Annotated in this window: 55 protein-coding genes and 4 pseudogenes (1 of these 59 only partly in view); 46 read left to right on the top strand and 13 right to left on the bottom strand. The window is 68.4% G+C overall.

The window, feature by feature from the left end; genetic code table 11:
• Positions 1-97: 97 nt before the first annotated feature.
• Both ACIRRA_RS29150 and ACIRRA_RS29145 read right to left on the bottom strand, forming a co-directional pair.
• Positions 98-430 (bottom strand): VOC family protein, encoded by a 333-nt coding sequence (locus tag ACIRRA_RS29150; protein WP_402774521.1) that lies wholly within the window; start codon positions 428-430, stop codon positions 98-100.
• Between the two features lie 68 nt (positions 431-498).
• Positions 499-708, bottom strand: a complete 210-nt coding sequence (locus ACIRRA_RS29145) for a molybdopterin-binding protein (RefSeq protein WP_402774518.1) — start codon at positions 706-708, stop codon at positions 499-501.
• Positions 709-865: 157 nt separating this feature from the next.
• On the opposite strand from ACIRRA_RS29145, the gene ACIRRA_RS29140 reads away from it, so the two are divergent.
• The 17 genes and pseudogenes from ACIRRA_RS29140 to ACIRRA_RS29060 all read left to right on the top strand — a co-directional run bounded on the left by ACIRRA_RS29140 (position 866) and on the right by ACIRRA_RS29060 (position 17600).
• Positions 866-1801: a hypothetical protein gene (locus ACIRRA_RS29140; protein ID WP_402774515.1), complete on the top strand. Its 936-nt coding sequence runs from the start codon at positions 866-868 to the stop codon at positions 1799-1801.
• 36 nt (positions 1802-1837) lie between these two features.
• Entirely contained in the window at positions 1838-3538 is a 1701-nt protein-coding gene (locus ACIRRA_RS29135; RefSeq protein WP_402774513.1) for an alpha-keto acid decarboxylase family protein, read from the top strand.
• A 164-nt stretch (positions 3539-3702) separates the two neighbouring features.
• Positions 3703-4044 carry a 50S ribosomal protein L19 gene (rplS, locus tag ACIRRA_RS29130; protein WP_040859818.1) on the top strand — a complete coding sequence of 114 codons (342 nt, stop codon included), beginning with the start codon at positions 3703-3705 and terminating at the stop codon, positions 4042-4044.
• Positions 4045-4163: 119 nt separating this feature from the next.
• Positions 4164-4985, top strand: a complete 822-nt coding sequence (gene lepB / locus ACIRRA_RS29125; protein ID WP_402774511.1) for a signal peptidase I — start codon at positions 4164-4166, stop codon at positions 4983-4985.
• A 27-nt stretch (positions 4986-5012) separates the two neighbouring features.
• A complete protein-coding gene (locus ACIRRA_RS29120) occupies positions 5013-5768 on the top strand; it encodes a ribonuclease HII (RefSeq protein WP_402774508.1) in 756 nt (251 codons plus the stop codon).
• A 43-nt stretch (positions 5769-5811) separates the two neighbouring features.
• Positions 5812-6117, top strand: coding sequence for a DUF2469 domain-containing protein (locus tag ACIRRA_RS29115; protein WP_040859817.1), 306 nt, complete (start codon positions 5812-5814; stop codon positions 6115-6117).
• An 86-nt stretch (positions 6118-6203) separates the two neighbouring features.
• On the top strand, positions 6204-6560 hold the full coding sequence (locus tag ACIRRA_RS29110) for a YraN family protein (protein ID WP_402774505.1): 357 nt from the start codon (positions 6204-6206) through the stop codon (positions 6558-6560).
• A gap of 1 nt (position 6561) precedes the next feature.
• Positions 6562-7473 (top strand): annotated as a pseudogene (locus ACIRRA_RS29105) (YifB family Mg chelatase-like AAA ATPase); the annotation flags it as partial.
• Between the two features lie 157 nt (positions 7474-7630).
• Positions 7631-8773, top strand: a complete 1143-nt coding sequence (locus ACIRRA_RS29100; RefSeq protein WP_402774503.1) for a tyrosine-type recombinase/integrase — start codon at positions 7631-7633, stop codon at positions 8771-8773.
• A complete protein-coding gene (locus ACIRRA_RS29095) occupies positions 8770-11307 on the top strand; it encodes a tyrosine-type recombinase/integrase (RefSeq protein ID WP_402774500.1) in 2538 nt (845 codons plus the stop codon). The genes ACIRRA_RS29100 and ACIRRA_RS29095 overlap by 4 nt, the downstream gene beginning before the upstream one ends.
• Complete coding sequence (locus tag ACIRRA_RS29090; RefSeq protein ID WP_402774498.1) at positions 11304-11903, top strand: DUF6262 family protein; 600 nt, start codon at positions 11304-11306, stop codon at positions 11901-11903. The genes ACIRRA_RS29095 and ACIRRA_RS29090 overlap by 4 nt, the downstream gene beginning before the upstream one ends.
• 98 nt (positions 11904-12001) lie before the next feature.
• Positions 12002-12604 (top strand): annotated as a pseudogene (locus ACIRRA_RS29085) (ATP-binding protein); the annotation flags it as partial.
• Between the two features lie 296 nt (positions 12605-12900).
• Positions 12901-14055 (top strand): DNA-processing protein DprA, encoded by a 1155-nt coding sequence (gene dprA, locus ACIRRA_RS29080; RefSeq protein ID WP_402774497.1) that lies wholly within the window; start codon positions 12901-12903, stop codon positions 14053-14055.
• Positions 14056-14429: 374 nt separating this feature from the next.
• Positions 14430-15353 carry a tyrosine recombinase XerC gene (locus ACIRRA_RS29075; RefSeq protein WP_402774496.1) on the top strand — a complete coding sequence of 308 codons (924 nt, stop codon included), beginning with the start codon at positions 14430-14432 and terminating at the stop codon, positions 15351-15353.
• 5 nt (positions 15354-15358) lie between these two features.
• Positions 15359-16150, top strand: a complete 792-nt coding sequence (locus ACIRRA_RS29070) for an N-formylglutamate amidohydrolase (RefSeq protein WP_402774494.1) — start codon at positions 15359-15361, stop codon at positions 16148-16150.
• 84 nt (positions 16151-16234) lie between these two features.
• A complete protein-coding gene (locus ACIRRA_RS29065) occupies positions 16235-16996 on the top strand; it encodes a siderophore-interacting protein (RefSeq protein ID WP_402774492.1) in 762 nt (253 codons plus the stop codon).
• Positions 16997-17237: 241 nt separating this feature from the next.
• A complete protein-coding gene (locus ACIRRA_RS29060) occupies positions 17238-17600 on the top strand; it encodes a hypothetical protein (protein ID WP_402774489.1) in 363 nt (120 codons plus the stop codon).
• Positions 17601-17611: 11 nt separating this feature from the next.
• Here the strand turns inward: ACIRRA_RS29060 and ACIRRA_RS29055 are convergent, their stop codons facing one another.
• The 3 genes from ACIRRA_RS29055 to ACIRRA_RS29045 all read right to left on the bottom strand — a co-directional run bounded on the left by ACIRRA_RS29055 (position 17612) and on the right by ACIRRA_RS29045 (position 19428).
• A complete protein-coding gene (locus ACIRRA_RS29055) occupies positions 17612-18127 on the bottom strand; it encodes a DUF1990 family protein (protein ID WP_402774486.1) in 516 nt (171 codons plus the stop codon).
• Between the two features lie 2 nt (positions 18128-18129).
• Positions 18130-18627 carry a M23 family metallopeptidase gene (locus tag ACIRRA_RS29050; RefSeq protein WP_402774546.1) on the bottom strand — a complete coding sequence of 166 codons (498 nt, stop codon included), beginning with the start codon at positions 18625-18627 and terminating at the stop codon, positions 18130-18132.
• Between the two features lie 297 nt (positions 18628-18924).
• On the bottom strand, positions 18925-19428 hold the full coding sequence (locus ACIRRA_RS29045) for a GNAT family N-acetyltransferase (protein ID WP_402774483.1): 504 nt from the start codon (positions 19426-19428) through the stop codon (positions 18925-18927).
• Between the two features lie 257 nt (positions 19429-19685).
• Here ACIRRA_RS29045 and rpsB point away from each other — a divergent pair, with 257 nt between their 5' ends.
• Both rpsB and tsf read left to right on the top strand, forming a co-directional pair.
• Positions 19686-20546, top strand: a complete 861-nt coding sequence (gene rpsB / locus ACIRRA_RS29040; RefSeq protein WP_402774481.1) for a 30S ribosomal protein S2 — start codon at positions 19686-19688, stop codon at positions 20544-20546.
• Between the two features lie 108 nt (positions 20547-20654).
• Entirely contained in the window at positions 20655-21470 is an 816-nt protein-coding gene (tsf, locus tag ACIRRA_RS29035; RefSeq protein ID WP_402774478.1) for a translation elongation factor Ts, read from the top strand.
• Positions 21471-21550: 80 nt separating this feature from the next.
• On the opposite strand, the gene ACIRRA_RS29030 is transcribed toward tsf, so the two are convergent.
• From ACIRRA_RS29030 to ACIRRA_RS29020, 3 genes are all read right to left on the bottom strand, one after another.
• Positions 21551-21928 (bottom strand): hypothetical protein, encoded by a 378-nt coding sequence (locus ACIRRA_RS29030; protein WP_402774475.1) that lies wholly within the window; start codon positions 21926-21928, stop codon positions 21551-21553.
• An 84-nt stretch (positions 21929-22012) separates the two neighbouring features.
• On the bottom strand, positions 22013-22537 hold the full coding sequence (locus tag ACIRRA_RS29025) for a cupin domain-containing protein (RefSeq protein WP_356997793.1): 525 nt from the start codon (positions 22535-22537) through the stop codon (positions 22013-22015).
• Positions 22538-22547: 10 nt separating this feature from the next.
• Positions 22548-23432 carry an NmrA/HSCARG family protein gene (locus ACIRRA_RS29020; RefSeq protein WP_402774471.1) on the bottom strand — a complete coding sequence of 295 codons (885 nt, stop codon included), beginning with the start codon at positions 23430-23432 and terminating at the stop codon, positions 22548-22550.
• 106 nt (positions 23433-23538) lie between these two features.
• On the opposite strand from ACIRRA_RS29020, the gene ACIRRA_RS29015 reads away from it, so the two are divergent.
• The 13 genes from ACIRRA_RS29015 (at position 23539) to ACIRRA_RS28955 (ending at position 38947) form a co-directional block, all read left to right on the top strand.
• A complete protein-coding gene (locus tag ACIRRA_RS29015; protein WP_402774469.1) occupies positions 23539-24411 on the top strand; it encodes a helix-turn-helix transcriptional regulator in 873 nt (290 codons plus the stop codon).
• 158 nt (positions 24412-24569) lie between these two features.
• Positions 24570-25304: a UMP kinase gene (pyrH, locus tag ACIRRA_RS29010; protein WP_040859803.1), complete on the top strand. Its 735-nt coding sequence runs from the start codon at positions 24570-24572 to the stop codon at positions 25302-25304.
• A gap of 36 nt (positions 25305-25340) precedes the next feature.
• Entirely contained in the window at positions 25341-25898 is a 558-nt protein-coding gene (frr, locus tag ACIRRA_RS29005) for a ribosome recycling factor (RefSeq protein WP_402774465.1), read from the top strand.
• Between the two features lie 90 nt (positions 25899-25988).
• Positions 25989-26885 (top strand): phosphatidate cytidylyltransferase, encoded by an 897-nt coding sequence (locus tag ACIRRA_RS29000; RefSeq protein WP_402774543.1) that lies wholly within the window; start codon positions 25989-25991, stop codon positions 26883-26885.
• Positions 26886-26967: 82 nt separating this feature from the next.
• A complete protein-coding gene (locus ACIRRA_RS28995; RefSeq protein WP_402774462.1) occupies positions 26968-27306 on the top strand; it encodes a CU044_2847 family protein in 339 nt (112 codons plus the stop codon).
• Positions 27307-27312: 6 nt separating this feature from the next.
• Positions 27313-29199: a serine protease gene (locus tag ACIRRA_RS28990; RefSeq protein WP_402774459.1), complete on the top strand. Its 1887-nt coding sequence runs from the start codon at positions 27313-27315 to the stop codon at positions 29197-29199.
• Between the two features lie 10 nt (positions 29200-29209).
• The gene (locus ACIRRA_RS28985; protein WP_402774456.1) at positions 29210-30226 is read left to right on the top strand and encodes an AAA family ATPase; all 1017 of its coding nucleotides are present in this window, start codon (positions 29210-29212) and stop codon (positions 30224-30226) included.
• A 1-nt stretch (position 30227) separates the two neighbouring features.
• Positions 30228-32633, top strand: a complete 2406-nt coding sequence (locus ACIRRA_RS28980; protein WP_402774454.1) for an SAV_2336 N-terminal domain-related protein — start codon at positions 30228-30230, stop codon at positions 32631-32633.
• Positions 32634-32870: 237 nt separating this feature from the next.
• Entirely contained in the window at positions 32871-33035 is a 165-nt protein-coding gene (locus tag ACIRRA_RS28975) for a hypothetical protein (protein ID WP_402774451.1), read from the top strand.
• Between the two features lie 147 nt (positions 33036-33182).
• A complete protein-coding gene (locus tag ACIRRA_RS28970) occupies positions 33183-34421 on the top strand; it encodes an aKG-HExxH-type peptide beta-hydroxylase (protein ID WP_402774447.1) in 1239 nt (412 codons plus the stop codon).
• A gap of 6 nt (positions 34422-34427) precedes the next feature.
• Positions 34428-37469 (top strand): FxSxx-COOH system tetratricopeptide repeat protein, encoded by a 3042-nt coding sequence (gene fxsT / locus ACIRRA_RS28965; RefSeq protein ID WP_402774445.1) that lies wholly within the window; start codon positions 34428-34430, stop codon positions 37467-37469.
• Positions 37470-37542: 73 nt separating this feature from the next.
• On the top strand, positions 37543-38652 hold the full coding sequence (gene rlmN / locus ACIRRA_RS28960; RefSeq protein WP_402774442.1) for a 23S rRNA (adenine(2503)-C(2))-methyltransferase RlmN: 1110 nt from the start codon (positions 37543-37545) through the stop codon (positions 38650-38652).
• A 43-nt stretch (positions 38653-38695) separates the two neighbouring features.
• Positions 38696-38947: a hypothetical protein gene (locus tag ACIRRA_RS28955; RefSeq protein WP_402774439.1), complete on the top strand. Its 252-nt coding sequence runs from the start codon at positions 38696-38698 to the stop codon at positions 38945-38947.
• Positions 38948-39128: 181 nt separating this feature from the next.
• Here the strand turns inward: ACIRRA_RS28955 and ACIRRA_RS28950 are convergent, their stop codons facing one another.
• Positions 39129-39731: a helix-turn-helix transcriptional regulator gene (locus tag ACIRRA_RS28950; RefSeq protein WP_402774436.1), complete on the bottom strand. Its 603-nt coding sequence runs from the start codon at positions 39729-39731 to the stop codon at positions 39129-39131.
• Positions 39732-39795: 64 nt separating this feature from the next.
• On the opposite strand from ACIRRA_RS28950, the gene ACIRRA_RS28945 reads away from it, so the two are divergent.
• The gene (locus ACIRRA_RS28945; protein ID WP_402774433.1) at positions 39796-40191 is read left to right on the top strand and encodes a VOC family protein; all 396 of its coding nucleotides are present in this window, start codon (positions 39796-39798) and stop codon (positions 40189-40191) included.
• A 33-nt stretch (positions 40192-40224) separates the two neighbouring features.
• Here ACIRRA_RS28945 and ACIRRA_RS28940 read toward each other — a convergent pair.
• Positions 40225-40395, bottom strand: a pseudogene (locus tag ACIRRA_RS28940) (IS701 family transposase); the annotation flags it as partial.
• A 264-nt stretch (positions 40396-40659) separates the two neighbouring features.
• On the opposite strand from ACIRRA_RS28940, the pseudogene ACIRRA_RS28935 reads away from it, so the two are divergent.
• The 6 genes and pseudogenes from ACIRRA_RS28935 to ACIRRA_RS28910 all read left to right on the top strand — a co-directional run.
• Positions 40660-40794: pseudogene (locus ACIRRA_RS28935) on the top strand (23S rRNA (adenine(2503)-C(2))-methyltransferase RlmN); the annotation flags it as partial.
• A 148-nt stretch (positions 40795-40942) separates the two neighbouring features.
• Entirely contained in the window at positions 40943-41617 is a 675-nt protein-coding gene (locus ACIRRA_RS28930; protein WP_402774431.1) for a cupin domain-containing protein, read from the top strand.
• Between the two features lie 116 nt (positions 41618-41733).
• Positions 41734-42372 carry a Uma2 family endonuclease gene (locus ACIRRA_RS28925; protein ID WP_402774429.1) on the top strand — a complete coding sequence of 213 codons (639 nt, stop codon included), beginning with the start codon at positions 41734-41736 and terminating at the stop codon, positions 42370-42372.
• 446 nt (positions 42373-42818) lie between these two features.
• The gene (locus ACIRRA_RS28920) at positions 42819-43034 is read left to right on the top strand and encodes a hypothetical protein (RefSeq protein ID WP_402774427.1); all 216 of its coding nucleotides are present in this window, start codon (positions 42819-42821) and stop codon (positions 43032-43034) included.
• A 47-nt stretch (positions 43035-43081) separates the two neighbouring features.
• Positions 43082-46570, top strand: a complete 3489-nt coding sequence (locus tag ACIRRA_RS28915) for a protein kinase (RefSeq protein WP_402774425.1) — start codon at positions 43082-43084, stop codon at positions 46568-46570.
• Between the two features lie 42 nt (positions 46571-46612).
• Positions 46613-47776, top strand: coding sequence for a low temperature requirement protein A (locus ACIRRA_RS28910; protein ID WP_402774422.1), 1164 nt, complete (start codon positions 46613-46615; stop codon positions 47774-47776).
• Here ACIRRA_RS28910 and ACIRRA_RS28905 read toward each other — a convergent pair.
• Both ACIRRA_RS28905 and ACIRRA_RS28900 read right to left on the bottom strand, forming a co-directional pair.
• The gene (locus ACIRRA_RS28905) at positions 47773-48201 is read right to left on the bottom strand and encodes a hypothetical protein (RefSeq protein WP_402774421.1); all 429 of its coding nucleotides are present in this window, start codon (positions 48199-48201) and stop codon (positions 47773-47775) included. The two genes, ACIRRA_RS28910 and ACIRRA_RS28905, sit on opposite strands and share 4 nt — an antisense overlap.
• Positions 48202-48203: 2 nt before the next feature.
• On the bottom strand, positions 48204-49547 hold the full coding sequence (locus tag ACIRRA_RS28900; RefSeq protein ID WP_402774418.1) for a serine aminopeptidase domain-containing protein: 1344 nt from the start codon (positions 49545-49547) through the stop codon (positions 48204-48206).
• A gap of 74 nt (positions 49548-49621) precedes the next feature.
• On the opposite strand from ACIRRA_RS28900, the gene ACIRRA_RS28895 reads away from it, so the two are divergent.
• The 6 genes from ACIRRA_RS28895 (at position 49622) to ACIRRA_RS28870 (ending at position 53876) form a co-directional block, all read left to right on the top strand.
• Positions 49622-50170 carry a helix-turn-helix domain-containing protein gene (locus ACIRRA_RS28895; RefSeq protein WP_402774415.1) on the top strand — a complete coding sequence of 183 codons (549 nt, stop codon included), beginning with the start codon at positions 49622-49624 and terminating at the stop codon, positions 50168-50170.
• A 130-nt stretch (positions 50171-50300) separates the two neighbouring features.
• Positions 50301-50642, top strand: a complete 342-nt coding sequence (locus ACIRRA_RS28890; protein WP_356997822.1) for a DUF202 domain-containing protein — start codon at positions 50301-50303, stop codon at positions 50640-50642.
• 29 nt (positions 50643-50671) lie between these two features.
• On the top strand, positions 50672-50968 hold the full coding sequence (locus tag ACIRRA_RS28885; RefSeq protein ID WP_402774412.1) for a DUF202 domain-containing protein: 297 nt from the start codon (positions 50672-50674) through the stop codon (positions 50966-50968).
• A gap of 73 nt (positions 50969-51041) precedes the next feature.
• Positions 51042-51692: a DUF3159 domain-containing protein gene (locus ACIRRA_RS28880; protein WP_402774410.1), complete on the top strand. Its 651-nt coding sequence runs from the start codon at positions 51042-51044 to the stop codon at positions 51690-51692.
• Positions 51693-51839: 147 nt separating this feature from the next.
• Complete coding sequence (locus ACIRRA_RS28875; RefSeq protein WP_402774407.1) at positions 51840-53168, top strand: hypothetical protein; 1329 nt, start codon at positions 51840-51842, stop codon at positions 53166-53168.
• A gap of 45 nt (positions 53169-53213) precedes the next feature.
• On the top strand, positions 53214-53876 hold the full coding sequence (locus ACIRRA_RS28870) for a DedA family protein (RefSeq protein ID WP_402774404.1): 663 nt from the start codon (positions 53214-53216) through the stop codon (positions 53874-53876).
• 26 nt (positions 53877-53902) lie between these two features.
• Here the strand turns inward: ACIRRA_RS28870 and ACIRRA_RS28865 are convergent, their stop codons facing one another.
• Entirely contained in the window at positions 53903-56071 is a 2169-nt protein-coding gene (locus tag ACIRRA_RS28865) for an MMPL family transporter (protein ID WP_402774401.1), read from the bottom strand.
• 100 nt (positions 56072-56171) lie between these two features.
• Between ACIRRA_RS28865 and ACIRRA_RS28860 the strand changes: the two genes are divergently transcribed.
• Positions 56172-56584: the 5' portion of a TetR/AcrR family transcriptional regulator gene (locus ACIRRA_RS28860; RefSeq protein ID WP_402774398.1), read on the top strand. Its footprint extends 283 nt past the window's final position; only the first 413 of its 696 coding nucleotides appear in the window; the start codon lies at positions 56172-56174; the stop codon falls past the right edge of the window.

Raw genomic sequence — 56584 nt, 5'->3', positions numbered from 1 at the left:
TGGTTCCGCCGGCTGCGCATCCGCTGGGAAATCCGCGACGACATCCACGAAGCATTCCTCAGCCTGGCCTGCGGCATCATCTGCTGGCGTCGACTTGTCAACCTCTCACTTTGTTAGGAGTCCTTAGGCCGTAATCGGTGTCGACCAGGGTGGTGAGGCGGCCGGGCAGGTCTGCGGCGGCCCACTCGGCGTGCAGCGCGTCGGCGTCGGAGACGTAGAGGTAGATGGCCGCGGCGGTGCGTTTCGGGTCGTGTTCGTCCCACTCGGTGAGGTGCAGGGATACGCGGCCGCGGTCGGCGAAGCCGTAGCGGGCGTCGCCCTCGTAGGCGTGGACACTGAAACCGAGGCGGCGATAGCGGGCCAGGGCGGCGTCGAGGTCGAGGACCGGGATCACGGGGGCGACGCCCTCGAAGGTGATGTCGTCCGGCATGGAAGCTCCGAAAAATGAAGACGCCGAGGCGTTCCCGGTTCGGGGCGCCTCGGCGTGCTCGTGGTGGGTTACTCGACGCCGAGGGAGACCTCGGTGGATTTGATGAGGACCTTGACGGGCTTGCCGTCGGCGAGACCCAGATCGTCGGCGGCGTCGCGCGTGATGGAGGAGGTGATCTCGTCACCGCCGGTGAGGCGGATGCGCACCACCGCCATGGCCTCGCCGCGGGTGACATGGGTGACTGTTCCATCGAGTTGATTTCGTGTGCTCAGTCGCATGGTGGAGAGCCTAGTCACCGGTGGCCGCCGTTTCGATGGTGGCTGGAAGGTTGCTCTATCAGGTTGCGATCGAATGTGATCTTTCCGTGTGGGTCGGCGGCGCGGGTAGCGTGGCGGGGGTTGGCGTTCGCACGAGGGTTTCGGAGGCGACACGGGCATGGCCGTGCATCGGTGGTGGGAAGATGTCGTGGTGGCGCACGGCAGATTGCCATTGGCATGCCTGCTTCTGGGGTTCATCGTGGGGTTCCTGCTGATCCGAATCAGCGTGCGGCTCATCCGCAAACAGGTGCGCTGGTGGCCGGGCAATGTGCGGGCCGGGGATGTGCACATCCACCACATGGTGTTCGGGGTGATCCTGGTGCTCGGCTCCGGCATGGGGTTCGTGACGCTGTATCAGAGCAGCGTCGGCGTGATCAGTGCGCTGGCCGCGGTGTTCGGGCTCGGCGCGGCGCTGGTGCTCGACGAGTTCGCGCTCATCTACTACCTGCGCGACGTGTACTGGGAGGAGCAGGGCCGCACGTCGGTCGACGCGGTGTTCGTGGCCCTTGCCGTGACCGGGCTGCTGCTGCTCGGTTTCCATCCGCTGTGGTTGCTGGACATCGGCAATATCCGTGATCTCCGGACCGATCAGAATGTGCCCGAGCGGCTGTTCACGATCGTGTTCGCGTTCGGGAATCTGTTGCTGGCGGCCATGGTCATTGCCAAGGGCAAGATTTGGACCGGTCTGTTCGGAATGTTCTTCCCGCCGCTGCTGGTCATCGGCGCGCTGCGGCTGAGCCGCCCGGGCGCACCCTGGGCGCGCTGGCGCTACGCCGCCGGCTCGGGCCTCATGCGGCGTGCGGTGCGGCGCGAGCGCCGCTATCGCCGCCCGGTGATCCGGGCCAAGATCTTCGTGCAGGACCTGCTGGCGGGCAAGCCCGATGCCGCGCACGTGCTCCGCGCCGCCGAGGAGGAGCTGGCCCGGACGGTGGTCCCGGCCCCGCCCGCGCCGCACCCGGCCCACCTGCACCTGCTTCCCGTGCGCAAGCCCATGGATCGGCCCTCCGGGCCCACGTCCGTGGAGCGTCCCCCGGAATCGATAGATAGCCAATAAGTTGCTGACTCTCGGTCGGCGTGTCAGTGTTGACCCATGGGCTACGTTGTCGGCGACTACCTGCTCGATCGGCTCCGGGAACTCGGCGTCACCGACATCTTCGGCGTCCCCGGCGATTTCAATCTGCAGTTCCTCGACCATGTCATCGCCCACCCCGGCATCCGCTGGATCGGCAGCGCCAACGAGCTGAACGCCGGCTACGCCGCCGACGGCTACGCCCGCCTGCGCGGTATCGGCGCGGTCGTCACCACCTACGGCGTGGGCGAGCTGAGCGCGGTCAACGCCATCGCGGGCAGCTACGCCGAGCATGTGCCCGTGGTGCATATCGTCGGTGTGCCCGCCAAGGACGTCCAGGCCGGTCACCGCGTCATCCACCACACTCTCGGCGACGGCGACTTCCACCACTTCCGCCGCATCGCCGCCGAAGTCACCTGTGCGCAGGCCGATCTCGGCGCGGCCGACGCCTGCCCGGAGATCGACCGGGTGCTGAATTCGGTTCGCGTGCACCGCCGTCCGGGGTATCTCATGCTGGCCACGGATACCGCGCGGGTGGAGGTGTCCCCGCCCGCGACGCCGCTGGCGCCGCCCGCCGACTTCTCGAGTGCGGGCGCGCGGGCAGCCTTCGCGCAGGCGGCACGCGAATTTCTCGGCGGCCGTCGGGTGACCGTCCTCGCGGACATCTTCGTCGACCGGGTCGGAGCTACCGACCGGTTGCGCTCCCTGGTCGGCCCGACCCCGGGCCAACCGCACGGACTCCCGCACGCCACCCTGGCCTGGGGCAAGACCGTGGTCGACGAATCCGCCCGGAACTTCCTCGGCGTCTACACCGGCGCGGCCTCCCCGCCGCAGCTACGTGCCGCCGTCGAGGACGCCGACCGCCTGGTGACGGTCGGAGTCCAGTACACCGACAGCATCACCGCGGGTTTCAGCCACCGCATCGACCCGCACCGCACCCTCGATATCGGTCCCGAGCGCACGGTGATCGGGGGAGTCGACGCCTTCGCGCCCCTGTCGCTCACCGCGGCCCTGGAGATCCTCGCCGAGCTCGCCCCCGAGTTCGCTGGTCCCGCACCGGTTCCCGCCCCGGCGGCCGCCGCATCGGACGCCCCGCCCGCCGTGGACGCCCCGCCCGCCGTGGACGCCCCGCTCACCCAGGCCGCCCTCTGGCCCCTGGTCGCGGCGGCGCTGGGCAACAGCAACATTGTCGTGGCCGACCAGGGCTCGGCCTTCTTCGGCCTGGCCACGCTCCGCATGCCGACCGGCATCACCTTTCTCGGCCAGCCGCTGTGGGGCTCGATCGGCTATGCCCTCCCGGCTGCCCTCGGCGCGGGCATCGCCTGCCCGAACCGTCGCGCGGTCCTCGTCATCGGCGATGGCGCGGCCCAGCTTTCGATCCAAGAGCTGGGCATCTGGATCCGCGAGCAGGTGAACGGCGTGATCATCCTGGTCGACAACAACGGCTATGCCATCGAACGCGCCATCCACGGTCCGGCCGCCCCGTACAACGACATCGCCCCGTGGCGCTGGCCCGAACTCCCGCACGCCTTCGGTGGCGACGCCGAGTCCGTCCTCACCCTCCGCGCGACCACGGTCGGCGAGCTGCAACACTGTCTGACAGTCGCGACGGACGAGCAGGACCGACTGGTCTTCCTGCAGGTGATCACCGGCACCACCGACTACCCGCCGCTGGTCTCGGACCTCGCCGCCGCTCTCACCCCCGCGAATACCCGCACGTAGGGGCCGATTAACCGCACGATCCCGGCGTCTGGCACAATGCTCAGGTTGCTTTGGGTGCTCTGTGCCCGGGCACCGCCCAAATATCCGGAGCACGAACCGGTAGAGCACCCTCCCCGGGTAGCCGCCAGGTTCCTCTGTTCGCGCGAACTCCCATAAGGACGGACATGAACACCCTCGACTTCGTCGACGCAAGCTCGCTGCGCAACGACATCCCGGACTTCCGCCCGGGTGACACGGTCAACGTGCACGTGAAGGTTATCGAAGGCAACAAGGAGCGCATCCAGGTCTTCAAGGGCGTCGTCATCCGCCGCCAGAACGGTGGCATCCGCGAGACCTTCACCGTGCGCAAGGTTTCGTTCGGTGTCGGCGTGGAGCGCACCTTCCCGGTGCACAGCCCCAACCTGGACAAGATCGAGGTCGTGACCCGCGGTGACGTGCGTCGCGCCAAGCTGTACTACCTGCGCGATCTGCGCGGCAAGGCCGCCAAGATCAAGGAAAAGCGCTGAAGTAGTCGCAGCTCCCGCTGAGCCGGTGCACGGTTCGGCGCAGGATCGGCAGTCGGCTCGCCGACAACGAGTAGCCCGGCACCGCATGGTTCTTCGCGGTGCCGGGCTACTCTGTTCCGGTGGCAGACGAGAGCGAGTCGGTGACGAAGTCCGGGTCGGGCGATGGCAATGGGGCGGAGACGCCCGAGGCCCCCGGAACCCCCCAGCCGAAGCCGAAGAAGAAGCAACGCCCGTTCTGGCAGGAACTGCCCATCCTGATCGGTTTCGCGGCCCTGATCGTGGCACTGCTGGTGACCTTCATCGGCCGGCCCTACGTCATTCCCTCGCAGTCCATGGAACCCACCCTGCACGGCTGCGCGGGATGCACCGGCGACCGCATCTATGTCGAGAAGCTGAGCTACTACTTCGGCGATCCCGAGCCGGGTGACGTGGTGGTGTTCGTCGGCCCGACCAGCTCGTGGAACAGCCACTACAAGTCGATCCGCTCCTCCAACACCGTGGTGCGCGGGGTGCAGAACTTCCTGTCCTTCTTCGGCCTGGTGCCGCCGGACGAGAACGATCTGGTGAAGCGGGTCATCGCCACGGGTGGGCAATCGGTCAAATGCTGTGACGCGCAAGGCCGGATCCTGGTCAAGGACGACAGCCCCGGCGCCGACTGGAAGCCACTCGACGAGCCGTACGTGAAGTTCAACAACCCCTTCGACGCCCAGCACCCGGACGTGCAGTTCAACGCGGGCGGCCGGGCCTTCCCCGAGATCAAGGTGCCCGCCGGCAACCTGTGGGTGATGGGTGACAACCGCGCCGAGTCCGCCGACTCCCGCTACCACATGAAGGACGAGCTGCAGGGCACCGTTCCGGTGAAGGATGTGCGCGGCAAGGCCGTGTTCAAGATCTGGCCGCCGAGCCGGATGGGCCCGGTCCGGGCGCAGGACCCGCAGTAGAACCGAGAATCGCGGGATAATCGACCGGTGGGGAAGATGGCGAGGGCCGCCGAGACCGGCGTGAACCGGAAGGCGAGCGGCGGCAAGAAGATTCAGCGGATCGACCGCGGTGACTGGCCGCCGCGCGTGGTCATGCGGCAGGCGGGCGGGCTACGCACCCTGGAAGCCGCGCTGATCCGCAGCGGCCTCGGCCCGGTCGCGGGCGTCGACGAGGCCGGGCGCGGCTGCGCGGCGGGCCCGCTGGTGGTGGCCTCCTGCCTGCTGCCACCCAAGGCCTACACCTCCCTCGCCGGTCTCGACGACTCGAAGAAGCTCACCGAGAACGCCCGCGAACAGCTGTTCCCCATCATCAAGCGGCTCGCGCTGGCCTGGGAGGTGGTGGTCATCCCGGCCTGGGAGATCGACGCCATCGGCATCCACGTGGCCAATATCGAGGGCATGCGACGTGCGGTGGCCGGGCTGGATCCGGTGCCCGGCTACGTGCTCACCGACGGTTTCCGGGTGCCGGGTCTCCCGGTGCCGTCGCTGCCGGTGATCGGCGGTGACGCCTCGGCAGCCTGCATCGCCGCGGCCAGCGTGCTGGCCAAGGTGACCCGTGACCGCATGATGGTGGAGATGGACGAGCAATACCCGGGCTACGGGTTCGCCGCCCACAAGGGCTACAACACCCCCGAGCACAATGAGGCGCTGACCCGTCTCGGCATCACCCCCGAGCACCGCCGATCGTGGCGAAACGTCCGGGAGACCGGCCGAGTGGCTACCGACACGGCGTATGCGGGATGATGTTTCTACACCCAGTTGGGCGACAAGGAGGACGTTCCACCCGATGAGCGCCGAGGACCTCGAGAAGTACGAAACCGAGATGGAGCTATCCCTGTACCGCGAGTACAAGGACATCGTCGGGCAATTCTCGTACGTGGTGGAGACCGAACGTCGCTTCTACCTCGCCAATTCCGTCGAACTGCGGCCGCAGAACGCCGATGGCGAGGTGTACTTCGAGGTACGGATGTCGGATGCATGGGTGTGGGACATGTACCGGCCGGCGCGCTTCGTGAAGCACGTTCGCGTGATCACCTTCAAAGACGTGAATATCGAGGAGCTGGAGAAGACCGACCTGCGACTTCCCGACTAGTCCACAAGCCGCAGGTTATCCACAGGCTCACTGTTTTCCCAGTTCGGCATGGCCGGGTCCATCGCGGGCCCGGCCATGCTGGCTGAATGGCACAGCATCTGGCGCTGGGAGCGCAGGGGGAGGAACTGGCCGCGGACTTTCTCCGCGCCGCCGGCATGGAGATTGTCGCCCGCAATTGGCGATGCCGCTTCGGCGAGCTCGACGTCATTGCCCGCGAGGGCGAGGTGACGGTCTTCATCGAGGTCAAAACCCGCCGCACCCTGACCTGCGGCCCACCTGAGGAAGCCGTCACCTACCTCAAGCAACGCCGCATTCGCGAGCTCGCCACCCGCTGGCTGCGCGAACAGAACGGCCCGCATCTGCGCATCCGCTTCGACGTGGTCGCTGTCCTGCTGCGTCCGGGCCGCACCCCGGAGATCCGCCACCTGAAGGCGGTGTTCTGAAATGCCTTTGGGCAGAGCCTATTCCGTCGCCGTCAACGGCGTAGAGGGTCAACTCGTAGAAATAGAAGCCGACATCGGCCAGGGCCTCCCCTCGGTCCATCTGGTCGGCCGCCCCGACACCACCCTCCAGGAATCCCGCGACCGTGTCCGCGCCGCCGTCACCAATACGGGCGAGAAGTGGCCCGACGGCCGCGTCATACTCGCCCTGTCCCCGGCCACGCTGCCGAAGGTCGGCAGCGTGTACGACCTGGCCCTGGCCGGTGCCGTGCTGGACGCCGCCGGGGCGATCCCGTCCAACCGCCTCTCGGATTCGGTGCTGCTGGGTGAACTGGCGCTGGACGGCCGCGTGCGCCGGGTGCGTGGCGTACTCCCGGCGGTACTGGCGGCGCGGAACGCGGGGCGGCGCGTCGTCATCGTCCCGACCGACGCCCTGCCCGAGGCGGGCCTGGTCGACGGCATTCGCGTCCTGGGGGCGTCGACCCTGCTCGAACTACTGGATTGGTTGCGTGGTGGCGGTGAGCTCGCACCTCCCGATCCTGTCCAGCCGACGGGCAAGCCATCGATCGGGGACCTGCGCGAGGTGGTGGGCCAGGACGAGGCGCGCTGGGCCCTGGAGGTGGCCGCGGCGGGCGGGCATCACCTGCTGCTGACCGGCCCGCCCGGCGTCGGGAAAACCATGTTGGCGCAACGGCTTCCGGGGTTGTTGCCGCCGCTGCGCGAACAGGATTCCCTGGAGGTGACCGCGATTCACTCGGTGGCGGGCGCGCTGTCCGACGATGCCCCGCTGATCACCGCGCCGCCGTTCGTGGCGCCCCATCATTCGTCGTCGGTCGCGGCGATGATCGGCGGCGGTTCGGGTTCCGCCCGGCCCGGGGCAGTCAGCTGCGCCCATCGCGGCGTCCTGTTCCTGGACTTTTCCGACCTATTCCCCGCGTGTTCGTGATGTTCGGCGTGGCTATCCGTTCGGCCCAGTAGCCTGCCTTAACTCAGTTTGCTCTTTGTGTTCGTGGCGTTCGCTCAAAGGATTCGGAGGATGCGTGGGTGGTCGGCCGGTCCTCAATGACCTTCGTGTGCAGGAGATCCGGCGAGGTGATGGCCGCACTGCCTTCACCATCCTCCACCCGGACGGACGGGTTCATGACATGGCGGATCGGTTCCTGCGGATGCTGGCCGGTGGCACTATCCGGACATATGCGTATCTGCTGGTCGACCATCTGCGATGGCTGGAAGCGGAGTGCCTGCGGGCGGACACGGTGACGATGCAGGACCTGATGCGCTACATGGGTGCGGTGGGTGCCGAATACGCGGGACCGTTCGGAAGGCCCTGGCGCACAGGGAAATCCGTTTATCGGCAATCGACGCTGGAGACGGCTGCGGCGTGCCTGAAGGGGTTCTACGTCTATCAGGGATCGCGGGGGATCAACCAGGAGCTGACGGGGCAGTTCAAGCAATCGCGATTGCCGACCAAGGCCGACCGGAGTCGGATCTTCCTCGGTCACGTCGTAAATTCGTTGCCCGCCAACCCGTTGCGGCCGTCGCGGCCGATCCGCCGCCATCCGAAGTTGCCGCCAGAGGGAGCCCGCAGCGCGCTGGTCGAGGCGCTGCCGAAGGCCCGTGACCGGATGGTGGTGACCTGGCTTGCCGACGGCGGGTTTCGCATCGGAGAACTGTGTGGTCTGCATCTGGTCGACCTGCACCTGCGCGAAAGCCATGACTGTGGTCAGTGCCGTTCCGCACATGTCCACATCTGTCACCGGGAAACGAACCGGAACCAGGCCCGGGCCAAAACCAAGTATCCATGGACTCTCGATCGCGGAATCATCGTCGGCGGCCTGGTCCGGCGAGTCAGCCCAGCGATGATCCACACCTACTTCGAATACATGACCACCGAATACCCGCGGGACGCCGAGCACGGTCAGTTGCTGGTCCAATTACACGGGCGGAATCTGCATCAACCCCTGGCGCCGGTCGCGGTCCGCAACGTGATCAAGCGGGCCAGCGCCAAGCTCGGATTCAGTCCGATCCGACCTCACGCCTTCCGCCACGGATTCGCCACCGAGGTCCTCGACGCCGCCGGCGGCAACTCCGTGATCGCCCGCGACGCCGGGGGATGGGCTTCAGCGACTACCGTCGAGCAGATTTACGGGCACGTTGACCTGCACGATCCCGCATTCGTCGCAGCCCTCAATCACGTTTGGGGAGCCGAGGCATGATCCCTTTGATCGTGCTGCCCAACGACAACGGGAGTCGTCAAACCCGTGACCGACTCGAGTTGCTCGCCGCGTTGATTGCGGCACCGAGCTTCGATCCGCTCTATCGCGACGACATCATCGAGGTTCCCCGCGACCACCCGGCCTTCGGCTGGGGCTGCCAGGTCGCCGACTGCGAGCGCGTCAAAATGCAGAGCACCCCCACTTGCGCGAATCATCACCTCGAATGGAAGGCCGCCAAAGCCGAGGGACGCAGCCGAGCCGAGTTCCTGGCGGCCGCACAACCTTTGACCGCTCTCTCGGGCACCGATCCGGGAGTCTGCCGGATCTGTCCGGAGAGGCCCGCGGTCGGCGGGCACGAGCTCTGCCGCACACACCTCTACGCCTGGAAGGTCCAGGTCGAGCGGGGCCACACCGATTACGAACACTGGATCGCCAACGAGCCCGCGAAACCAGGCTTCGGGGAATGCCGATGCGTTGTCTGCCCTCATCGCGCGGTCTCGGAACGCTGGGGCCTGTGTTTTCCGCATCACCAGAGGTTCACTCAGCAATTCGGGACTGGGTTGGACCGGGACGTGATGGCCTCAGCGATGAGGAAGTACTACGTCCAAGCCGATCCGACCTATCGGTTCGACCTGATCAACCTGCGCGGCCTGCCGCCGCTGGTTCGCGCGGAGTTCAAGTGGGGGTTGTATGCCCACGCGTTCTCCCAATATCGACGGCAGTGGGACATGAGCCGGTTTCAGAGCCTGATCAATATCTGCCGCCGCCACGGCTACCTGTCCATGGCCGAGTTGGCCGACCATGACTTCAAGACCCGGGGGAAAGCCAAAGGCCTCGAACAGATTTGCAACGAGATGGTCCGTTCGCTGCGCCTGATCTACTACAGCCCGGCTGACACCAAAGAAGCCGGATACATCGAAACCGACCACTTCGGGCGGCGATTCGAACGCTCCACCAGTGCTTATGACCTCACTTTCATCCCGCAACGGTGGTTGCGAGACCTGCTCTGGGACCGCCTGGCCGAGATGCTGCGCTCACCGAACTGCCCCCGCTCTCGCGCCGTCTTCGATCAAACACGCCGCGGCATTGCCGAATTGGCTGCGTTCCTGCAGCTCAACGCGCCCGAGGGCGGCAACAATCCACAGCTGCTTCGAGAGGAGCACGCCCAACAATTCGTCGCCGACCAACGCTACCGGGAACGCCATGGCCTGCACGCGGTCGCGACCCTTCGCTGGATCCGTGATTCCGCGCCCATCGTCACGATCGACCAGCGGCGCAACGTTTTCAACCGGTGTCGGCACCTGCTCTACTGGGCCATCGAAACTGGCCGCGCAGCCGAAATCGGACTCGATTACGCCTTCGCCGCAGCGATTCCTTGGGGCGGGCCGGATCCCAAGAAGAAGCGGAATCCATTCAGCGACAACGTCGCTCGCGCATTGGCCGACGAGACCAACCTGCAACGGCTGGCGGGTCTCGACCCTCTGGATCTCGGGTTGCGTGACATCTGGGAAGCCATCGTCTTGACCGGGCGACGATGCCGGGAGATCACCGAACTCAGGCTCGACTGCGTTGGCCGCTACGGCGGGCTGCCGATTCTCTGGCACGACCAAACCAAGGTCGGAAACCTCAACGAAGGCATCCGCATCCCCGAAAGTCTCTACCAGCGAATCGACGCGCGGCGAGAAAAGACCATCACCCGCTTCGAGCATTGGAACGGACGACTGCCCACTGCGACCGAACGCGCCGCTCTTGCCCTGTTTCCCACCAGAGTTGCCAACCCGGACCTGACCCGCAGCGTCTCCTACACATACTTCCGAAAACCGTTCCGGCAATGGGTCGACGGGCTGGACCTGCCACGGACCGTCGCTCACCAGGCTCGCCACACCTTGGCGACCAACCTGCTTCGCGCGGGAGCCAGCTTGGCCCACATCCGTCGCTACCTGGGACATGTTTCCGAAACGATGGCCGAGCACTACACCAAGGTCGCGCACTCGGACCTGGAAGACATCCTGCAGACGGTCTGGGTTGCGGGCCCGGGCTCGGCCCGACCAGGCGAACTCCTTTCCGACGCAACGACTCCACTGAGCCGGGATGAGGCGATGGCGTTGTCGCTGGATCTGTCGCGACGCAGCACCCCCGCCGAGGGCGGGTTCTGCACGTTCCAGCCCGTCGTCAACGGAGGCTCATGTCCCTGGAAACTCAACTGCGAAAACTGCGATCACTTCGTGCTCTCCGGAGCGGATCTCCTCTACTGGCGCCGCAAGCAGGAGCAATGGCGGTCCATCGCCGAACGCGCGCCGGACGACGCCACCGCGGACTACCTGCACAAGGTCTTCGACCCCACAGCCCGGGCCATCGAGGGCTTGGAGAAGGCGCTGGCAGGTCTCGGCCTGCTGGAGGAAGCCCTGCAAATGGACCTGCGCCGACCGCAAGACTACTTCCACCGAATCTGGTCGACAACATTCCGCGCCACAGAGCTAGCCGAACTCGAAATCAACAGCAGCGGAAGCGATTCCGATCCGGAGACGACATGACAACCGCCGACAGGACCGCCGCGGCAATCGACGCTCGCAGGACGGCGACGAACGGCATGGTCGAGCGAGTCCGCACCGTCATCGCCCAGATGAGCCGCGAGCACGCGAAAGTCACGTTCGCCGGCGTCGCGCGGCGAGCCGACGTCTCCCGCACATTTCTCTACGAGCATCCAGAAGCCCGCAAGCTCGTCGACGAAGCCGTCAACGCCTCCACCAGCCAACGCATGAACGACCGCGCCAAAGAATCCGCGGACGTCGAAGCCAACTGGCGAGAGCGCGCCCTCAACGCCGAAGACGGCCTCAGCGAGACATATCGCGAAATAGCCCAGCAACGCACCACCATCGGCGAACTCCTCGGCCGCATCAGAGATCTCGAGGGCGATCTGCCCGAAGACAGCATCCAAAGACTGATCACCGAAAACACCGACCTGAAGAAGCGTCTGATCGAGCTCACCCAGGCCAACCGAGGACTCACCGACCGGCTGCGGGGCTCGCGCGACAACAACCGCTTCCTCGACAAACGAATCGCTGACCTTGAAGCCACGCTCCTCGATCTTCAACCCACAACCGGACCCGGCTCCCCGCGCCAGAACTAGCGATTCGGTCCGGTAACCGCCTCCACCCACGTCGCGAACATGTTCGTGACGAGAAAGGACTGCTCAGTGACGGCAATGACCGTCGGGCGGTCGGAAAAGTCGAGGAGTGCGCCGAGATCGGCAGCAAGGTCCTCGAAGCGCTGCGAACTCCCTTGGAGGAAGGCGAGGTTCGCATTGCGCGCCGGGACGGGGTGTCGCGTTTCCCGGCCCGTTTCCAGCTCGTCCTTGCGGCCAACCCGTGCCCGTGCGCACCCGCGCGCGATATCGACTGCATCTGCGCGCCCCTGGCCCGCCGCCGCTACCTCGGCAAACTCTCCGGCCCGCTGATGGATCGCATCGATCTCTCGGTGCAGATGCACGCCCAGGCCGCCGGAGCCTTCACCGGCGACGAGGTCGAGAGCAGCGAGGAGGTCCGCGCCCGCGTGACAGCGGCACGGAATGCGGCCGCGAAACGATGGGTCGAACTCGGCATGACCACCAATGCGGAGGTCCCCGGTCACGTGCTCCGCCAACGCTTCCGGTTGCCCCGTGAGGCGCTCGCCCCGGTCGAGAACGCACTCCAGCACGGCCGCATGTCCGCCCGCAGCGCCGACCGCGCCATCAGAGTTGCCTGGACTATCTGCGACTTGCGTGGCGGTGCGGTGCCCAGCGCCCAGGACGTCCTGCAGGCATTGAGCTTTCGACAGCGAGGTGGAGCATGAGCGAGACGACGGACAACCCTGATTCGATGCAGCGCACTGGTGTACGCCACGAATCCATGTCGGCTTCAGGGGATGTGGCGGCGGGAGCGTCGGCTGCGCCGGCCTCTCGAAGTGCTGCCGGTGTGACCGACACCGGACTCGGGCAGCCTGGTTCCCTCGGTATAACCGATTCCGGGTCACGCGCACCCGGTTACGTCGGCGAATTCGGCCGGGGCTCCGGGTGGACGGGGGCGAAGCACGGCGCGAAAGGCGCTGTCGGCGGGGCAGTCGCGGGCGGGGATGCGGAGGAGCGGCGGTTGGCTTGGGTGTATTTGTCGCGGGTGGTGGAAGGACCCTGCGCGGCGTTGTCGGCGTTGATCGGGTCGGTGGGGGTGGTGGAGGCGGCGCGCGCGGTGCGGGAGTGCGCATTGCCCGAGGTGTTGCGGGGGCCTACCGAGTTGCGGCGGGGGATCGACCGGGCGGAAAGGGATGTGGCGTATATCGAGCGGTTGGGTGGGCGGGTGGTGACGCCGGATGATGCGGAGTGGCCGGCCTGGCGGATGCTCGGGCTGGGGCAGTTGGATCCGGCACAGGATGCGGATGCGGCTGTGCCGCTGGTGTTGTGGGTGCGCGGGCCGCGGTCGCTGCTGGAGACCACCGAGCGGGCGATCGCGGTGGTGGGGGCGCGGTGCAGCACCGGGTACGGGAATCATGCGACCGGCGAGATTGCCGGTGAGCTCGCGGCGCGCGGGTGGACGATCGTGTCCGGGGCGGCATTCGGGATCGACGGGATGGCACACCGGGCCGCGCTGGCCGTCGGCGGTATGACGATCGCCGTGCTCGCCTGCGGTCCGGATCGACCGTATCCCGTTCAGCACGATCAGTTGCTGGCCGAGATCGTCGATACGGGTCTGGTGGTCACCGAGTACCCGCCCGGCACCTCCGCGCGCAAACACCATTTTCTGGCCCGCAATCGGCTTATAGCCGCCTTCGCGGACGGCGTCGTGGTGGTGGAGGCCGGGATGCGCAGCGGGGCGCGCAATACGGTGAAATGGTGCCGCCGGCTGGGCCGACCCGCGATGGCCGTGCCCGGCCCGGTCACCTCGGCGGCTTCGGTCGGCTGCCACCGCATGATCCGCGAGGGCGAAGCCTTCATCGTCACCCGCGCCGAGGACGTCCTCGATGAAGCCGGGCCTCTGCGCCTGTCCCTCCCGGGCACGGTCCCACCCAGCCCGGAGGACAACCTCTCCGGCCACGAGGCCGTGGTCTTCGCCGCCCTTCCCAACACCGGTTCCCGCCTGCCTCGTGGGTTGGCCGCCGACACCGGCCTCCCACTGCCCGCAGTCCGTGCAACCTTGTCCGCCTTGGAGATCGCCGGCCTGGTCGCCTGCGACGGAAACGGCTGGTACCGCACCACCCACGGAACCTCGGCCACCGCCGCCATAGTCGCCGCCCACGACCGACATCGCTGACCGACCGGCTCGCTCTCTCAGGACCGCGGCGAAAGTCCAGGCCGGGATGGAGGCTCGAGCCGGCCCGGAAACAACCGTGGCCTGCGTATTGGCGCTCTGCCGCCGAGCAGTCTCCGCGCCGTGCCGGGCCCGGTCGGGTCGGCTGTCTCAGCCGACCCGTGTGCACCGCCATCAGCATCGTGCTCGGTCTCCAGCTCGGATGATCCACACGACAAACGATTCGCCCCATCTGTCGATCCGCCCCGATGACCTGCGCGTAGCTCCCCCATATGAATGCGGTGCCGGACATGGACAACCACTGGTGGCCGGGCCGTGTGATGGGCGCGGCGGCGAGGGTGCTTGATATGTGGCGGGATTCGGGTCAGCGTGGGGGGATGAGTGGGCTGCCCGAGGATTTGGAGGCATTGCTGGCCGAGTATGGGCGGCACTTGCGGTTGGGGCGGAATCGGTCGGAGCATACGGCGCGGGCGTATGTCGGCGATGCGCGCGGGTTGCTCGAGCATTTGCTGGGGCGGGCGGTGGATTCCGGTGTGGGGGAGGTGGATCTGGCGTTGCTGCGGTCGTGGCTAGCGGCGCAGGCGACAGGGGGAGCGGCGCGGACCACCATGGCGCGGCGGGCCTCGTCGGCTCGGACGTTCACGGCCTGGCTGACGCACACGGGGCGGCTGGCGGTGGATCCGGGGCCGCGGCTGGGGTCGGCGCGGGCACACCGGGTGCTGCCGTCGGTGCTGGGCCGCGAGCAGGCGCAGGCGGCCATGGCGGCGGCGGAATCGGGTGCGGCGCAGCATGATCCGATGGCCTTGCGGGATCGGCTGATTGTCGAGATGCTGTACGCGACCGGGATCCGGGTGGGCGAGCTGTGCGGGCTCGACATCGAGGACGTGGATCGGGAACGGCGGCTGGTGCGCGTGCTGGGCAAGGGGAACAAGGAGCGGGCGGTGCCGTTCGGCGCGCCCGCCGAGCAGGCTCTGGACGGCTGGCTGCGGTTCGGGCGGGCCGCCTTCGCCACCCCGGAGTCGGGGCGCGCGCTGCTACTGGGCCGCCGGGGGCGCCGGATCGATCAGCGGCAGGCCAGAACGGTTGTGCACGAGGTGGTTTCCGCCATTCCGGGCGCACCCGATATGGGCCCGCACGGTTTCCGTCACACCGCTGCCACCCATCTGCTCGAGGGCGGGGCCGATCTGCGTGTGGTGCAGGAGATCCTGGGCCACGCCAGCATGGCCACCACACAGCTGTACACGCACGTGTCGATCGAGAGGCTGAAAAAGGTGCACGACCAAGCCCACCCGCGCGCCTGACCGTCATGCGAATCCCCGACTCGGCCGAACTGCTGCCCGGCGCCGCCGATTCGCCTGTGGTGCTGCATGTTCCGCACTCCGCGCGCACGATTCCCGCCGCTGTCCGCGTGGAGCTGCTGCTCGATGACCGGGCTCTCGATCGTGAGCTCGACGCCATCACCGACGCCCATACCGCGCGGCTGGCCGACGCGGCCGCACGCCTGTCGCCCACCCGGCCATGGCAATTCGTGAACCGGCTGTCCCGGCTGGTCGTCGACCCGGAGCGCTTTCCGGACGAGCGGGAGGAGATGCTCGCCGTCGGCATGGGCGCGGTGTACGCCGCCACCACGGACCGGATGCTGTTGCGGGCGGCCGATTTCGATCCCACGCCGTTGCTGGACCGCTACTTCCACCCCTACGCGCAGGCCATGACGGATCTGGTCGCCGATCGCCTGTCGGCGACCGGCCGCGCGGTGATCATCGACGTCCACTCCTACCCGGCTGAGCCCCTGCCCTATGAGCTGCACGGTGACGCACCACGCCCGCCGATCTGCCTGGGCGCGAACGCCTTCCATACGCCGCCCGAACTGCTCACCCGTGCTGCTGGAGCCTTCGTTGACTTCGGTGGCGTCGGCGTCAACAGCCCGTTCGCGGGAACCTATGTGCCGCTGGACTTCTACGGCAGCGAACCTCGCGTCACCGCCCTGATGGTGGAGATCCGCCGCGACCTGTACCTGACCGAACCCGGCGGCCCGCCCGGCTCCGGAATCGATCGCCTGGCCGCCGCCCTGGCCGCGCTCATTGCCGATATCCAATGACCGACTGCTTATCGAAATACTATCGACGACCTATCGGAATTCGTGCTAGCGTCACTTAGGTAATCCTAATTATGGAGGTGTCCTTTGGCACGCACACGTATCACGCTGGTGGTCCAGAACACGATCCGGCTGACCGATCACCTGATCCGGGTCCGGCTGGGTGGCCCCGGCTTCGCGTCCTTCCAGCCCAACGACCGCACCGACGCCTACGTCAAACTGGTCTTCCCCGGTGCCGACGGCGACACCGTGCGCACCTACACCGTGCGCCAGGTGGATCGCGCGGCGCAGGAGCTCGCCATCGACTTCGTCTACCACGGTGACGAGGGTGTGGCCGGACCGTGGGCCGCCGCGGCCCAGCCGGGCGACACCATCGACCTGATGGGCCCGGGCGGCGCCTACGCCCCGCGTTCCGACGCCGACTGGCATCTGCTGGCCGGCGACGAATCCGCGCTCCCCGCCATTGCCGCGGCCTGCGAGTCGCTGCCCGCCGATGCGGTCGGACAAGTATTCGTGGAGGTCGCGGGTCCCGGCGATGAGCTCGCCTTCGCGCACCCGGACGGCGTGGAGCTGACCTGGATTCACCGCGGCGAGGACGACCCGGGGGTGCGCCTCGCCGCCGCCGTCCACTCCGCCCCCTGGCGTGACGGCCAGGCGCAGGTCTTCATCCACGGTGAAGCACAGGCCGTCATGCACGACCTCCGCCCCTACCTCCGCAAGGACCGCGGCGTCCCCGCCGAATGGGCATCCATCTCCGGTTACTGGCGACGCGGCCGCACCGAAGAGGGCTTCCGCCGCTGGAAGTCCGAGCTCGCCGAACGCGAAAAGGCCACGCCCGCAGGCATTTAGCCGGTCCACTCCGCCCGGACGGGGTGCTGCCCGCGGCCGCCGCATAGATCTGCAGCGGCAGCGGGCCGATCCCGAGCGTCCCCTCAGCACATGGACAACACCGCGCGGCTTGCTGAGGGAGGGATCCGGCGAATCTCTCGTCGATCAGCTCGAATCCGTTGGGGCGGACGATCTGGCGCTGCCCGAGCACCCCACTACGCCAACCCCATTCCCGAAACCCGAGCGGGTAGCGTCGATGATCATGACGACCCCATTCTCCCTGCGTGAACGCCTGCGCGCTGCGCTTCCCACCGCGATGAAGGCCCGCGATCGCAATGCCACCGCGGCGCTTCGCTCGGCCCTGGGCGCCATCGACAATGCCGAAGCCGTGGACGGTTCCGATGTTCGTGCCGGCGCCATCGAATCCAGTGCCGTGGGGCTCGGCGCGGCCGAACGTGCCCGCCGCGACCTCACCGAATCCGATATCGCCGGCATCGTGCGCGCCGAGATCGACGACCGCCTCACTGCCGCACAGGAATACGACGCGCTCTCCGGCGGAGCCGACCGTGCCGCCTCGCTCCGCGCCGAGGCCGCCGCCCTCTCCGCTCACCTCGCGGATGACTGAGGCCGCGCGCCTCAGCGCGGCCGGATGGTTCCGATGTATCGGTGTGCGAACCAGCGCTGAATGACCCGCACGATCGGTCCGCCGAGCCGGGTGTACCAGGCGCCCGGCTTCGAGAACGCGGCAATGACCCCGTGGACCGAGTCATCGGCGGGGTCGTATTCGACGCAGAACAACTCCTCACCGCTCTCGGGATGGCCGGGCAGCGTCCCATAGGCGAACCCGCGCCGATCCGGCTCGTCGAGCACGTAGACGACCCGACACGGCGCACTCACCCCGATCGGCCCCAGCCCGAGCCGCACCGTCAGTTCGGTCCCCGGCTCGGCGACCGGCGTGGTCGCATCCTGGAAGATCCCGGTACCGCGCTGCATCCCGTACCCGAGAATGTGTTCCGCCGCCTGCTCGAACAGCGCTCGGCCCGAACCGATGTGCCTGCGTAGCCGGAAATGGTCGTAGCCCGGCGGATATTCACCCGCGGTCGCGCCGACATCGGAGTACGTGAAGGGCGTGGAAGCGGGCTGCTGCGACATGGTCACCATCCTCGCTCGGTTTCGAAATGGACGTCCATGCGGCTACGACGGGCTGCGATGTCGCCGGTGAGGGGCTTCAGCCGGATCGGAGTGCGGTGGAGCAGCCCGAGCGGATCGAGGTATTCGCCGTCCCGCCGCGCACCCCAGTGCAGGCATGGAGAGCAGGTTGGGTGCCCGGCCTCCAGCAGCCCGATCGGTGTGCCGCGAGTCAGCCTGCGGCCCACGGGAATTGCCGCGGTGACCGGCTCGTAGGTCGTCCGGAGTCCGCCCGGATGGTCGATGGAGACAACCGGTTTGTCGGCCACGATTCCCGCGAAGACGACGATCCCGTCCCCGGCCGCGAGCACCACCTGACCCCGGTCACCCGCCAGATCCACCCCGCGATGCCCCGGTAACCAGTCGTGTTCGGGCTTGTCGAAGGCGCGTACCACCCCTGGCCGCGGCCGCAGTGGCCAGTCGAAATCGCCGCCGGGCGCTGGTGCACCGCCGGCGGCAGGCATGGCGGTACACAGCCCGATCAGGCTCGTCGCGCACGCTCCGGCCACAACCCGGACGACCGTGCCGCGCTGACCATGCGCACGCGATGCGAGCCGAGATCTGGTGTGCAGTCCGGAGGAAACGCCGGCGGCATTCGAAGCCGTCATGGACAGCACGGCCGAGACACCGGTGTGCCGGGTGGGAGGCGGTGGATCGTGTGGGGTGGGGGCATGGAATCAGACTGCGCCGTGGTGGGGGCGGTGCGCGAGAGGGCGCGCGGCGAGTGTGGATGACACGACCGGTTGTGGACAGCGTGAATGTCAGTTGCGCGGTCGCGTCAGGGCGTAGTGGATCATCGGGCCGAGTACGCCGGGAACGGTTCCGAAAGGACGCATTCCCAGTCGCTCGACGACGGCTCGTGATGCGGTGTTGCCCTCGTCGATTTCGGCGAGGACTCGATCCAGCCCGAGCGTGTCGAAGGCGTAGTCCAGGACCACGGCTGCGGCCTCGCCTGCCAGGCCGCCGCCCCAGCGGGCCGGGGTCAGGCTGTACACGATCTCCAGGTCGGGGCCGCCGTCGAGCTCGCGCAATCCGGCGGTGCCGAGCAGTGGCCCGCCGCTCCTTTCGCGGATTGCCCAGAGCCCGAAATTCGCGGTGGCGAAACTCTTTTCGGAATTCGTGATGATCTGCGTGATCTCACCGGGGGAGAGCATTTCGCCGTCGAACAGGAATTCGCGGACGAGCGGGTCGTGCCACAGCGCCACGAGTTCGTCGCGATCGCTCGCGCACACCGGTGTGAGCGCCAGTCGTCCGGTTCGGAGCATTATCCCACCGTAGGCCGCTGACCTGCGATTGCGCACCTGGGTAACGCACACCCCCTGGGCCCGATTTCGGTCTGACGCCTCCGCTGCGTAAACTGATCCAGCGGTTTGCGTTAACGCAGACCGACTTCGCGCGCCCACAGTGAGTGTCGCCGGCTGGTCCCCCTGATTCGTTTTCGGAGGGTTCCGGTGGCCGTGAGCGCCAGGGCAGGGATCGCCGATTCCTGTGTCAACCAGCAACGAGAGGAAGTTACGGAGCCATGGCTGTCGTAACAATGAAGCAGCTGCTCGATAGCGGCGCGCACTTCGGTCACCAGACCCGCCGGTGGAACCCGAAGATGAAGCGGTTCATCTTCACCGACCGCAACGGCATCTACATCATCGACCTGCAGCAGACGCTGACCTACATCGACAAGGCCTACGAGTTCGTCAAGGAGACCGTTGCCCACGGCGGCACCGTTCTCTTCGTCGGCACCAAGAAGCAGGCCCAGGAGTCGATCGCCTCCGAGGCGACCCGCGTCGGCATGCCCTACGTGAACCAGCGCTGGCTGGGCGGCATGCTCACCAACTTCTCGACCGTCCACAAGCGGCTGCAGCGCCTGAAGGAGCTGGAGTCGATGGAGCAGACCGGCGGTTTCGAGGGTCGCACCAAGAAGGAAATCCTCATGCTGACGCGTGAGAAGAACAAGCTGGAGCGCACCCTGGGCGGCATCCGGGACATGGCCAAGGTTCCCTCGGCCATCTGGGTTGTCGACACCAACAAGGAGCACATCGCCGTCGGTGAGGCTCGCAAGCTGAACATCCCGGTCATCGCGATCCTGGACACCAACTGCGACCCCGACCTGGTCGACTACCCGATCCCGGGTAACGACGACGCGATCCGTTCGGCCGCGCTGCTGACCAAGGTTGTCGCCTCCGCTGTCGCCGAGGGCGTGCAGGCTCGTGCCGCGCGTGCCACCGGCGATGCGAAGCCCGAGGCCGGCGCCGGCGAGCCGCTCGCCGAGTGGGAGCAGGAGCTGCTGGCTCAGGCCACCCCGGCCACCCCGGCCGCCGAGCCGGAGACCGCGGCCGAGGCCGAGCTGAAGGAAGACCCGGCCACCAAGACCCCGGCCGACTTCTGATTTCCAGCCGCGAGGCATCTGTTCACCTTGCCGACCGCTCATGTTCCATGACGGTCGGCAAGGTGTGACCACCACAGACTTTCACTCACAAAGGGAGGCTCGCCCGAGATGGCGAACTACACCGCCGCCGATGTGAAGCGGCTCCGCGAGCTCACCGGCTCCGGCATGATGGACTGCAAGAAGGCGCTCGAGGAGAACGGCGGCGACTTCGACAAGGCCGTCGAGTTCCTGCGCATCAAGGGTGCCAAGGACGTCGGCAAGCGCGCCGAGCGCGCCACCGCCGAGGGCCTGGTCGCCGCGCAGGAAGGCGTGCTCGTCGAGATCAACTCCGAGACCGACTTCGTGGCCAAGAACCAGGAGTTCCAGGACGTCGCTGCCGCCATCGTGGCCGCGGCCGCCAAGGCCCGCCCGGCCGACCTGGACGCCCTCAAGGCGGTCGAGGTCGACGGCAAGACCGCCGACCAGGTGCTGCAGGAGCTGGCCGCCAAGATCGGCGAGAAGCTCGAGCTGCGCCGCGTCGCCACGTTCGACGGCCAGACCACCGTCTACCTGCACAAGCGTGCCACCGACCTGCCGCCCGCCGTCGGCGTGCTGGTCGAGTACACCGGCACCGATGCCGACGCCGCTCGCGCCGCCGGCATGCAGGTTGCGGCCCTCAAGGCCAAGTACCTGACCCGTGAGGACGTCCCGGCCGAGCTCGTCGCCAAGGAGCGCGAGATCGCCGAGGCCACCGCTCGCGAAGAGGGCAAGCCGGAGGCCGCGCTGCCGAAGATCGTCGAGGGCCGCGTCAACGGCTTCTACAAGGACGTCGTCCTGCTGGATCAGCCGTCGGTCACCGACTCCAAGAAGACCGTCAAGCAGCAGCTGGAGGAGGCCGGTGTCACCGTGACCCGCTTCGCCCGCTTCGAGGTCGGTCAGGCGTAATCGCCTGACAGCTACGAAAAGGCCCTTCGCCCATCGGATCCCGATGAGCGAAGGGCCTTTTCCGTTGCACGGTTCCACTGCTAGTGGGGACCGTTGGGGGTGCAGCTGACGCCGCCCTCTCCACACGGGGGTGCGGCCGAGGATCCTGGGAGGAACGAGCCGGAGGGGATCGGTAGCGGGTGCTGTCCGCTTCCGGTGGTGTTGGCCAGGGCTACGAGGAGTTGGCTGAAGTCGGGCAGGTGATTCGCCTCCGCCCACGCGCTCTCGGCATTGGCGGAACCGAATATCGCTGCGAATGGCGTCGGGGTTGCGCCGGTCCCGTCGCCGAGGCTGATCGGGTCGGGGGTGGCTGGGGTGAGGGGAACGTCGACCGCGGCGGGTCCCGCGGTGGCGGCGAAGGCCGTTGCGAGGGCCAGGGCTGCCAGTCCGGTCCGGACCGTGCGGTTCTTGGTGTTCACATGCTGAAGATATGTGAAACAGATTTGCTTTAAACGGGATTGAGCGCCCCCTGTTTTCTGGGCAATGCTTCCCGGGACCGGGTGTCAGGTGGGTCGGTTCTGCAGTGCCGTCAGCTGGTGGATGTCGTGCTTCAGGCGTAGCTCGGAGATAGCCTCCGTGGTTGCCGAACCGGACAGGAGCAGGTCGCTCAGCTCGGCGAGGTACTTCTCGTGCCCGGCCGGGGTGACCATGAAAAGCATTCTGGCGGTGGTGGTTCCGGGATTGTGGAAGGCGTGGGGGCAGCCCGCGGGCACGTACATGAAGCTGCCCGGGCCGCCGCGGTAGACGGGTGTGCCGTCGGCGGCCTGCCAGGTGAGCCAGTCGCCCACGGCCTCGGCTTCCGGGTGAAAAGCCAGCAGGTCGAGTTCGCCGTCGACGATGTAGAAGATCTCCTCGGCGTGCCCGTGCCAGTGGGCGCCGACATCGAAACCGGGCGGGACCTCGGCCTCGAAGGCGGACCAGGCATCGGAGTGGTCGGCCCCGACCTTGAGGGTCATGGTGGGCTGCACCTGCTCGCCCGCGCCGGGTGGCAGCAGCAGGCCGTCGGCGGCCAGCAGTCCGTCGGTCATGGTGTGCTCCTCAGAGGGTCCAGTCGGTGGCGGTCAGCCAGGCGTCGAGGGTCATCAGGTCGGGGAGGGCCGCGCGCAGGGCGGGCACGTCGATGGCCGGGGCGGGGCGGGAGTTGAAGAAGGCGAACATCTTTCCCACCTGCTCGTCGAAGGCGCGGATCTGCTCGACGGGGACCTGGACGGTCCGCGGGACCAATCCGACTGCGCGCGCGAGGGTTTCGGCGATCTGCGTGGGCGTCGGGATGTCGCCGGCGAGGTCCAGGGTGCGGCCCAGGAACTCGGCGGGGCTGTCGAAGGCCAGGGCGGCGAAGCGGCCGATATCGCGGATGGCGATGAGCGGCATGGGCAGGCCCGGCGGCACCGGCAGGGCGAGGACCAGGTGGTCTCCGTCGCGGGACGGCCGGTTGTAGGTGGCGAAATTGTCCATGAACGACACCGGCCGCAGCACGGTCGTGGGCAGTCCGAGGGCGCGGATGTGATCCTCGATGTGCTCCTTGGCGTCGTAGTACTCGATGCCGGAGCCCGCTCCGACCCCGTGCAGCGAGCTGTAGACCAGGTGCGCGACACCGGCTTTGGCGGCCAGGTCGGCCACCGCTTTCCCGCGTCGCTCCTCGTCGGCGACGGCGGCCAGGCTGATGTGGACGCCGTCCATCATGGTCAGCATGAGGAAGACGCCGTGTGCGCCGTCCATGGCCGTCCGCAGCGATTCCTCGTCGTCCAGGTCGCCGACGGCGAGCTCGGCCCCCGCGTCCCGCAGCCGGCGGGCCTGCGGTGCGTCCGGATTCCGGACGAAGGCGCGGACAGGCCGGCCCCGCTCCAGCAGTGCGGTGGCGGTGGCGCTGCCTTGCCGCCCGGTTGCTCCGATGACCAGTACCGGTCTGTTGTCTGCGCTCATCTCCAGCTCCCGTCGCGCCGATCTCGATTCGACGGTAGGAAGCCGCGCGCGGGCCTGTCCTGGTGGCGATAATGCTAGGCAGGTCTGTGTACAGGGGGACGGCCGAATGGTAAGCGGCGACGGCACTTCCGGCTCGCATCACGTCTCCGCCCGGCATGTGCAGCTGGGCGAGTTCCTGCGGGCGCAGCGGGCCCGGTTGCAGCCGGGGGACGTGGGCCTGGTGCCGTACGGCGATCCCGCGCGGCGGCGCACGCCCGGATTGCGGCGGGAGGAGGTCGCCGAGCTGTCGGGGGTGGGGGTGACCTGGTACACGTGGCTGGAGCAGGGGCGCGAGGTGGCGGCCAGCCGGCAGGTCATCGACGCCCTGGCCCGCACCCTCCGGCTGGATCCCGATCAGCATCGCCACCTGCGATTTCTGGCCGGTCTCGCGGAGCCGGAGGACGCCGAGCCCGAGGCCGACCGGTCTCGGCTGCAGCGCCTGGTGGACGCCGTCATGCCCAGTCCGGCCAGCGTGTACGACCCCGGATTCGAATATCTGGTCTGGAATCGGGCCTATGTGCTGGTCCGTGACGACCCCCTCGCCCTGCCGCCGGAACGGCGCAATCTGCTCTGGATGATGTTCACCGAGAACGCGAATCGCAGGCGCATGGCCCATTGGGAGCGTGCGGCGCGCGCGGTGGTCAGTCAGGTGCGCGATGCCGTGGGCCGCCGCCCCGACGATCCCCGCCTGGCCGCCCTTGTGTCGGAATTGTCCGTTGTCAGCCCGGACTTCCGTCGCTGGTGGTCGGAGTATCCGGTGCGCCGATTCCGGCCCGCCACCATTACCGTGCGTCATCCGCGGGCCGGGCCGATCGAACTCGAAGTATTCCAATTGCGCCCGGTCGAGTACCCGAACCTGCTGATGGTGGTGCAGGCCCCCGCCACGCCGGTCGCCGTCGAGCGAATCGCCGCGGTCCTGGCGGCCGGGCAAATCGGGTAAATGTCACGAATCGGTAGGCCGTATCGAGGGTCGGGTCACCCTCGCCACCGGTCGTGAGGCAGGATAGATAGAGCTTTGTTGCCGTCCCGTGCAATTCATCGTCCGGGATGGTCTTTTCATGTGCGTGCGCACGCTCGACCGCCGAGACAAGGAGACCGATGACGGACCCGGATACCGCCCCCGATCGCAAGGGCTACCGCCGAGTGCTCCTCAAGCTCGGTGGCGAGATGTTCGGCGGCGGTCGGGTGGGTCTCGATCCCGATGTGGTGCAGGCGGTCGCGGAGCAGATCGCCGAGGTCGTCGAGACCGGTGTCCAGGTGGCGGTCGTCATCGGCGGCGGCAACTTCTTCCGCGGCGCCGAGCTCGAGGAACGCGGCATGGAGCGGGCCCGCTCGGACTACATGGGCATGCTCGGTACCGTCATGAATTCCCTTGCGCTGCAGGACTTCCTGCAGAAGCAGGGCATCGACACCCGGGTGCAGACCGCCATCACGATGGGCCAGGTCGCCGAGCCGTACCTGCCGCTGCGCGCCAAGCGGCACCTGGAGAAGGGCCGCGTCGTGATCTTCGGCGCGGGCATGGGCATGCCCTACTTCTCCACCGACACCACCGCCGCCCAGCGCGCACTGGAGATCGGTGCCGAGGTGGTCCTGATGGCCAAGGCCGTGGACGGCGTCTTCACCGCGGATCCGCGGGAGGACCCCGACGCCACCATGTTCACCGAGATCACCCACAAGGAGGCGTTGGAGCGCGGCCTGAAGGTCGCCGATGCCACCGCTTTCAGCCTGTGTATGGACAACCAGATGCCCATGCTGGTGTTCAATCTGTTGACCAAGGGAAATATCGCCCGCGCGGTCGCCGGTGAGAAGATCGGCACGCTGGTCCGGTCATGACCGAGACAAGAACGATGACGCAGTGGAGGAATCGCCGTGATTGAAGAAGCGCTCTTCGACGCCGAGGAAAAGATGGAGAAGGCCGTCTCGGTGGTGAAGGACGATCTGGGCTCCATTCGGACCGGGCGCGCGAATCCCGGCATGTTCTCGCGAGTGGTGGTCGACTACTACGGTTCGCCGACGCCGATCACCCAGATGGCCTCCATCACGGTGCCCGAGCCGCGCATGCTCGTCATCAAGCCCTACGAGCAGGCGCAGTTGCAGCCGATCGAGACCGCGATCCGCAACTCGGACCTCGGGGTGAACCCGACCAACAATGGTGACATCATTCGCGTCAACGTCCCGCAGCTCACCGAGGAGCGCCGCCGGGAAATGGTGAAGCAGGCCAAGTCCAAGGGCGAGGACGCCAAGATCTCGATCCGCAACGTCCGCCGCAAGGCGATGGACGAGCTCGGCCGCATCCAGAAGGACGGTGAGGCCGGCGAGGACGAGGTCGGCCGCGCCGAGAAGGAACTCGACAAGACCACGCAGAAGTACGTCGCACACGTCGACGAACTGGTGAAGCACAAGGAAGCTGAGCTGCTCGAGGTCTAGGACGGCCGACGCCGGCCGGGGGCAGGGACGAACGGACGACAAGTGAGCGACGGGACAATCGTGGCCGAAGAGACTGCCGCCACCGGCGAGATGCCGGAGGACGCCAGCACACCGCCGGCGGCGGGAGCGGGGTCGGCAGGGCCGGGAAGTGACGAGGGGAAGCCGCCCGCGTCGAAGGCGGGCCGCAACCTGCCGGCGGCGCTGGCGGTCGGATTCGGGCTGGGGTTGTCCCTCATCGCGATTCTGCTGTGGGCGCCCAAGGTGCTGATCGGCGTGATCGCGGTGGCGGTCGCGGTGGCCACCTGGGAGGTGGCCAAGCGGCTGCGCGAGGCCGATGTGCTGGTGCCGCGGATTCCGCTGCTGGTCGGCGGGCAGGCGGTGGTGTGGCTGGCCTGGCCGTCCGGGCCGCAGGGTGTGCTCGGCGCCTTCGGCGCGACCACACTGACGATCATGGTGTGGCGGCTGTTCGACCACGGCCTGCGGGCCACGCCGCGAAACTACCTGCGCGACACCGCGATCGCGGTGTTCGTGCTGGCCTGGATTTCGCTGCTGGCGGCCTTCGCGGTGCTGATGCTGCAGGAGGACAAGGGCAACCTGCGGGTGCTCACCTTCATGATCCTGGTGGTCTGCTCGGATGTGGGCGGCTATGTGGCCGGTGTGCTGTTCGGCAAGCACCCGATGGTGCCGCACATCAGCCCGAAGAAGTCCTGGGAGGGCTTCGGCGGATCGCTGGTGTTCTGCGTGATCGGCGGCCTGCTGACAGTGACGCTGTTGCTGCAGGCGAACTCGATGATCGGCGTGCTGCTCGGGGTGGGCCTGGTGCTGGTGGCGACCAGTGGCGACCTGATCGAATCGCAGGTCAAGCGGGAGCTCGGGATCAAGGACATGGGCACGCTGCTGCCCGGCCACGGCGGGATCATGGATCGTCTGGATTCCATGCTGCCGTCGGCCTTCGTGGCCTGGCTGGTGCTCACCGCGCTGCTCTGACGCGTCGAAACGGTTGCCGCTCAGAATGTTTCGGTGGTTCAATGCAGGGGCGCTGACGCGGCAGCGGTGACAGGGGGCGACCATGGGTGACATCAAGCAGATCGAGCTGCCCGACGGCACGATCATCAATGCCCGGGTCACCCCCGATGCGGGCGAGCAGGCCGGTGGTGACGCCGGCCTCGGCGACTACTTCAAAATCGAGAAGTTCGGTGACACCGTCAAGGGGGTTGCCGCCTCGGTGCACCAGAGCGTGTCCGGTCTGCGGGCCGACAAGGTCTCGGTCGAATTCGGACTCGAGCTGTCATTCGACTCCCGCGGTGTGATGGCCGTGCTGGCCTCGGGTGGGGCGAAGGCGTCGGTGAAGATCAAGCTCGACTGGGATCTGGATGCGCGCGATGCGGGGGACCAGGCGGCGGGGTGAGGCCGGGTGCCGGCGCATGATGAGATAGCCAAGCTGCTGAAAAGCGCCACCGCCGAGGTGATTCCGATTCCGGCGCGGCCGGATGGGAAGTCGCTCGGCACGGCGTTCCGGGTGGCTCCCGGCTACGCGGTCACCGCTGCGCACGTAATCCGAACCGTAGGTGCGCGAGTAGAGCTCCGCTTCGAGGACGGAACAAGCGAGGCCGAAGTCGAGGTCGCCGACCCGGCTCCGCCGGACAGCAATCGCTGGGACTTCGACGATCATGCCGTGCTCCGCATCGTCGAACCCGAGCTGGTGGAAGCGGTCCCCTGTGTATTGATGGGCGAACCGGTGCCCGAGCCCGGCGACAAGCTGCTCATCTGCGCCTACAACCCGGGCTATGTCGCCGACTTCGTGGAGAATTACCGCGATTGTGTTGTGCGGGAACCGCATCCACCGAAGTTCTGCACCATTGATGGGGATCGTGCGGTGATCCAGGGCATGTCGGGCGGGCCGGTGTGGTCGATGCGGCAGGGCTGCGTCTTCGGATTGGTCAAGGGGAGCGAGAGTTTCACCGCACCCCAGGGGGGCGCGGTGGTGCTGCTGCTGGATGGCCTGCGCCGGCTGTGCTCGCCCGAGCTCTATCAGAAGATCGTCACCGCACACGACATGTATCACCGCGACCACCAGCTGTGGACGGACTGGTTGTCCGGTGGTTCCGGCGCCGTGCGGCGCAGGATGATCGACCTGCACGGTCTGCTCGCCCAGATCCCACCCGGTGCCGGTCGACTCGCCCCGGAAGAGCTGGTCAATCAGCTTTTCCGCGACTTTGTCAGGCCGCGCGACGCGAAGCGCTATGCGACGCTTCGCGACTTGGTCGAGTTCCTGGGAACCGAGTTCCCGCGGCCGAACGAGGCCCTGGCGCGTTTCTGCATCGTGGTTCCCCATTTCCTGCCCGAGCTCGACAGGACGGTTGCCGAAGAACTGCGGCGCATCAAAGCGCGGATGCTCGCAAAGCCCGTGCTCGACGAGCTCGAGCAATTCCTGCTGGCGCAGCTGCCGGACACCGCGGTGCGCACGACCCTTTTCGGGGTGATTCAGCCGGCCCAAGGGCCGAAAATCGAGGGGCGGCCCCCGTCGTTCCGCTATGAGGTGCACCGGAGATTCGACGACCAGGAAATACTCCAGGTCGAGGATGAAAAGTGCGAGAATGCCGGCGAATACGCTACGGTCAAGCAGGATTTGAAAGCGGCGCTCGATCGCCAGTTGAGTAAAACACGGGCAGCGACCGAGTCGGTCGAAATCGTTGTCGCGCTGCCCGATGATTTCTTGACCGAGGAACCGCTGTACGAATGGAAGCGACCGGCGGATGCGCGCCCGTTCAGCAAATACGTGATGCGATTGCGTCGGAGTTGTACCTGGGAGAAGGACGACGAGAAGATCGTCGAGGTCGAGGAGCGTTATCGGCGACTGCTGCGGCAGTCATCCGGCGGATTGGTATGGATATGCTGCTCCGATCCTCGTGCCCAGGAGCTGGGTTCATTGCAGGAACTTTTCGTCTACGACTCCGATGATCCGGGGCCGCACGACAGTCTGGCGATCACCGAACCACCCACAGTGCACGCGCTGGAGGCATCCCGCAGCAATGCCCTGCCGGTGACGCTCTGGCGTACCGAGCGCTGCCCCGACCATCCTGCTGGGGTGCACTGTGGCGGGGCGATGTTCCGGGCGGAGCTGACCATGCGTCTGCAGGGCGAGTCGCCGGCGGACTGGCACTTCGCGGTGTGGCGCGAGCAGCATCGGATGCAACCCTCCGTCGAGCGAGATCAGTTCTGGCGCAAGATCGTTTTCCTGTTCGACAAGCCGGGGGAGAGCCGTTGCCGGCCGCCGCTGGCGGGTCCGCGGATGGCATGAGGGAGTGGGGATGACAGCACCCAATTGGCATGTGTTCCATGGTTCGGGGGAGCCGCGGCGGGACGGCTGGGATGCCGTGCCGCCGCCCATGCTCGCGCGCACCTTCTCCGGTGCGCCGCTGGTGCCGCCGCCCCGGGAGCGGGCGGATCAGCCCGATCAGATCCGGCGCAAGCTCGGCGCGGGCGACATCGGCGCGCATCAGTTGCGGCCCGACGATCTGGATGTCATCAACGCCGCGCTGCTGTGCCGCAGACCATTGCTGGTCACGGGCGCACCGGGTTTGGGGAAATCCTCGCTGGCCTATCTCATCGCCCGCGAGCTGGCGCTGGGACCGGTGCTGACCTGGCCGATCACCAGCCGCAGCACGCTGCGCGAGGGGCTCTACCACTACGATGCCCTGCGGCGCTTCGAAGAGGCGCAGCTGCCGGACTCCGGGCGGGTGGAGCTGGCCGACTACATCACGCTCGGACCGCTGGGCACCGCACTGCTGCCGTACCGGCGGCCTCGGGTGCTGTTGATCGACGAAATCGACAAGGCCGATGTCGATCTGCCCAACGACCTGCTGCACGTCTTCGAGAACGGCGAGTACCAGATCGACGAATTGCGCCGAATTCGGGCGCAGCGCGGGACAGTTGACGTTTTCACCCACGAGGGCCGGGAACAAGTCTCGATCTCCGAGGGTTTCGTGCAGTGCAACGCATTCCCGATCGTGATCTTGACGAGCAATGGGGAGCGTGAATTCCCGCCCGCCTTCCTGCGCCGCTGTCTGCAACTCCAGTTGGCGAAACCCGAACGCGCGCAATTGGAGCGCGTGGTCGCCGCGCATCTGGGAGACTCGGTGGTGCGGGAATATGAGGAGATTATCGCGACTTTCATCAGACGACGAGATGATCTGGGAACACTACCGACCGATCGGCTTTTGATCGCTCTGCATGTTCTCACCCGGGCCGCCGGCGACGATCTGAACCAGGAGGGACGGAAACGGCTGGCGGAGCGTCTGATGCAGCCGACGGAGAGCGGGGGCTGAGGTGGGAAGCCTGTCCGACCTGCTGGAGGCTTTGCGCGGGCTGGAGATGGACCCCGACCAGGTCGCCGAGGCGCTGTGGCTCGCCAAGCACATCGAGGATCAGCCCGCGGCCGCGACACCGTCGCCTCCCCCGCCGACCGAAGCGCCTGAGGCCGAGTCCATTTCGCCGATTCCGGCCACGTCGCCGCCGGACCTGCCGGTGGCGCCCCGGGCCGCGCCCGCCGCGTCACCCGGCCGCACCTACGGCTGGCCCTTCCGCGCGGAGATCGAGGTCTCCGCACCCGCACCGCTGGATTCGGAGCTGCGGCTGCTGGGCGAATTCCGCCCGCTCGGACAACGACTCCCCGATCCCGACCAGCGCGAGTTCGACGAGGACGCGACAGTGCAGCGCAGCGCGAGCACGGGCGTGGCCTGGCCGGTCACCCGGCCGGCACTGGTGCGCCGGCGCGAGGCCGCGTTGGTGTTCGACCGGCATCCGTCCATGGTCGCCTGGGGCGGTTTGGCCCGCGCGGTGCGAGAGCTGGTGGAGAAGGTCGGGTTTCGCCAGGTGCGGGTCTGGTATATGGACGAGGACGCAGAGGGCGCGCTCCGATTGGCCACGGGCGCACGGGAACCCGCGGACCGGGCGCTGTCGGAACTCTACGACGCCTCGGGCAGCCGGGTGATCATGGTCTTCAGCGCTTGCCTGGGTGACGCGTGGCAGTGGGGCACGGCCGCGGCGGAACTGCGGCAGCTGGCCAAGGTGTCCCCGGTGGCGGTCATCCAGCCGCTGCCCAGCAGCATCTGGAGTAGGACCGGTCTGAACTGGGAGCAGGGCCGAATAACTCCGGTGATCCTCAACTGTCCTTCGCCCCTGCGCGTGGTCGCGCCGGCGGGTTCCGGCCCAATGCCCGTTCCGGTGCTGGAGATGACGCCGGGCTGGATCGCGCCCTGGACCGACCTGCTCACCGGCCGCCGCCGGGCCGCCGGTTTCCCGCTGCTGAGCAGCCCGGCGAGCGATCCGGACCGCTCGCGCACGCTCGCCGCCCGGCAGAACGCCGAACTCGGGAATCGTCCGCTGGAACGGGTGCGACGGTTCCGTTCGGCCTCCTCGCCGGACGCCTTCCGCCTGGCCGCCAGCCTGGCGCAGGTGCCGCTGCTGCTGCCGATCATGCGGCTCGTACAGCGGGCGGTGCTGCCCGGCACCCGAGCGACCGTGCTGGCCGAGGTGCTGGCGGGCGGCCTGATCGAGGAGGCCACCGAGACCTCCGCGCCGCCCTACACGATTCCCGAGGACAGTCGGGTGTTCGTCTTCCGGCAGGAGGTCGCGGCCATCCTGCGGGACGCCCTGCCGCGCAGCGAGGCGACCGGCGTGCTGAATGCCGTGTCGCAATTCATCGAGACGCATTACGACGTGCCGGGAAAAGTCTTCCGGGCCACCGTTTCCGAGCCGTCCTCCGGCGGTGGCGCGCCTTTCGCCTATCTGTCTCCGGAAACCCTGCGGCGCATTGCCCCGAGCTTTCCCGATCCGCCCACCGAACCACCCGACGAGGACGACCGTCGCCGCTATGACGCGGTGCTGAGTGATGCCGTGGCAACCGTCGCGCTGGACGATCCGGATCTCGCGCTCACCCGCTGCCGGTACGCGCTGGCCTCGGTCCCGATGGGGTATGCGCCGCGAATCACGGTGCTGCACAGCATGACAAGGCTCTTGCGCGTCCGCTGGGAGCGATTCGGCGACACCTCGGATCTGGACGAGGCGATCGCGGTGGCGAAGACCGCGCTCACCGAAATGCCCGACGCGGAGGACGGTCCGGAATTCGTGGCCGAACTCGGCGGGTTGCTGTTCCGGCGGTATTCGGCGGTCGGCGGGGTGGACTTCCTCATCGACTCGACCCGGGTGCTCCGCATTGCCGTGGAGGCCGTGGAACCGCACGGCCGGCTCGGCGTCCAGGTCTCCGAACAACTCGGGGACGCCCTGGTGCTGCGCTGCGAGGTGGCCGCCGAACCGCTGTACGCGTGGGAGGCGATCGACCGATATCGGGTGGCCGCCGAGGGCGCCGACGAGTCGCGCGGGCCGGTGCTGTTGCTCAAACTGGCGCGCGCACAGCTGGATGTCGTGGTGCTGTCCGCCTATCCGGACCCCACGGTGGCGGAGCAGCTCCTCGAAGACTTCCGTTATGCCGCACCGCAATTGACTGATGCCGGGATCGAACTGAGCGAGGCGACGCGCGAATTCGTGCGGCGGGTCGAGTCGGGCGCGGCCACCGGCCGGTTGGAAACCAGCTTGATTCACCGCCTGGTCGGTATCCTGCTGTCGGCCCTGCCCGGACTGATGGACGTGGTGGCCGAGCCCGGATCGGCGCTGTCGGCGGTGCGGGCTCTGCTGGAACTGGCACCGCCGGAAGCGGAGCCCGGCGCTCGATGACGGAGGCCGGCACCCGACGGCGATCACGCTGGGCGCGGGCGGGTCCGGCCGGACCGAGGGCTGTGGAGGTCCAGGAGTCAGTTGATTGCTCAATTTCCCAGGCGCTACCGGCAATTGGAGGTTTCGGTTATGTTGAAATCAGCCGCCGGTGTCAACAGAAGGTGGGCGGATCGCATGTTCGGCGGGGTCTGGTCGCGACACCGGAAGCGGTCGGATCCGCCCGGGGGAGGTTGTGCGATGGAGCCTGAGACTGCGCGTGGTGTTCCCGATTTGTCCGATGTTTCGCTGGATGTGCTGGCTCGTTCCGATCGGCCGGATATCGGGCGGGCGCTGCGGATCGCCCTGGCGCGCAGGGCATCCGCCGGGATCAACTTCGCAGGGCACAGCGCAGGTGGCGCATGAATCGTGACAGCGCAGGTGGCGCATGAATCGGCACAGCGCGGGTCGCGCATGAATCGGCACAGCGCGGGTCGCGCATGAATCGGCAGCGCAGGTGGCATATGAAGGGGCGCAGCGCGGGTGGCGCATGACAGCGCGGCGGGTCGGGTCATGCGGTCCCGATTGGGCTGCGGCACAGAGCAGCTGGCGACTCTGACGGTACCGGCGGACCAGATCGATGCTCTGGCGCGGCTGTCCGACGAGCCGGGCACCCTGGGCCTGCTGCAACGATCCCGCCTCAGCCGGAACCTGGCCTTCCTGGCCGCCATCGTCCGCGCACCCGTGGCCGATGACTCTGTGCGCACCGCATTCGAGTTGCTGGCCGATATGCAGCGCACGCATCCGGACGCGGTGCGGGATACCCTGCAGCACCCGCGATTCGGGGCCTGGGCCGCGGTGTGCGCCGCGGCGCTCGCGGCCGGCGGAGCGGACCAGGGCGGCGATGCGGTGCCCGCCGCGCACCTGGCCTCGTTCGCCGCGGCGGCCGCGATCCGGACGGGGACCCCGTTCGACCTGTGGTTGCCGGTGAGCGGGGACACCGTCGTGGTGCCGGGACTCGGCTGCTGGACCGGCCCGGCCGCGGACCCTGCCCGGGTGCGTTCCACCGGTTCGACGACGCCACCCGAGATCGGACAGCCGTGGATGCCGGTGCGGCGGTTGGCCGCTCGCCTACCGGACGGTGTGGTCACCGTGGAGTTCGACGACCTGCCGTCGACACCCGCGGCCTGGCCGGACCTCGCGCCCGCCGATCCGCGGCATCGGTGGCGGCCCTCCCCGGAGTCCGAATTCGACGACTGGCAGCGATTGTTCGAACCCGCGCTGGAGCTGCTCCGGCAGACCGTGCCCGAGCTGGCGGGACCGCTGTGCCGGGGCATGCGGGCGATCATGCCGCGGTCGCCGGGCTCGTCCAGCTTCGTCAGCTCCACGCTGGCCGACTCCTTCGGCGCGGCCGCCATGGTGCTGCCGCCGGACGATCTGGCCGCCGCGACCGCACTGCTGCACGAATTCCAGCACTCGAAGCTGTGCGCGCTGATGGAGGTCGTGCCGCTCATCGCCGTCGAGGGCGCGGCCGATCTACCCTCGCCGTGGCGCCGGGAGCCGCGGCCGGCCAGCGCTGTCCTGCACGGCATCTACGCGCATCTCGCGGTGGCGCGACTGCATGCGCGGGCGTCCCGGCAGCAGGGCTATCACGTCGACGGCGTCCTGGTGCGCGAGCAGACCCTCGACGCCTGCGACACCCTGCTGCACTCGGACCGGTTGACCCCGACCGGCCACCGCTTCGTCCAGCTCATGCGACACACCGCGCTTCACGACGGCCGCACCGCGGCCACGAACCGGCGAACGGAGTAGAGACCCTTGGCATCGATTCCGCCGCAACCGATTCCGGCCGAGCAGCCGATCGTGGTCGTGCACGCGCCCGAGGACGCGGTCTGGGGGCTGTGGATTCAGCAGGTGTGCGCGGGCGTCGGCCTCGACGTCCGCACCCGGCGGCTGAACGGGACCGATCCCGCTGAGCCGGCCGGCACGGTGGTGCTGGTGGTCAGCGTGAACTTCGTCCGGGCGGCCGGGTTCTCGCACCAGGATTGGGCGCGGCTGGCCGACCGGCCGGGCGTGCTCGCCGTCCTGGTCGGAGCCGCCGACGTGCCCGCCGACGCGGACCGCATACCGGTGGTCAACCTCCGCGTGCTGCCCAGCGCGCAGCAGGCACGGGCGCGAGTCCTGAACGCGCTCGGCCACACGGCTTCCGAGACCGTTCCGGAGACCCTGCGGCAGGCCGGCCGATTGCAGGTGCGCTACCCCCGGGAGCAGATGTACCCCGGGTATCAATCCATGACCATGCCTCAGTACCAGGCGGATTGGTTCTTCGGCCGCGAGCAGGAGATGGAGGACATCCGCGCCCGGCTGGACGCCGACAATGTCGTGGTGCTGACCGGCCGGCCCGGCAGCGGCAAGACCTGGCTGGCCGCCGCCTACGTGCACCGCTTCCGGTCGCAATACGATCTGATCGCCTGGATCCCCGGCGAGAACGGCGCGGTGCTGCGCGCCGAGCTGGGCAAGCTGGCCGAGCCGCTCGGCCTGCCGGACTCGCTGCCGCGCGAGACCCTGCACCTGGATGTGGTGCAGGCGCTACGGACCCGCGGCAAGCGCTACCTGATCATCTACGACAATGTGACGCCGGACCGGTACCGGGCCGCGGGCGAGCGTTTTCCCTTGCCGCGCAAGCCCGCACGCCTGTCCGAGGTGATCCCGTGGGACGGTCCCGGCCATGTGCTGCTGACGTCGAAGGCCCGCGATTGGGATGAGCCGCAGCCGATCACGGTGCCGCGCTTCTCGGAGCAGGAGGGCATCGACTTCCTGCAGCGGCACGTCCGGGCGCTCCCGGACGATCTGGCCAAGGGACTGAGCGCGGCCGTCGACGGCAGCCCGGTGCTGCTGAACGCGCTCGCGCACCGCGGGGCGGGCGGCGCCGATGTCATCGACGAGACCTTCGTGCGCTCGGTGGCCGACAAACCGTTCCCGGTGCTGGCGGACGGGTTGTACCGGCAGGCGGCCCTCATCTTCGGCGGTGTGGTGCAGCCGCTGATCGAATCCCCGGTGGGCAGTGACGAATGGGCCGCCGGGCGGCTGCTGCAATTGCTCACCGCGTTCCAGGAGGGGCAACCGATCCCGTTGGCACTGTTGATCTCCCAGCTACCGGGCACCGAGCGGCGACCGGGGCGCAGGCTGCCCGCGCCACTGCGGGACGCGCTGATCGCCGAACACCGCCGCCGGAATGTGCTCACCCTCGCGACCCGGGATTCGGTGGCCGACGTATGCCGCGATCCGTTCACCGATCGCGGGCAGGCGCTGAAGATCCATGCTGTGCCCTGGCACGGCATCCGGGACTATCTGGGCGCAGCCGTCGTGGAGGAGAACCGGCACATCGTGCACGGCATGCTCTGCGATGCCGACCCACAGCGCACGGATCTGCCCGTGCTCTGGCAGCGATACCTGTGGCTGTGGCAGCAGCTCGACATCTCCGAGGCGCTGACCTGCCGGCAGGTGGGCGATCCGCACGGTACCTGTGCGCAGCTGCCCGCGCTGATCCAGCATGTGGTGGACGCGCTGGGTGTGCAGGGCGAACTGACCGCCGCCGCGGGGCTCGGCCTGCGGGCCGCGGAAAGCTACTCGGAGCTGCTGGGGCCCGATCACATCGGCGTGGTCCGCATCCGGGTCGTCACCGGAAATGCCCTGTGGCAGCTGGGCCGTTCGGCCGAGGCCCGCGATGTGGCGGCGGCGGCCCGGGCCGGAGTGGAACGGCAGCGCGAGCGGTATCCGGAGGAACACGTGTGGTCCAGCGATCTGCTGGCTGCCTGCATGCGCACGTCGGGGGACTGGGCCGGAGCGGTCGAGGTCAACGAGGAGTCGTTCCGGTGGGCGCGAGATCATCTGGGCGACAGTCATATCGAGACCATTCGCGCCGAGCACAATCTGGCCGTGGCCTACCAGATGGTCGGCCGCTTCGCCGATGCCATGGACGCCGATGTCGCGAACTACGACCGGTTCCGCAATGACCCGCTGCTGGCCTCGGAAACGGTCCTGAAATTGCACTGCGTCAACAATGTTGCGCGCAACCACCGCGAACTGGGCGACGTCGAGGCGTCCGTGGTGCTGCAGGAGCAGGTGCTGCGGGATTTCGCCGAGCTGTTCGAGAATCCGCGGCAGCAGCACATTCTGCGGGCTCGCAAGAACCTCGCCGTGTCCTACCGCAAGTACGGGCGGTACGCGCTGGCGCTCGAGATGCAGCGCGCGGCGTTGGCCGACTGTGTCGAGGTGTACGGCGAGGAACATCCCGAATCCGTCTCCGCCCGAACGAATGTCGCCAATGACCACCGGATGACCGGGGATCTCGGTGAGGCGTTGCGGCACGCGGCCGACGCGTACCGGACCTGCCGGGCGGTGCGGCCGGATCATCCGTACACCGCCGCGTGCGCCGTCAACCACGCGGCGGCGCTGCGGGCGCTCCGGCGGTATGACGAAGCGCTGCAGGCGGATCGGGAAGGTGCGCGGATCTTCCTGGACCGGTTGGGGCCCGATCATCCGTACACCCTCGCCGCCCAGACCGACGTGGCCTCGGATCTGGCCGGACTGGGGCGTACGGCCGAGGCCGCCGAACTCGGGGCCGACACCCTGGCGCGGCTGCGGCGGGCACGCGGAGGCTGGCATCCCTACACCCTGCAGTGCGCGCTCAACCTCAGCCTGGATTGGCGTGCGCTGGGCCGCATCGAGGCCGCGGACAACCTGGAACAGGACACCCTGGAGGCCTACGCGGCCACCCTCGGCCCCGATCATCCGGAATCACAGGCGGCCGCCGCCCGGATCCGGGGCACCTGTGACGTGGAGCCGCCACCCATGTGACGGCGCTTACTGTGACGAATGCGATTCCCCCGGACGGCGTCCGCCCGCCGGGGGATGGGACACTGGAACGGTTATGACTACCCCCTTGCCCCTCGTTTTCGACGCCCCTCGTCGCGGCATGCCGCCGCGGCATCTCGCCGACCTCGATTCGCAGGAGCGCAAGACGGTGGTCGAGGGGCTCGGCCTGCCGAAGTTCCGCGCCGACCAGATCGCGCGCCAGTACTACGGACGGCTGGTCGCCGACCCGGCCCAGATGACCGATCTGCCGGAGGCCATGCGGTCCACCGTCGCCGAGGCGCTGTTCCCGCCGCTGCTCACCGAGGTCCGCCACGTCGTCTGTGACGAGGGCACCACCCGCAAGACGCTCTGGCGCGCCGGTGACGGGACTCTGCTCGAGAGCGTGCTCATGCGCTATACCGACCGCAACACCCTGTGCATTTCCAGCCAGGCGGGCTGCGGCATGGCGTGCCCCTTCTGCGCCACCGGCCAGGGCGGCCTGAACCGCAACCTGTCCACCGCCGAAATCGTCGACCAGGTCCGCGCCGCTGCGGCCGCCCTGCGCGACGGTGAGGTCGCCGGCGGCCCCGGCCGCCTGTCCAACATCGTGTTCATGGGCATGGGCGAGCCGCTGGCCAACTACAAGCGCGTGGTGAACGCGGTCCGCCGCATCACCTCTCCGGCTCCCGACGGCCTCGGCATCTCCCAGCGCAATGTGGTCGTCTCCACCGTCGGCCTGGCTCCGGCTATTCGCAAGCTCGCCGACGAGGACCTCTCGGTGACTTTGGCAGTCTCCCTGCATACTCCCGACGATGAACTCCGAGACACCTTGGTGCCGGTCAATAATCGCTGGCCGGTTGCCGAAGTTCTCGATGCCGCCAGGTATTACGCCGACAAGTCCGGCCGCCGCGTATCGATCGAGTACGCCCTGATCCGAGACATCAACGACCAGCCCTGGCGGGCGGACATGCTCGGTTCGAAGTTGCACAAGGCGCTGGGTTCGCGGGTGCATGTAAATCTGATCCCGCTGAATCCGACACCGGGTTCGAAGTGGGATGCGTCCCCGAAAGCTGTTGAACGCGAGTTTGTTCAGCGGGTGCAGGCGCAGGGCGTGCCGTGTACGGTGCGGGATACGCGGGGGCAGGAGATCGCAGCGGCGTGCGGCCAACTTGCCGCCGAGGGATAGCCCTGGATCGGGGGCTGTGCTCGGTCGGCGGCGGATCGTGGAGATGGACAGCTGGGACCGCGACGCGATCGATCTGCTCGGTCCCGGGTACATCGAGTTTCGGGCGAACGGCACAGGGGAGTCCGCGATCATCGCCGTAAACGGCCGCACGGATTATCGCCCGGAGCAACACGACAGTTGTGACGGCGTAGGTTTCAGCTGGGAAGGCAACGACGAGTGTGAACCGGCGAGCGGGCGTGGCTGGGCGGCCGTGACCGATGACGGAGTTCTACACGGGCATCTGTACTTCCATTGATGAAGCCGCCGACCTGCCGGCCGATCTGCGTGAGCTGGCCGAACGTGACGGCCGCACAAACGAATTCGATTGCCGTGCGGCGAACCTGTGCGATCGGCACGCTCGCCGGCCGGCCTTCCTCGGGCGACTCGCGGATCTCGGCATCACCCGGTAGTTCGGCACTGGCCGACGGTCGCCGTCGTCACACCGAATCCGAGAACGCGTCCGGCGGTACCCGAGCGCCGGTCTCGGGGGTCGTGCCGGTCCAGTGGGCGGTCTCCTGTTCGGCCCACTGGACCCAGCGGAGCAGGAGCTCGTTCTGTTCGCGCAGGAAGCGAGCGCTCAACGCGATGACCGGGAGCCGGTCGGGGTAGGGGCCGCCGGTCTGCTCGAATTCGGCCATCCGGTCGGCGACGGCGGCCATCCGGATCTCGGCCTCGGCCCTGATCCGGGCCAGGTTGGCACGAAGCTGGTCGAGGTCGCCGTGGTCGGCGAACGCCACTTTGAGCAGGCCCTCGAACTCCAGGACCGGACCGGCTCCGGGCACGTCCAGCCACTCCCGCAGCGTCTGCCGCCCTGCCTCGGTGATCTCGTACACCGTGCTCCTGCGGCGGCCGGTGAACTCGGCGCGGCTCACCGCCAGGCCGTGCTCCACCAGCTTCTTGGGCTCGTCGTAGAGGACGCTGCCCGCGCGTGGCCACATCGCGCGCAGGCTCCGGTCCATCTGCTGTTTGAGCTCGTAGGTCGTCCACGGACGGACGGCCAGCAGGGACAGGATCGCATACGAAGTGGTAGTCAGGGCCATACCTTGTCACAATACTCCGTTCCGGAGTATTCTAATGCTCCGTTTCGGAGTATTGGAGTGAGTCTTGTCCCCTCAGATCACCGGCATTTCCCACCTGTCGCTGTCGGTCAGCGACCGCGACGCCAGCGTCGCCTGGTACGGCGACCTCCTCGGGTTCCAGCCGATCACCACGCTCGACTGCGATGACTTCCTGGAGACCATCTGCATGGATTCCAAGGGCACCATTCTCGCGTTCCAGCAGCACCTCGAGGGCGGCTCGGATTACCACCCGAGCCAAAGGGGGCTCGATCACCTGGCGTTCGGGGTGGACAGCTCGGCCGCGCTGGAGGAGTGGTCCACGTTCCTGGACGAACGTGGCGTCACCTGGTCACCGGTGGCCGACACGCCGTTCGGCAAGGTTCTGTGCTTCCGCGACCCCGACGGCCTGCAGCTCGAGCTGTTCGCCGTGGCTGGGACCTAAACTTTCGCGGCTATCGAGCACCGCTGAGCCCTTTTGTGCCAGAAACTGTTTCGTGGCGAATTCGACTTCGTCCGGCACCCCGGCCTCTCGGCAGCGGTCCCGATCGGTGGCCCCCGCCTTCGGCAGATACAACTCTCTGTCGATCAGCGTGCGGCCCTTCACACTCGTGTACGCACAGAACACACCCAGCCGACAGTTCTCCACCGACCAGGGGTTCGCACGTAAATTACTGTCGGAGTTGATCTTTCGGGTGGGTGGGGGTGTGAGACGAGATTGCAACTGTTCGAGGGTGCGCGCGGGTGATCCGGGTATCGGGCCAATCCGCCGATCCGGTGCGGCGGATGCTCGCCAACGGGTGGGTGGTGGCCGCCCACGAGGGGCCGAAATCGGCGTTCTTCCCCCGTGCACAACAATTTCTGCGGAACCAGTTCGCCGCCATAGCGCCCGCGGACTCCGCCGCGGTCCGCGAAGTGGGATGCGAGCACCAAACCCGTTGAGCGTGAATTCGTTCGGCGTAGCGAGGCGCGGGGTGTGCCGTGCGCCGGGTGCGACACTCGCGGCCAGGAAATCGCGGCAGCCTGCGGTCAGCCGGCCGCTGAAGGGCGAGCACCTTCCGGGTCCCCGACAACGCAGAATTCGCTGTCTCCGCTGGATTCGGCGGGGGGCGACCCGAAGGGCAATTGTGGTATCCATGCTGGTCGTGGCGGCGTAGCGTCATTGCAGGGGCGGCTGATCGATGAAGGTGACCGCCATGACGAAATTTGTACAAACGATCGAGTTCACGACCACTCGGCTCGACGAATTCAACAAGAATCTCGACGAGTGGCTCACGGCGACGCAGGGGAAGCGGGCCGCGACCCACAGCATGGAGACCAGGGATCGCGATCGGGACAACACGTACATGCAGATCGTGGAGTTCCCGTCCTACGAACAGGCCATGGCGAACTCAGCCATGCCCGAGACCACCGGCTTCGCCGAATCCCTCGCCGCACTCTGCGACGGGCCCGCGCTGTTCCGCAACCTCGACCTGGTCCGCGAGGACGACATGCTCCCGCGCGAAGAGTTGGGCCTGCAGGTCAGAAGCTTCGACACACCTGACGAAACGCGAGTGTTCGAGTCGGGTAGCGGCCGATTCGAAGTCATCGAAGCAGGATCCGGATCGGTCGGCCGCGGTGTCTTCCAGCCCGGCTGGCGCTGGTCCACCCACGTCAAGCCGATCGCCGGCACGGACAGCTGCCAGGCGTCGCACGTCGGATACTGCGTGTCCGGCCGGATGCGGATCCGGATGGACGACGGTACCGAACGCGAGATCGGCGCGGGCGATTTCATGATCTGCCCGCCCGGACACGACGCATGGACCGTCGGCGACGAACCATGCGTCCTCGTCGACTGGGCGGCAGCCGCCGACTACGCGCGCCGTCACTGACCCGCACACCCGCCCCCGCGCGGCATCCGGGCGGGGGCGGAATCGCGGGCTGACCCGACGCAGCGTGAAGGTCCGATGGCCGAGGGCATTCGGCACGATCCCGCTAGGCTGACAGCATGAGTGAGGCCGTCGACTGGTCGTGGCTGCGTACGACGATCCCCGTCGTCGATATGTCCATGTACTTGGATATGCCCGAGGATGTAGCGCGCACCGTGGAGATTCGTGATGGCATGATCGTCCATTGCGAATCGCCGTCGCCGAATCATGTTGCGATCAGCGACAATATCAAAGCAGCCTTGCGCGAGGCGGTGGCCAAGCGTCCAGAGGGCGCGCCGTGTCTGCGCGCCAGCGGTGAGCTGGACATGTTGGTTTCCGATGTGCCTTTTCATTACAAGCGGCCGGATGCGATCGTGTACCGCTGTATCGACGAGCCGCGAGGCAAATGGAAAACCAAACCGACAGCCGCGGACACTCTGTTGGTTGTCGAAGTCGTGTCACCGAATACGATCTCGGCCGATCTGGTGGAAAAGCGGGCGGAGTACGCGCGCCTGGGCATCCAGCATTACTGGATCGTTCGCATGGTGCAGGACGACGGTCCCGTTACGTCGATCGAGATGCTGCGACTCGCCGCCGACGGCACCTATGTCCGGGAGACCACGGCGCTGCGGGCTCGCGGCGATGCGATGGCCGTCGATGTACTGGACCCGCTCGATGTCACGATCAGCTGGAATCAACTTGATCTCGGCTTGGACTGATCCACTTCGTTCCAGGAACGCCGACGCGGGCGCCGTTGGGCGACCAGCGCGAAATCCCGCGACCGTGCCGTGGCCGCTGAGCTCTGGGCACTCTCCGAGACTCTGGCCGGCATCGTTTTCCCGGTCGTCGATGCCGAGATTGGCTGCAACACAGCGCCGTTAGGGTGCACGCAAATGTAGTTCAGCGCGCGACAGCGAGTTCGGCGACGAAATACCGATGGTTACCGAACCTCCGACGAGCGCGCCGGACGGCCTGCCGGCCGCCCGCTTCGACGCCGCCATCGACATCACGCTCGGGGAACTCCGCATCGAGCTCTTCGATCCTCTCGACTCCATCCCCTCGACCACGACTCCGAGGAATTCTTCCGGCCGCACTGAACCACCGAGGGGTGCGAAGTCGCCGAACCGCCGCGCTGCCGCATGGACCGTCCCCAGCATTGACGACCATGACAACGAAGCGGAATCGAAGTGCCTCGGCGGCAACGCCCTTGAAGCGCGCGGCCGCGGCCGCGCGGTTGAACATCGCGGTCGGGGACCTGCCGGAACTGGGTTGCGGCTGGACCGTCGGGGAGGTGCTGCGGCTGCGGCGGGAACGGCCCGACTGGCTGACAGATGCGCGGCGCAGATTCACGCGGCCGGAGATCGGCCCGCGGTGGCGGTGATCGGCTTATGCTCAGGGTGACTGGCTCGTTCTCGTATCGGGGTCGCTGTGTCGCATGTCGATCCGTTCCCCACGCGCCGCGAAGAGACCTCCGGGTTCGCGGCGGAACTGGCGGCTGCCGGGTTCGGGGAGGCGGTCGAGGTGGGGCGCGGGGGATTCGGCGTGGTGTACCGCTGCTTTCAGCACGCGCTGGGGCGAACCGTCGCCATCAAGGTGCTCAGCGCGGACCTGGAATCCGACAGCCTGGAACGATTCGTGCGCGAGCAGCTCGCCATGGGGAAGCTGTCGGGGCATCCGAACATCGTGACCGTGTTCGAGGTCGGGTCCACCGACACCGGGCGGCCGTACATCGTGATGCCGTTCCACGCGCACGGGTCGCTCGACACCCGGATACAGCAGGGCGGGCCGGTCGAATGGCCGGAGGTGCTGCATCTCGGGGTGCGGCTGTCGGGGGCGTTGGAGACAGCGCATCGGCGGGGACTGCTGCACCGGGACGTGAAGCCCGGGAACATCCTGCTCACCGAGTACGGGGAGCCACAGCTGGCCGATTTCGGAATCGCGCGGCTGACAGGCGGATTCGAGACCGCGGCGGGCACCATCACCGGGTCGCCCGCCTACACCGCGCCAGAGGTGCTGCAGGGGCAGGCCCCGGATGTCACCGCCGACGTCTACAGCCTGGCGGCGACCCTGTTCTGCGCGGCCACCGGGCACGCGGTGTTCGAACGGCGCAGCGGGGAACAGCTGGTCGCACAGTTCGTGCGGATCACCAGACATCCGATGCCGGACCTGACCGGGGAGGGCCTGCCCGCCGACCTCACCGGGGCGATCGAGGCGGCCATGGCACGCGAGCGCTCCCAACGCCCCGGCTCCGCCGCCGAATTCGGTGCGGCGCTGCGGGATATCCAGCAACGGCACGGGCTGCCGCCCGACGACATACCGATTCCGGTGCCCGCCGCGGAACCGCCGCCGCCGGCGGACCGGGCCCGGACCGTCGGCCGCACCACCCCGCCCCAGGCCGGGCGCCGGCGCTCCCGCACCACCACCACCAACACGCCGCCGGTCCCGGCCACCCGGCTGCGCCCGCCCACCCTCACCCGGGCCCTGGTGGACCGCCCGCGCCTGCTCGACGCGCTGCGCTCGGGTAGCGATCGCCGGCTCGCGGTCGTCCACGGCCCCACCGGTTTCGGCAAGACCACCCTCGCGGCGCAATGGTGCGCGGCGGTCACCGCGGCCGGGGGATCGGTGGCCTGGCTGACCGTCGACAGCGACGACGACAATGTGGTGTGGTTCCTCTCCCACCTGATCGAAGCGGTGCGCGCGGTCCGGCCCGCCCTGGCGCGTGAACTGGGCGAACTGCTCGAGGAACACGGCGACGAGGCGGGGCGCTTCGTGCTCACCTCGCTCATCAACGACATCGACCAGCGCGGCGAGCGGCTGACCGTGGTCATCGACGACTGGCATCGCGTGAGCGACCCGAATACCCAGGCCGCGCTTCGCTTCCTGATCGAGAGCTGCAGTCCGGTGCTGCGCATGCTGGTGACCAGCCGCCACCAGACCGGCCTGCCCATGAGCTCCATGCGCGCCCGCGACGAACTGGTGGAAATCGACACCGCCGCACTGCGATTCACCGCCGGCGAAGCCTATGCCCTGCTGGTCGAGCTGGGCGGGCTGGAACTGGACCGCGACGACGTGGCCGACCTCACCGAATCCACCGGCGGCTGGGTCGCGGCACTGCAACTGGCCGCCCTGTCGCTGCGCGGCAGTGACGATCCCGGGCAGCTGATCGGGCGGCTCACCGGACGCCACCACGCCATCGGCGAATTCCTCGCCGAGAACGTGCTCGAGACCCTCGAGCCCGGCGTGCTCGACTTCATGGTGGCGACCTCGGTCACCGAACGCACCTGCGGCGAGCTGGCCGCCGCGCTCACCGGCGCGCCCGACGGGCAGGCGCTGCTGGAACGGATCGAGCAGCAGGACCTGTTCCTTCGCCGGGTCGACGGCGGCCCGTGGTTCCGCTACCACCAGCTGTTCCAGGACTTCCTGCGGCAACGGCTCGAACACGATCGGCCCGAGGAGATCGATCGCCTGCACCGCGCGGCCTCGGAGTGGTTCGCCGGGCACCGGCACGTGAGCGAGGCGGTGGACCACGCCCTGCTGGCCGGCGACGAGCAGCGCGCGGTCGAAATCGTGGAGCGCGACGGCATGTCGCTGCTCGAATACGGTCAGATGGCCAGCCTCATCGGCCTGGTGAACAAGCTGCCGCCGACCGTCATCGAATCCCATCCGCGGCTGCAACTGGATCTGGCGTGGGCGAACATCCTGCTGCACCGGGCCGGTCCGGCCGAACGTGCGCTGTCCCTGGCGGAAGACACGCTCGAGCGCGGCGACCTCGACCCGCGGACTGCGGCCCGGCTGCGCGCCGAAGCGGGCGTGGTGCACGCGGTGGTGACGGTCCGCGCGGATGTGCTTACCGGCGTGGAGGATTGGCTCGCACCGTGTTTCGCCATGGCCGACGAGCTCTCACCGTATGTGGTGGCCATCGGCGCCAACTGCGCGAGTTTCGCCGCGGGCTACCGCTACGACTTCGAGGAGGCGATCCGCATCCAGGAGTGGTCGGCGCCGTACATGCGCCGGAACAAGGGCTACTACAACAATGTTCACGGCCTGTGCTTTCTGGGCCTGGCCGCCAGCCTGCAACTCGACATTCCGCGCGCCGAGGAGTACTTCCGCAGCGCTCTGAGGATCGCCAAGCAATCCGGCGGCAGCCATTCCTACGGCGCCCGCCTGGCCGGATCGCTGCTCGGTGAACTGCTCTACGAGCGTGGCGAGGTCGCCGAGGCTGAGCGCCTGCTCGACGAGGGCTACAAATTGGGCGCCGACGCCGGTGTCGTCGACTTCAAACTGGCCCGCTACGTGGTGGGCGCCCGGGTGAAGGCGCTGCGCGGCGACCGCGCCGCCGCCATCCGCCGCCTGAACGAGGGTGCGCGCGTGGCCGATTCGATGTCGCTGCCCCGCCTGCGCGCCGAGGTCGAGAACGAGCGGCTACGCCTGGGCCTGCCACCGCACCCCGACTTCGGCCCGCTCGCTGTGGTCGACCACGCCCACCGCCGCACCCCGATCGACCCCATCGACGAATTCACCGTCCTCTACGAGGAATTCACCGCCATCCGCCTGCTGCTGGCCGAATCCGCCACCGAATCCCGGGAACTGGCCCGCACCTGGGCCCAGGAATGGGTCGACGAGCTCGAAGCCGTCCGCCGCCCCCGCGAACTCCTGAAGGCCCGCCGCCTCCTGGTCGCCTGCCTGGCCGCAACCGGCCGCACCGACGCCGCCAAGACCCTGCTCGCCACCGTCACCGCCCAGTGCGCCGAACACGGCTCGGTCCGCTACATTCTCGACGGCGGCCCCCACGTCGTCGCCACCCTCGCCGCCCTCGCCACCGACCAGGCCGCCGGCCACTGGCACCCCGACTGGCCCGAGGTCCCACCCGCCTTTCTCCGCGCCCTGGCGGAAGCCGATGCCGCCCAGACGATCTAGAGTGACTTCGCTGGATGTGGAGCTAGGCAGGGATTTACGGGTGTGACTGAACCTCTACACGAGGCGCACGAGCGGGCCAGTTGGGCCGAGTTGTTCTTCGATCTGGTGCTGGTGTTCGCGGTGACGCAGGCCGCGCATGTGGCGGTGGCGGGGCAGAGCTGGGGCGCGGTCGGGCAGACGGTGCTGCTGCTGGGGATCATGTGGTGGTCGTGGGTGGGGACCACGCTGGCCGTGCACGGGGTGGAGGATTCGAACCAGCAGCGGATATTCCTGTTCGCCTGCGGATTGTGCATGTTCGTCATCGCGATCACCGCGCCGCACGCGTTCACCGGGCACGCGCAACCGCTGCTGCTGGCCGGTGCGCACCTGGCGCTGCGGCTGCTGCTGTGGGGCGAGATGCAGCACAAGCGGGCGTTCTCGTCGGCGGGGACCTTCGGGAACTGGCTCAATCCGTTCACGGTGACCCTGGCCGCGGCGGTGCTCCTGGTGGCGGCCGCACTCGCGCCCGCGGGCGGAATGCGCAACGGGCTCTGGATCATTGCGGTGGCGCTGGCCTTCGGCGGTCCGGCGCTGCTGGCACGCCGCCTGGAGAAGGTCCAGTTCGGCGCGACCCATCTGCCCGAACGCTTCGCCACCTTCGTCATCATCGCGCTCGGCGAGACCGTCGCCTCGGTGGGTTCCCAAGCGGCGGAAGCACACCTGGGGGTGGTGGCCTGGATGGCGGTGGTGCTGATCTTCGTGCTCGGCTGCGGCCTGTGGTGGCTGTACTTCGCCTACGGTTTCGCCGCGGTCGAGCATTCGCTGCGCACGAACCAGGTGCGCGGCACGGTCGTGCGGGATGTGCTCAGCTACGGGCACCTGCTGCTGGTGACCGGCCTGGTGCTGGTGGCGGTGGGCGCGCGCACCATGGTCGAGCATCCGACCGCGGTGGCGCACAGCGTGACCGGATATCTGCTGCCGCTGGGCGCCACCCTGTACGTGACCACCTTCCTGTTCACCCGCTGGCGCATGTTCGGCGCGGCCACCCTCGGCCGGTTCGTCACCGCGCTGGCCCTGGCGGTCCTGACCGCCGCCGCGCCGCTGCTGCCGCAGATCGCGACGCTGGCCGCGGCGACCGCGATCCTGGCCGGCCTCAATGCCTTCGAGTACTGGGTGGTGTCGACGGGACGGCCGCTACAGCTCATGCGCCGCTCCCGGGCGAGCTAGCCGACCGGCACGATGGTGGCGTCGATGGTGTGGATGAGACCGTCACTGATCACGAAGGTTTCGGTGATGTCCACTGTCACCAGCCGCACCCCCGCGACGCCGGAGTCCAGCAGATACCGCGCCGTCACCACACCGTTCGCCTCGGTCAGGCGCAGGTTGTAGAAGCGCTGCACGAGCGAATACTGCGGCCCGTGCTCGAGATCGTAGGTGAGCTGCGGCCCCGAAAAGCCGGTCTGCAGGCCCGCTTCGACCCGGGTCGCGTCCGGCGCGAACGGCACCGCCGACGCGTCGTGGCTGATCAGCGCGTCGAGATAGGCGAGCGCGATGGCGGTGTCGCGGGTGTGCATGGGTGCCGCGCCCGCGCTCCCGGACGCGATCCCGAGCGCGGCCGCCGCCGTCGCCGTCACCGCTGCAACATGTCTCATTTTCATCCGCTGATGCTGGCTCGAGAGGCCGTGCCGCGCAAGCGTTTCCAGCCCTGTGCCAGGCGTTCGCCCAGCCCCGGCCGGACCGGTTCCGCGCCGAGCCAGTCGGCGATATCGCTGATCACCGCCGGATCGACGTGCTGCGGTCGCAGGTAGCCACTGGGTGTGGACGGCCCGGTACCGGAGCAGAGCATGTGGTCGACCGTGGGGTGGACACGGATGGTGACATCGGGTCGCCCGGCCAGCCCGGCCTCCCACAGCGGCAGGTCCTCGTCGGCGGTGACCTGATAGTCGCGGCCACCCTGGATGAGCAGAATGGGTCTGTCCAGCGCGGCCGCGGTGGCGACCTGGTCATAGTCCCGCAGGTCCAGCCAATACGACGCGGGCCAGTTGAACAGCAGGTCGGCGGCCGGGGTTTCGGTTGACAGCGTGGGACTTTCGGTGCGCGCCGCCCGGGCACGCATGCTCTCCTGCAACTCGCCGATGTCCTGATCGGGCTCGACCGCCGCGATGTGCCGCAGCGCGCGCAGTATCGACCGCGGCAGCGGCACGGTATCCCCGGCCAATACCGCCACCCCGGCAATGCCCGGGTCGGCGGCCGCGATGCGCGGCGCGGCCTTGCCGCCGCCGCTGTGCCCGACCACGAAGATCCGGGCGGGGTCGACCCCGGGCTCGCGGCGCAGCACCTCGACCGCCGCACGGGCATGCGGCAGGTACTCCTCGACCATGGTGAACCCCGCCGCACTCTCGAATTCGCTGTGCGCGTGGGTCAGTTTGTCGAAACGCAGCACCGCGACGCCGCGAGTGGCGAGTCCCCACGCCAGGTCCTTGAACGGTTTGTTGGGTCCGGTGGTGAGGTCCCGGTCGGCGGGCCCGGAGGCCACCAGCACCACGGCGGGCCCGGATCCGTTCCCGACGGGCAGTGTCAGCGTGCCGGACACCGCGGTAGCGCCCGCGCCCAGGGTGAAGTCCCGTTCGCGGAATCGGCGCGGCACCGCGTAATCCGGTGGCGTCCAGCCGGATTCGGCCGGTGCGGCGAGCCGGAGCCCGTGCAGCCGGCCCGCCGCGTCCACCGCCAGGTGTACCGCGAGCGCACCCCGCTCACAGGTGACCGGTATCCGCACCGATGTCAGCCCGTCGGCGGCGGGCCGGGTGACCGCGGCACCGACCGACCGCGCCGCGCCGATCTTGGCGATCTCACCGGTCCACCCGGCCCGGACGGTCTCTGCGGACACCACGTCCGCCAGTCGCGGCGCGAACAGGTCTGCCAACTCGTCGAATCGTTCGTTCCGCAGTAGGTCGGCCACGGTGGTGGCCACGGTCTCGGGATCGATGTCAACGGTCATTTCCAGAACCTTTCTCAATCAGTGAAACCATTCTTATTATTGAGAAAGGTAGCAGCTTATGAGAAGGTTGGGAAGTGGAAACCTTCGAGCTGCTGGCACATCCGGCGCGGCTGCGCATCGTGCACGCCCTGCGCGGCGACCGCACCCTGACCACCGGCGACCTCTGCGCCCGCCTGCCCGATACCTCGAAAGCGACCGTGTACCGCCACGTCGACGCCCTCACCGCCGCCGGCATCCTCGAGGTCGCCGAGGAGCGGCGGGTGCGCGGCGCGGTCGAGCGCCGCTACCGGCTGCGTCAGGAGAACGCGGCCATCAGCGCCGAGGCCGCCGCCGCACTGCCCGCCGACGGCTACCGCCCGGTCTTCGCCCTCGCGATGGCCGTGCTCGTCGCCGAATTCAACGCCTACCTCGACGGCGAGAACGCAGATCCGGCAGCCGATCTCGTCGGTTTCCGCCAGCACGCACTCTGGCTGAACCGCGACGAGCTCGAGCAGCTGATCGCGGAGCTGCGCGAGGTGATCCTGCCGCGCCTGGCCAACCAGCCCGCCGCCGGCCGCGACCAATACCTGTTGAGCCCCATCCTTTTTCCGATCGAACAGGCGCCCGCCGACCCAGCCGGCTGAATCAGCCTTCGACCTCGCCGAGCCGGCCGCGCGGGGGTGCGCTGACTCGCGTGAGGTGTGGCCGGTCACCGGCCTGTCCGAGTGCTCACACTGTGCTGCTATTGCAGTTATTACGCAATAGCTTGGAGGGGTGGCTTCCGAAGAGCAGACCGAACTCGACTACCGCTTCACCCTCGCCAACGAACGCACCTTCCTGGCCTGGATCCGCACCGCGCTGGGCCTGCTCGCGGGCGGCGTCGCTGTCCACACGCTGGTCGAACGCTTCAGCATCCACGGCCTGCGCGCGGCCATCGCCATGTCGGCCATCCTGCTGGCGGTGGTGCTCGCGGTCGGGGCGTACACCCAGTGGCGCAAGGTGGAACGGGCCATGCGGGCGGGCGAACCGCTGCCGGGCAATGTGCTGATCCCGGTACTCGCGGCCGGTGTCGCGGTGATCTCCGCGATCGCCGTGGTCGGCGTGCTCAGCCTGTGAACTCGCCGGCGATCGCCCGCGATCCCGGAATGGCGACCGAGCGCACCGCGCTGGCCTGGCGGCGCACCGCCATCTCCGCCATCGCCAGTGCCGCGCTGTTCACGAAGGTGGCCGCCGAGGGCGGGATCGGCTGGCGGCCGACCGGCCTGCTGCCGCTGGGCGCGGCCGCGGTCATGATGCTGGTGGCGGTAATCGCGGTGGCGCGCAGCCGGAGTCTGCACCGCGGCGCGCATCGCGGCACCGCGCCGCTGCTGCTGCTGGTGTCCGCGGGTGTGGCGGCGGTGGGGGTCGCGGCGATGGCGATGGTCCTCGCGCACCGGGCCTAGCGGGATTCCGCCCGCCGCATGGTATTTCCCGGACCGTTCGTGATTGCAGTACTTCTGCAGTAGGTTCGGCCGCATGAGTGGTACAGGTCACCGGCGCACCGACCTGAAGGACGCGTGGAGCAAGTTCCTCGAGCATCACGGCCCGCGGCACATCGCCGACGGGGCCGCGCCCGCGGTCGGGTTCCTGCTCGGATACAAGCTTTTCGACCCGTGGATCGGGATCGGGCTCGCGCTGGTGGTGGCCGTCGCGCTGGGCGGCTACCGCCTGGTCCGTGGCGATTCGGTCAAGGTGGTCGGCGGTTCCATCGCGGTGGTCGCGCTGTACTCCGTGTTCGTCATGTGCACCGGTCGCGGCCGGGACTTCTATCTGCCCGACCTCCTGGGCTGCGTTCTGCTCTCGGCGGCGTTCGGCGTGAGCCTGTTCGCGCGCCGCCCGCTCAGCCTGTGGATCACCCAGCGGCTGCGCCTGGAACCGGCCGACCCACCCGTCGCGCACCTGGCCCTGCACCGGCGAATCACCCTGGGTTGGCTGATCTTCTGGCTGGTGCACCTCGCGGTGATCGTCCCGCTCTACCTCGCCGACAAGGTGGTCCTGCTGGGCGTGGCCACCCTGATCCTAGGCAAACCGTCCATCATCGTCATGATCCTGGTGACCTGGCTGCTGCTGCGGCGGTCGGCGCAGGGCCGCCCCGCGCCGCAGCGGACAGCGGTCGAAACGGGCTGAGCCAGGCACGCTCGCCGTCCCGGAGTGAGCGAATCGCGGGCGGGGGAACGCGGCCGCCGACCTCCCTGATCGATAGCGTGATGATTGCTAATCTGGCGCCATGACTGCTGGTCAGCGGCTGGACGGATCTCGGTCCACCGGATCCCGATGAGGATCCGGGGCGGCCGCGACGTCATCGAGGCGGGCACCGCGTTCCTGGCGGCGCTCGTCGCCGGGCTGTCGCTCATGGTGCCCATCGACTTCGCGTGGACCTCGCGCAGTTCGGCGCTGCACTTGGAACTGCTGGTCTTCAGCCTGCCGCAGGCGATTGCGGCGGGGGCGCTGGTCGCGATCGTGACCGCGGTGCTGTCCACCGCGCTGGGCGGGCAGAGCCTGCGCTGGGGTGTGGCGCTGGGCGGGGCGGCGCTGCTGTTCGTCGACCACCTGCTGGGGCGGCACGCCGTGCTCGGCACCTCGCTGGCCACCCTGAACTTCCTGGACTCCATTGCCGGCGGTCTCATACTCGGCGGTTCGGGGGCCGGGGTGCTGTCCCGCTCCCACGTCGAATCCCGGTACACCTGGGAGACGTCGGCGTGGCTGCTGGGCGCGATCGGCGGCGTGGTCGCCCATGACCTCATCCCGGAAACCAAGGCCAAGGTGGCCGATCCGCACTTCCCGCAGAACTGGCCCGCCATCGGCACGCAGCCGCTGTGGCTGATCGCGCTGGCCCTGCTCGTCATCGGACTCCGGTTCCTGCGCGAGCCGGGCGCGCATCCAGCGGAAACACATTCGATCCAGCTGCCCATCGTCCCGATCATCGCGGGCGCGTTCATGATCGGCGTCAGCCTGGTCGGGTCCGGGGTGCTGGCCCGCCACGGCGGCAGCCCACTCGCCATCGCGGTGACGGCCGCGGCCACGGCGGCCGGGGCCGTGCTCACCGCGTTCATGCTGCCCAAGCGGGACGGCGTCCAGGTGCTGCTCGCGGTGGCGCTCGTCGGGACGGGCAGCGCTGTCCTCGTGGCAAGCCTTCCGGGATGGTCGATCCCGGGACTCATGGTGCTGGTCGCCGGCGGGCTGGTCGCCGGGATCCGCTGGCCCGGTGTGCGGGTCGCCGCGGTCGGCATCATCGGCCTGTCCGGGTACGCGGTGCTGACGGTCGGGGCCGGGCATCCCGACGTCCTCACCGTGTTCGGACACGCGCTGCTCGCCCTGCTGGCCGGCTACTGCTTCGGCGCGGTCACCCCGCGCTACGGCTCCACCCGTGTGCTCGGCATCGCCCTGATCTACGTGCCCTCACCGGTGCTCGCGCTGCGCGACTACACCCGGCGCGGGCACTGTCTGCTGATCGACCCCGGAAAGCCCTGCGCCATCGCCGATTTCACCTCGTTGGCACCGGGCTGCGCGGCCATCGCGCTCGCGGTGGGCTGCGCGCTGGGCCTGTGGGCGCTGCTGCGGCGGCGACCCGAGCAGGCTCCGGTGTCGGCGTCCGCGAGATGAGCGTCCCCAGCACTCGGGTCGAGCGCCCTGAGTACCGTGGCCACCATGAATTCGCTGCTGCACCGGATATTGGATATCGCGCCGATCTGGGTGTACCTGGTCGTCACCCTGCTGGTGTTCGCCGAGGACGCGATCTTCGTCGGCTTCGTGATTCCCGGTGAGACGGCGGCGGTGCTCGGCGGTGTGGCCGCCAGTCAGGGACATGCGCTGCTGTGGCTGATGATCCTGCTGGTGGTGGCCGCCGCCATCATCGGTGACAGCGTGGGCTACGAGGTCGGCAAGCACGTGGGCCCGCGGCTGCTGCAGGCCTCGATGCTGGATCGGCATCGCGGCCGCCTCGACCGCGCCCAGGACTATCTGGCCCGGCGCGGGGGCTGGGCGGTGTTCCTGGGCCGGTTCACCGCGTTCTTCCGGGCCATGATGCCCGCGCTGGCGGGCACCTCGCGCATGCCCTACCGGCGCTTCCTGCTGTTCAATGCGGCCGGTGGAATCGTCTGGGGCACCGCGTTCGTGGTGCTCGGCTTCGTGGCCGGGCAGTCCTACGAGGCGGTGGCCAAGACGGTCGGCCGGGACCTGGCCATCGGTGTCGTCGCCATCGTCGTGCTCGCGCTGATCGTGTGGAAGCTGCGCGAACGGCGCCACGAGCGGGCCTTCGAGGCCGAGTACGAGGCGACCCACGAGGGACTGATGACGCCCGAAACCGATTGAGTCCAACCGGTTTCGGGCGTCCATACTCAGACCGTCGCCAGCTCGCGCTGCGGCTCCGGCTCGCTGTCCTCCTGCGGCCCTTCGATATTCAGCGTCGGCAGCACCCGATCCAGGCGGCGGGGCAGCCACCACGCACGGCGGCCGAGCAGGGCCAGAACCGCGGGGACCAGCGTCAGCCGGACTGCGAACGCGTCCACCAGCACGCCCACCGCCAGGGCGAAGGCGATCGGCTTGATCATGGCGTCGTCGGTGGGGACGAAGGAGGCGAAGACCGCCACCATGATCGTCGCCGCGGCCGTCACCACCCGGGCGTTGTGGCGGGTGCCCTCGATGATCGACGCCCCCGCATCGCGGCGGTGCAGCCACTGTTCGCGAATCCCGGACACCAGGAACACCTGGTAGTCCATGGCCAGTCCGAACAGCACGCCCACCAGGATGATCGGCAGGAAGCTCACCACCGGCCCGACCTTCGAGACACCGATCAGGTCCGCGGCCCAACCCCATTGGAAGACCGCGACCGTGGTGCCCAGCGCCGCCGCGACCGACAGCAGGAAGGTGAGCGCCGCCTTCACCGGTACCGCGATCGACCGGAACACCAGGACCAGCAGCACCAGGCTCAGGCCGACCACGATGCCCAGGAACGGCACCAGGGACGCGGAAAGCCGTTGCGAGACATCGATGGTGACCGCGGTGTCGCCGGTGACGGCCACATCGGCCCCGGGGACCGCGCCGGCCCGATCACGGATGGCGTGGACCAGATCGGTGGTCTGCTGCGACTCCGGCGTGCTGGCCGGAACCACCATGACCAGCGACTGGCCCGCCCGCTGGGTCGGCTGTGGCGGTGCGACATATGTGACGTCGGGCAGTCCGCACACCGTGTCGGCGACCGTCGCGGCGGCGCGGGTGTCGCCGTTCGGCGCGTCCACGACGACCACCAGCGGGCCGTTGAATCCGGGTCCGAACTTCTCGGCAATGGTGTCGTAGGCCTGGCGCTGACCCGTCGCCGCGGCGGCGGAACCATTGTCGGGCAGGGCCATTCGCAGTGAGGCGGCGGGCAGGGCCAGCAGGATCAGCGCCCCGGCCACGGCCACCACGGTGACGAGCGGCCGCGCGGTGACCAGCCGTGCCCAGCGGGCGCCCATGCTGTCGGCTCCGGTGGCGGTGGCCCGCCGGTGGGCGCGCGAGCCCGCCCGCGGCGTCAGCCGGGCACCGGCGAATCCGGCCAGCGCGGGCAGCAGCGTGAGCGCCACCGCCACCGCGATCAGCACCGCGCCGGAGGCGGCCAGCCCCATGACGGTCAGGAACGGAATGCCGATCACGCTCAGCGCGGCCAGCGCGATGATCACCGTCGTGCCCGCGAAAACGACTGCGCTGCCCGCGGTCTCGTTGGCCCGCCGCGCCGATTCCCGGGGCGTCAGCCCGGCGGCCAGCTGGGACCGGTGCCGGGACAGGATGAACAGCGCGTAGTCGATCCCGACCGCCAGGCCCAGCATGAGCGCCAGCGTCAGCGCGGTCGACGACACCGGCACTGCCGCGCTCAGGGCCGACAGCCCGCCCACCGTGACCGCGATGCCGAAAACCGCTGACAGGATCGGCATTCCGGCCGCCACCAGCGATCCGAACGTGATCAACAGGACCAGCACCGCCACCCCGAGCCCGAGGATCTCGGTGACGCCCGGCTTCATTTCCCCGGCCCCGTACGCGGAGCCGCCGACCGACACGTCCAGCCCGGCCTCGCGCGCGGTCTCGCCGGACCGTTCGACCGCGTCCCGAGCGGCGCTGGTCACCTTGGACCGGTCGCCGTCGAAGTGCACGACACCGATCGCGGTGCGCTGGTCCTGCGAGACGGCTCCCGCCTGCTGGGGCGCGGTCACCCCGATCGCTCCCGGCGCGGTTCCGGCGACCTCGAGGGTGTGCTGGATCGCCGTGCGATAGGGCGCCTCGGTGATGAGGTGGCCCGCCGGCGCGGTGAAAACCAGTTGCGCGTTGGCTCCAGCCGCGTCCGGCGCGGTCTCGGACAGGGTGTCGAGAGCCCGCTGGGACTCGGCCCCGGGCACGGTGAAGCGGTCGTCGAGGCGGCCGCCCGCGAGCGCGGCACCGCCGACGACGGCGATCAGCAGGAAGGCCCAGATCGAGACGACCAGGCCGCGGCGCCGGAAGGCGAAGTCGCCGATCCGGCCCAGTAATGCGCTCATCGGTGATTCCTCTCGGAAGCGTGCGGGTTGATGTTGACGGGCGTGAACTTTATGGGTGTTAACTTGCCTCCCAATCTGTACAGGTGTCAACATCAATGTCGTGGACATCACCGACGATGTGGCGAAGAAACCCGCTCGCGAGGGTCCCTACCACCACGGGGACCTGCGCAATGCCCTGGTGAGCGCCTCCGCGCAGCTCGCCGAGATCGGCGGGCCCGCCGCGGTCACCGTCCGCGCCGCTGCGCGTGCGGTCGGCGTCACCGCCACCGCCGCCTACCGCCATTTCAACGGCCATGAGGAACTGCTCGCCGCGGTGCGCGAGCAGGCCGAGGAAGCCCTGTTCGAGGCCCTCGACGGCGCGATGAAAAACGTTCCGGCGCAAGATGATCCGACCGCGACCGCGATCGCCCGGCTGGCCACCGCCGGGCGCGCCTACATCGAATACGCCGAGCGGGAGCGCGGCCTGTTCCGGACCGCGTTCTGCGGCAGCGATGCCGACGTCCACAAAGAGGT

This window comes from Nocardia sp. NPDC101769 (assembly GCF_044766925.1).
In the GTDB taxonomy this organism is placed as follows: Bacteria; Actinomycetota; Actinomycetes; order Mycobacteriales; family Mycobacteriaceae; genus Nocardia.
This window is presented reverse-complemented; position numbering and strand designations above follow the sequence as displayed.

Bases quoted from the DNA above. Each gene is read 5' to 3' on its own strand.
- ACIRRA_RS29150 (WP_402774521.1), bottom strand. From the start codon at position 430: ATGCCGGACGACATCACCTTCGAGGGCGTCGCCCCCGTGATCCCGGTC.
- ACIRRA_RS29145 (WP_402774518.1), bottom strand. From the start codon at position 708: ATGCGACTGAGCACACGAAATCAACTCGATGGAACAGTCACCCATGTC.
- ACIRRA_RS29140 (WP_402774515.1), top strand. From the start codon at position 866: ATGGCCGTGCATCGGTGGTGGGAAGATGTCGTGGTGGCGCACGGCAGA.
- ACIRRA_RS29135 (WP_402774513.1), top strand. From the start codon at position 1,838: ATGGGCTACGTTGTCGGCGACTACCTGCTCGATCGGCTCCGGGAACTC.
- rplS (WP_040859818.1), top strand. From the start codon at position 3,703: ATGAACACCCTCGACTTCGTCGACGCAAGCTCGCTGCGCAACGACATC.
- ACIRRA_RS29115 (WP_040859817.1), top strand. From the start codon at position 5,812: ATGAGCGCCGAGGACCTCGAGAAGTACGAAACCGAGATGGAGCTATCC.
- ACIRRA_RS29110 (WP_402774505.1), top strand. From the start codon at position 6,204: ATGGCACAGCATCTGGCGCTGGGAGCGCAGGGGGAGGAACTGGCCGCG.
- ACIRRA_RS29095 (WP_402774500.1), top strand. From the start codon at position 8,770: ATGATCCCTTTGATCGTGCTGCCCAACGACAACGGGAGTCGTCAAACC.
- ACIRRA_RS29090 (WP_402774498.1), top strand. From the start codon at position 11,304: ATGACAACCGCCGACAGGACCGCCGCGGCAATCGACGCTCGCAGGACG.
- ACIRRA_RS29075 (WP_402774496.1), top strand. From the start codon at position 14,430: ATGAGTGGGCTGCCCGAGGATTTGGAGGCATTGCTGGCCGAGTATGGG.
- ACIRRA_RS29070 (WP_402774494.1), top strand. From the start codon at position 15,359: ATGCGAATCCCCGACTCGGCCGAACTGCTGCCCGGCGCCGCCGATTCG.
- ACIRRA_RS29060 (WP_402774489.1), top strand. From the start codon at position 17,238: ATGACGACCCCATTCTCCCTGCGTGAACGCCTGCGCGCTGCGCTTCCC.
- ACIRRA_RS29055 (WP_402774486.1), bottom strand. From the start codon at position 18,127: ATGTCGCAGCAGCCCGCTTCCACGCCCTTCACGTACTCCGATGTCGGC.
- ACIRRA_RS29050 (WP_402774546.1), bottom strand. From the start codon at position 18,627: ATGCCTGCCGCCGGCGGTGCACCAGCGCCCGGCGGCGATTTCGACTGG.
- ACIRRA_RS29045 (WP_402774483.1), bottom strand. From the start codon at position 19,428: ATGCTCCGAACCGGACGACTGGCGCTCACACCGGTGTGCGCGAGCGAT.
- rpsB (WP_402774481.1), top strand. From the start codon at position 19,686: ATGGCTGTCGTAACAATGAAGCAGCTGCTCGATAGCGGCGCGCACTTC.
- tsf (WP_402774478.1), top strand. From the start codon at position 20,655: ATGGCGAACTACACCGCCGCCGATGTGAAGCGGCTCCGCGAGCTCACC.
- ACIRRA_RS29025 (WP_356997793.1), bottom strand. From the start codon at position 22,537: ATGACCGACGGACTGCTGGCCGCCGACGGCCTGCTGCTGCCACCCGGC.
- ACIRRA_RS29020 (WP_402774471.1), bottom strand. From the start codon at position 23,432: ATGAGCGCAGACAACAGACCGGTACTGGTCATCGGAGCAACCGGGCGG.
- ACIRRA_RS29015 (WP_402774469.1), top strand. From the start codon at position 23,539: ATGGTAAGCGGCGACGGCACTTCCGGCTCGCATCACGTCTCCGCCCGG.
- pyrH (WP_040859803.1), top strand. From the start codon at position 24,570: ATGACGGACCCGGATACCGCCCCCGATCGCAAGGGCTACCGCCGAGTG.
- ACIRRA_RS29000 (WP_402774543.1), top strand. From the start codon at position 25,989: ATGCCGGAGGACGCCAGCACACCGCCGGCGGCGGGAGCGGGGTCGGCA.
- ACIRRA_RS28995 (WP_402774462.1), top strand. From the start codon at position 26,968: ATGGGTGACATCAAGCAGATCGAGCTGCCCGACGGCACGATCATCAAT.
- ACIRRA_RS28985 (WP_402774456.1), top strand. From the start codon at position 29,210: ATGACAGCACCCAATTGGCATGTGTTCCATGGTTCGGGGGAGCCGCGG.
- ACIRRA_RS28975 (WP_402774451.1), top strand. From the start codon at position 32,871: ATGGAGCCTGAGACTGCGCGTGGTGTTCCCGATTTGTCCGATGTTTCG.
- ACIRRA_RS28970 (WP_402774447.1), top strand. From the start codon at position 33,183: ATGCGGTCCCGATTGGGCTGCGGCACAGAGCAGCTGGCGACTCTGACG.
- rlmN (WP_402774442.1), top strand. From the start codon at position 37,543: ATGACTACCCCCTTGCCCCTCGTTTTCGACGCCCCTCGTCGCGGCATG.
- ACIRRA_RS28955 (WP_402774439.1), top strand. From the start codon at position 38,696: ATGGACAGCTGGGACCGCGACGCGATCGATCTGCTCGGTCCCGGGTAC.
- ACIRRA_RS28950 (WP_402774436.1), bottom strand. From the start codon at position 39,731: ATGGCCCTGACTACCACTTCGTATGCGATCCTGTCCCTGCTGGCCGTC.
- ACIRRA_RS28930 (WP_402774431.1), top strand. From the start codon at position 40,943: ATGACGAAATTTGTACAAACGATCGAGTTCACGACCACTCGGCTCGAC.
- ACIRRA_RS28925 (WP_402774429.1), top strand. From the start codon at position 41,734: ATGAGTGAGGCCGTCGACTGGTCGTGGCTGCGTACGACGATCCCCGTC.
- ACIRRA_RS28920 (WP_402774427.1), top strand. From the start codon at position 42,819: ATGACAACGAAGCGGAATCGAAGTGCCTCGGCGGCAACGCCCTTGAAG.
- ACIRRA_RS28905 (WP_402774421.1), bottom strand. From the start codon at position 48,201: ATGAGACATGTTGCAGCGGTGACGGCGACGGCGGCGGCCGCGCTCGGG.
- ACIRRA_RS28900 (WP_402774418.1), bottom strand. From the start codon at position 49,547: ATGACCGTTGACATCGATCCCGAGACCGTGGCCACCACCGTGGCCGAC.
- ACIRRA_RS28885 (WP_402774412.1), top strand. From the start codon at position 50,672: ATGGCGACCGAGCGCACCGCGCTGGCCTGGCGGCGCACCGCCATCTCC.
- ACIRRA_RS28880 (WP_402774410.1), top strand. From the start codon at position 51,042: ATGAGTGGTACAGGTCACCGGCGCACCGACCTGAAGGACGCGTGGAGC.
- ACIRRA_RS28875 (WP_402774407.1), top strand. From the start codon at position 51,840: ATGAGGATCCGGGGCGGCCGCGACGTCATCGAGGCGGGCACCGCGTTC.
- ACIRRA_RS28870 (WP_402774404.1), top strand. From the start codon at position 53,214: ATGAATTCGCTGCTGCACCGGATATTGGATATCGCGCCGATCTGGGTG.
- ACIRRA_RS28865 (WP_402774401.1), bottom strand. From the start codon at position 56,071: ATGAGCGCATTACTGGGCCGGATCGGCGACTTCGCCTTCCGGCGCCGC.